This window comes from Microbacterium sp. dk485, from assembly GCF_004570445.1.
GTDB lineage: Bacteria > Actinomycetota > Actinomycetes > Actinomycetales > Microbacteriaceae > Microbacterium > Microbacterium wangchenii.
In genome coordinates this window covers 664,216-721,886 of sequence record NZ_SPQW01000001.1, presented here as the reverse complement: position 1 = coordinate 721,886, position 57,671 = coordinate 664,216, and the positions used below count along the sequence as shown (strand labels likewise).

48 protein-coding genes (2 of these 48 only partly in view) are annotated in these 57,671 nt (G+C 70.2%); 32 read left to right on the top strand and 16 right to left on the bottom strand.

Going from position 1 to position 57,671, the window contains the following annotated elements; translation table 11 throughout:
* Positions 1 to 235 carry the 3' end of an SDR family NAD(P)-dependent oxidoreductase gene (locus E4V99_RS03320; RefSeq protein ID WP_187270423.1) on the top strand. The gene continues 533 nt to the left of window position 1, outside the view, so only the last 235 of its 768 coding nucleotides appear in the window; its start codon lies beyond the left edge, outside the window; it ends in the stop codon at positions 233 to 235.
* Between the two features lie 36 nt (positions 236 to 271).
* Here E4V99_RS03320 and E4V99_RS03315 read toward each other — a convergent pair whose 3' ends face one another.
* The gene (locus tag E4V99_RS03315; protein ID WP_135116422.1) at positions 272 to 2,104 is read right to left on the bottom strand and encodes a nuclear transport factor 2 family protein; all 1,833 of its coding nucleotides are present in this window, start codon (positions 2,102 to 2,104) and stop codon (positions 272 to 274) included.
* Between the two features lie 171 nt (positions 2,105 to 2,275).
* Between E4V99_RS03315 and E4V99_RS03310 the strand changes: the two genes are divergently transcribed.
* From E4V99_RS03310 to E4V99_RS03285, 6 genes are read left to right on the top strand one after another with little or no spacing between them, the layout of a single operon-like run.
* Positions 2,276 to 3,199: a DUF6282 family protein gene (locus tag E4V99_RS03310; RefSeq protein WP_209305579.1), complete on the top strand. Its 924-nt coding sequence runs from the start codon at positions 2,276 to 2,278 to the stop codon at positions 3,197 to 3,199.
* Positions 3,199 to 4,137 carry a 3-keto-5-aminohexanoate cleavage protein gene (locus E4V99_RS03305; RefSeq protein WP_135116421.1) on the top strand — a complete coding sequence of 313 codons (939 nt, stop codon included), beginning with the start codon at positions 3,199 to 3,201 and terminating at the stop codon, positions 4,135 to 4,137. Before E4V99_RS03310 ends, E4V99_RS03305 begins: the two co-directional genes overlap by 1 nt.
* Positions 4,134 to 5,048, top strand: coding sequence for a hypothetical protein (locus E4V99_RS03300; RefSeq protein ID WP_135116420.1), 915 nt, complete (start codon positions 4,134 to 4,136; stop codon positions 5,046 to 5,048). The genes E4V99_RS03305 and E4V99_RS03300 overlap by 4 nt, the downstream gene beginning before the upstream one ends.
* Positions 5,045 to 5,827, top strand: coding sequence for an aldolase/citrate lyase family protein (locus E4V99_RS03295; RefSeq protein WP_209305578.1), 783 nt, complete (start codon positions 5,045 to 5,047; stop codon positions 5,825 to 5,827). The genes E4V99_RS03300 and E4V99_RS03295 overlap by 4 nt, the downstream gene beginning before the upstream one ends.
* 20 nt (positions 5,828 to 5,847) lie before the next feature.
* Positions 5,848 to 7,074 (top strand): iron-containing alcohol dehydrogenase, encoded by a 1,227-nt coding sequence (locus tag E4V99_RS03290; RefSeq protein WP_167758059.1) that lies wholly within the window; start codon positions 5,848 to 5,850, stop codon positions 7,072 to 7,074.
* On the top strand, positions 7,071 to 8,498 hold the full coding sequence (locus tag E4V99_RS03285) for an aldehyde dehydrogenase family protein (RefSeq protein WP_135116418.1): 1,428 nt from the start codon (positions 7,071 to 7,073) through the stop codon (positions 8,496 to 8,498). The genes E4V99_RS03290 and E4V99_RS03285 overlap by 4 nt, the downstream gene beginning before the upstream one ends.
* A 97-nt stretch (positions 8,499 to 8,595) precedes the next feature.
* On the opposite strand, the gene E4V99_RS03280 is transcribed toward E4V99_RS03285, so the two are convergent.
* The gene (locus E4V99_RS03280) at positions 8,596 to 9,534 is read right to left on the bottom strand and encodes an ABC transporter substrate-binding protein (protein WP_135116417.1); all 939 of its coding nucleotides are present in this window, start codon (positions 9,532 to 9,534) and stop codon (positions 8,596 to 8,598) included.
* 210 nt (positions 9,535 to 9,744) lie between these two features.
* On the bottom strand, positions 9,745 to 10,809 hold the full coding sequence (locus E4V99_RS03275) for a PAS domain-containing sensor histidine kinase (protein ID WP_135116416.1): 1,065 nt from the start codon (positions 10,807 to 10,809) through the stop codon (positions 9,745 to 9,747).
* Between the two features lie 298 nt (positions 10,810 to 11,107).
* Between E4V99_RS03275 and rplM the strand changes: the two genes are divergently transcribed.
* The 8 genes from rplM (at position 11,108) to E4V99_RS03235 (ending at position 20,641) form a co-directional block, all read left to right on the top strand.
* On the top strand, positions 11,108 to 11,554 hold the full coding sequence (gene rplM / locus E4V99_RS03270; protein ID WP_135116415.1) for a 50S ribosomal protein L13: 447 nt from the start codon (positions 11,108 to 11,110) through the stop codon (positions 11,552 to 11,554).
* 20 nt (positions 11,555 to 11,574) lie between these two features.
* Entirely contained in the window at positions 11,575 to 12,039 is a 465-nt protein-coding gene (gene rpsI, locus E4V99_RS03265) for a 30S ribosomal protein S9 (protein WP_135063485.1), read from the top strand.
* 14 nt (positions 12,040 to 12,053) lie between these two features.
* Positions 12,054 to 13,412 (top strand): phosphoglucosamine mutase, encoded by a 1,359-nt coding sequence (gene glmM, locus E4V99_RS03260; protein WP_135116414.1) that lies wholly within the window; start codon positions 12,054 to 12,056, stop codon positions 13,410 to 13,412.
* Positions 13,413 to 13,659: 247 nt separating this feature from the next.
* On the top strand, positions 13,660 to 15,138 hold the full coding sequence (locus E4V99_RS03255) for an aldehyde dehydrogenase family protein (RefSeq protein ID WP_135116413.1): 1,479 nt from the start codon (positions 13,660 to 13,662) through the stop codon (positions 15,136 to 15,138).
* Between the two features lie 218 nt (positions 15,139 to 15,356).
* Entirely contained in the window at positions 15,357 to 17,003 is a 1,647-nt protein-coding gene (locus E4V99_RS03250) for an amidohydrolase (RefSeq protein WP_135116412.1), read from the top strand.
* Positions 17,004 to 17,049: 46 nt separating this feature from the next.
* Entirely contained in the window at positions 17,050 to 18,054 is a 1,005-nt protein-coding gene (locus E4V99_RS03245) for a sugar ABC transporter substrate-binding protein (protein ID WP_135116411.1), read from the top strand.
* Between the two features lie 56 nt (positions 18,055 to 18,110).
* Complete coding sequence (locus E4V99_RS03240) at positions 18,111 to 19,643, top strand: sugar ABC transporter ATP-binding protein (protein ID WP_135116410.1); 1,533 nt, start codon at positions 18,111 to 18,113, stop codon at positions 19,641 to 19,643.
* On the top strand, positions 19,640 to 20,641 hold the full coding sequence (locus tag E4V99_RS03235) for an ABC transporter permease (RefSeq protein ID WP_135116409.1): 1,002 nt from the start codon (positions 19,640 to 19,642) through the stop codon (positions 20,639 to 20,641). The genes E4V99_RS03240 and E4V99_RS03235 overlap by 4 nt, the downstream gene beginning before the upstream one ends.
* 24 nt (positions 20,642 to 20,665) lie before the next feature.
* Here the strand turns inward: E4V99_RS03235 and E4V99_RS03230 are convergent, their stop codons facing one another.
* The 3 genes from E4V99_RS03230 to E4V99_RS03220 all read right to left on the bottom strand — a co-directional run bounded on the left by E4V99_RS03230 (position 20,666) and on the right by E4V99_RS03220 (position 24,077).
* The gene (locus E4V99_RS03230) at positions 20,666 to 21,616 is read right to left on the bottom strand and encodes a helix-turn-helix domain-containing protein (protein WP_135116408.1); all 951 of its coding nucleotides are present in this window, start codon (positions 21,614 to 21,616) and stop codon (positions 20,666 to 20,668) included.
* Between the two features lie 119 nt (positions 21,617 to 21,735).
* The gene (locus E4V99_RS03225; protein WP_135116407.1) at positions 21,736 to 23,037 is read right to left on the bottom strand and encodes an aspartate aminotransferase family protein; all 1,302 of its coding nucleotides are present in this window, start codon (positions 23,035 to 23,037) and stop codon (positions 21,736 to 21,738) included.
* Positions 23,034 to 24,077, bottom strand: coding sequence for a phosphotransferase (locus tag E4V99_RS03220; protein WP_167758058.1), 1,044 nt, complete (start codon positions 24,075 to 24,077; stop codon positions 23,034 to 23,036). Before E4V99_RS03220 ends, E4V99_RS03225 begins: the two co-directional genes overlap by 4 nt.
* Positions 24,078 to 24,153: 76 nt before the next feature.
* Here E4V99_RS03220 and E4V99_RS03215 point away from each other — a divergent pair, with 76 nt between their 5' ends.
* The 5 genes from E4V99_RS03215 to E4V99_RS03195 all read left to right on the top strand — a co-directional run bounded on the left by E4V99_RS03215 (position 24,154) and on the right by E4V99_RS03195 (position 29,827).
* Positions 24,154 to 24,759 carry a TetR/AcrR family transcriptional regulator gene (locus E4V99_RS03215; protein ID WP_167758057.1) on the top strand — a complete coding sequence of 202 codons (606 nt, stop codon included), beginning with the start codon at positions 24,154 to 24,156 and terminating at the stop codon, positions 24,757 to 24,759.
* Positions 24,756 to 25,556 (top strand): SDR family oxidoreductase, encoded by an 801-nt coding sequence (locus tag E4V99_RS03210; protein WP_135116404.1) that lies wholly within the window; start codon positions 24,756 to 24,758, stop codon positions 25,554 to 25,556. Before E4V99_RS03215 ends, E4V99_RS03210 begins: the two co-directional genes overlap by 4 nt.
* Positions 25,557 to 25,664: 108 nt before the next feature.
* The gene (locus E4V99_RS03205; protein ID WP_135116403.1) at positions 25,665 to 27,143 is read left to right on the top strand and encodes an APC family permease; all 1,479 of its coding nucleotides are present in this window, start codon (positions 25,665 to 25,667) and stop codon (positions 27,141 to 27,143) included.
* A gap of 112 nt (positions 27,144 to 27,255) precedes the next feature.
* Positions 27,256 to 29,298: a primary-amine oxidase gene (locus tag E4V99_RS03200; protein ID WP_135116402.1), complete on the top strand. Its 2,043-nt coding sequence runs from the start codon at positions 27,256 to 27,258 to the stop codon at positions 29,296 to 29,298.
* A 271-nt stretch (positions 29,299 to 29,569) separates the two neighbouring features.
* The gene (locus E4V99_RS03195) at positions 29,570 to 29,827 is read left to right on the top strand and encodes a hypothetical protein (protein WP_135116401.1); all 258 of its coding nucleotides are present in this window, start codon (positions 29,570 to 29,572) and stop codon (positions 29,825 to 29,827) included.
* 6 nt (positions 29,828 to 29,833) lie between these two features.
* Here E4V99_RS03195 and E4V99_RS03190 read toward each other — a convergent pair whose 3' ends face one another.
* From E4V99_RS03190 to E4V99_RS03175, 4 genes are all read right to left on the bottom strand, one after another.
* Positions 29,834 to 30,466, bottom strand: coding sequence for a TetR family transcriptional regulator (locus E4V99_RS03190; protein ID WP_135116400.1), 633 nt, complete (start codon positions 30,464 to 30,466; stop codon positions 29,834 to 29,836).
* A gap of 55 nt (positions 30,467 to 30,521) precedes the next feature.
* The gene (locus E4V99_RS03185) at positions 30,522 to 31,379 is read right to left on the bottom strand and encodes a hypothetical protein (protein WP_245233106.1); all 858 of its coding nucleotides are present in this window, start codon (positions 31,377 to 31,379) and stop codon (positions 30,522 to 30,524) included.
* On the bottom strand, positions 31,363 to 33,969 hold the full coding sequence (locus E4V99_RS03180; protein WP_135116399.1) for a DUF4062 domain-containing protein: 2,607 nt from the start codon (positions 33,967 to 33,969) through the stop codon (positions 31,363 to 31,365). Before E4V99_RS03180 ends, E4V99_RS03185 begins: the two co-directional genes overlap by 17 nt.
* Before the next feature lie 88 nt (positions 33,970 to 34,057).
* Complete coding sequence (locus E4V99_RS03175; protein WP_135116398.1) at positions 34,058 to 34,987, bottom strand: Ppx/GppA family phosphatase; 930 nt, start codon at positions 34,985 to 34,987, stop codon at positions 34,058 to 34,060.
* Between the two features lie 102 nt (positions 34,988 to 35,089).
* Here E4V99_RS03175 and coaA point away from each other — a divergent pair, with 102 nt between their 5' ends.
* Positions 35,090 to 36,034, top strand: a complete 945-nt coding sequence (coaA, locus tag E4V99_RS03170) for a type I pantothenate kinase (protein WP_135116397.1) — start codon at positions 35,090 to 35,092, stop codon at positions 36,032 to 36,034.
* A 15-nt stretch (positions 36,035 to 36,049) separates the two neighbouring features.
* On the opposite strand, the gene E4V99_RS03165 is transcribed toward coaA, so the two are convergent.
* Together E4V99_RS03165 and E4V99_RS03160 are read right to left on the bottom strand one after the other, a co-directional pair.
* Positions 36,050 to 36,364 carry a hypothetical protein gene (locus E4V99_RS03165; protein WP_135116396.1) on the bottom strand — a complete coding sequence of 105 codons (315 nt, stop codon included), beginning with the start codon at positions 36,362 to 36,364 and terminating at the stop codon, positions 36,050 to 36,052.
* An 82-nt stretch (positions 36,365 to 36,446) separates the two neighbouring features.
* On the bottom strand, positions 36,447 to 37,052 hold the full coding sequence (locus E4V99_RS03160; protein ID WP_135116395.1) for an acyltransferase: 606 nt from the start codon (positions 37,050 to 37,052) through the stop codon (positions 36,447 to 36,449).
* Between the two features lie 362 nt (positions 37,053 to 37,414).
* Between E4V99_RS03160 and E4V99_RS03155 the strand changes: the two genes are divergently transcribed.
* The 11 genes from E4V99_RS03155 to E4V99_RS03105 are packed head-to-tail and all read left to right on the top strand — an operon-like array spanning position 37,415 to position 53,830.
* Complete coding sequence (locus tag E4V99_RS03155; protein ID WP_209305577.1) at positions 37,415 to 42,793, top strand: DUF4082 domain-containing protein; 5,379 nt, start codon at positions 37,415 to 37,417, stop codon at positions 42,791 to 42,793.
* 45 nt (positions 42,794 to 42,838) lie between these two features.
* Positions 42,839 to 43,888: a Gfo/Idh/MocA family oxidoreductase gene (locus tag E4V99_RS03150; protein ID WP_135116393.1), complete on the top strand. Its 1,050-nt coding sequence runs from the start codon at positions 42,839 to 42,841 to the stop codon at positions 43,886 to 43,888.
* Positions 43,889 to 43,915: 27 nt separating this feature from the next.
* On the top strand, positions 43,916 to 44,911 hold the full coding sequence (locus tag E4V99_RS03145) for an NAD-dependent epimerase/dehydratase family protein (RefSeq protein WP_135116392.1): 996 nt from the start codon (positions 43,916 to 43,918) through the stop codon (positions 44,909 to 44,911).
* On the top strand, positions 44,908 to 46,056 hold the full coding sequence (locus tag E4V99_RS03140) for a DegT/DnrJ/EryC1/StrS family aminotransferase (RefSeq protein WP_135116391.1): 1,149 nt from the start codon (positions 44,908 to 44,910) through the stop codon (positions 46,054 to 46,056). Before E4V99_RS03145 ends, E4V99_RS03140 begins: the two co-directional genes overlap by 4 nt.
* Positions 46,053 to 46,688, top strand: a complete 636-nt coding sequence (locus tag E4V99_RS03135; RefSeq protein WP_348630728.1) for an acetyltransferase — start codon at positions 46,053 to 46,055, stop codon at positions 46,686 to 46,688. The genes E4V99_RS03140 and E4V99_RS03135 overlap by 4 nt, the downstream gene beginning before the upstream one ends.
* The gene (locus E4V99_RS03130; protein WP_135116390.1) at positions 46,685 to 47,815 is read left to right on the top strand and encodes a DegT/DnrJ/EryC1/StrS family aminotransferase; all 1,131 of its coding nucleotides are present in this window, start codon (positions 46,685 to 46,687) and stop codon (positions 47,813 to 47,815) included. Before E4V99_RS03135 ends, E4V99_RS03130 begins: the two co-directional genes overlap by 4 nt.
* Entirely contained in the window at positions 47,770 to 48,810 is a 1,041-nt protein-coding gene (locus E4V99_RS03125; RefSeq protein WP_135116389.1) for a glycosyltransferase, read from the top strand. The genes E4V99_RS03130 and E4V99_RS03125 overlap by 46 nt, the downstream gene beginning before the upstream one ends.
* Position 48,811: 1 nt before the next feature.
* Entirely contained in the window at positions 48,812 to 50,341 is a 1,530-nt protein-coding gene (locus E4V99_RS03120; RefSeq protein WP_135116388.1) for an oligosaccharide flippase family protein, read from the top strand.
* Positions 50,338 to 51,735 carry a glycosyltransferase gene (locus E4V99_RS03115; protein ID WP_135116387.1) on the top strand — a complete coding sequence of 466 codons (1,398 nt, stop codon included), beginning with the start codon at positions 50,338 to 50,340 and terminating at the stop codon, positions 51,733 to 51,735. The genes E4V99_RS03120 and E4V99_RS03115 overlap by 4 nt, the downstream gene beginning before the upstream one ends.
* Positions 51,729 to 52,937 (top strand): glycosyltransferase family 1 protein, encoded by a 1,209-nt coding sequence (locus tag E4V99_RS03110; RefSeq protein WP_135116386.1) that lies wholly within the window; start codon positions 51,729 to 51,731, stop codon positions 52,935 to 52,937. Before E4V99_RS03115 ends, E4V99_RS03110 begins: the two co-directional genes overlap by 7 nt.
* On the top strand, positions 52,934 to 53,830 hold the full coding sequence (locus E4V99_RS03105; RefSeq protein ID WP_135116385.1) for a DUF6492 family protein: 897 nt from the start codon (positions 52,934 to 52,936) through the stop codon (positions 53,828 to 53,830). The genes E4V99_RS03110 and E4V99_RS03105 overlap by 4 nt, the downstream gene beginning before the upstream one ends.
* A 12-nt stretch (positions 53,831 to 53,842) precedes the next feature.
* On the opposite strand, the gene E4V99_RS03100 is transcribed toward E4V99_RS03105, so the two are convergent.
* The 4 genes in view from E4V99_RS03100 to E4V99_RS03085 are tightly spaced (at most 37 nt apart) and all read right to left on the bottom strand, a layout consistent with a single transcriptional unit that may run on beyond the window.
* Positions 53,843 to 54,619, bottom strand: a complete 777-nt coding sequence (locus tag E4V99_RS03100) for a chain-length determining protein (protein ID WP_135116384.1) — start codon at positions 54,617 to 54,619, stop codon at positions 53,843 to 53,845.
* A 3-nt stretch (positions 54,620 to 54,622) separates the two neighbouring features.
* Positions 54,623 to 56,035: an O-antigen ligase family protein gene (locus E4V99_RS03095; RefSeq protein WP_135116383.1), complete on the bottom strand. Its 1,413-nt coding sequence runs from the start codon at positions 56,033 to 56,035 to the stop codon at positions 54,623 to 54,625.
* A gap of 37 nt (positions 56,036 to 56,072) precedes the next feature.
* Entirely contained in the window at positions 56,073 to 57,317 is a 1,245-nt protein-coding gene (gene epsE / locus E4V99_RS03090) for an exopolysaccharide biosynthesis GT4 family glycosyltransferase EpsE (RefSeq protein ID WP_135116382.1), read from the bottom strand.
* On the bottom strand, positions 57,314 to 57,671 hold the final stretch of the coding sequence (locus E4V99_RS03085; protein ID WP_135116381.1) for a DUF4082 domain-containing protein. The gene runs 2,153 nt beyond the window's last position; the window shows 358 of its 2,511 coding nt (coding positions 2,154-2,511); its start codon lies beyond the right edge, outside the window; it ends in the stop codon at positions 57,314 to 57,316. Before E4V99_RS03085 ends, epsE begins: the two co-directional genes overlap by 4 nt.

Genomic DNA, 57,671 nt, shown 5'->3' with positions numbered 1-57,671 from the left:
CGGCCCCGCCGGCATCCGCGTCAACTCGGTCGCCCCGGGGCCCACCGCGACGCCGATGCTCGCAGCGACGCGCGTCGCGATCCCCGGGGGCGTGGAGGCGCGGGTGGCGGCGACCCCGCTGCGGAAGATGGCGTCGACCGACGATGTCGCCGAGACCGCCGCATGGCTGATGAGTGACCGGGCCGCTCACATCAGCGGCGTGCAGCTGAGGGTGGACGGCGGCTACGCCGCCTGACGATCAGAGCCCCATGGCGTCCCCGTATGCCCGCCATCAGGGCGTCGGGGCGAACCTGCCATCCGACCAGGAGAAGAGAAGAGCAGGCGGTCTCCCCGTCACCGGATTCTCGTAGTGGAACCCCAGGGGGCGGATCTCGGGGAACGGTGCGAAGGCCTGACCGCGCAGCGGTGCATCGGGTGCGGGTTCGAAGGCGGCGATCTGTTCTTCCGTCGGAGCGAAGAGCCGGGACTGTTCGGGGGCGACCCCGGCCCAGCCGCGTGCCCAGTCGGCCACGGCGATGTACTCGAGGTCCATCCCGTGGATGCGCCAGATCCCATCCTCCAGAACGGCCTGCTCTTCGTAGACCCCGAGCACCGTGCTCGCGTCGCGATCCCAGCCGGCATTCACCTGGAGCATCTTCAGCCGGATCTGCGCGCGCATCCCGTCCGGCGAGACGCTGACGTAGGGCTGAGTCTTCTGATGGATGGGCAGGAAGCGGGGGTTTCGATGCCGTCGTCCGTATCGCGCGACCATCGACTCGCGAATGCGCTCACGCCCGATGAAGGTGCCGATGTACGACAGCTCCTTCCATCCCTCGGCGGCGAACAGATCCGCCGCTTCGTCCCAGTGCGCTTCATCGAGGAAGTATCCGTACGCGCAGGCCAGGTTCTCGGCGGCGTCCACGGCACGCTCCACCGCCATCTGACGGCGCACTTCGGCGGGGGCCACGCCCGCGGCCTCCAGGGGGGCGACCGCAGCGTGCAGAACCGGATGCGCGAACGTCACCGCCGGCGCTGTGCCGTGCGGGTAGGCGGTCGTGGGCCCCTCATCGGGGAGATTCATCCAGCCATGCGCGTGATCGGCGAGCAGGCGCGTGCGGAACACCATGCTGCGGATCCGCCAACGGCCATCCGCCTCGTAGAACTCCCCGTCGCACACGCTGACGCTCCAGCGCGCGAACTCGCCGTGCCTCGCCGATAGCTGCAGCTCCATCGCGCGAACTCGCGCGCCGGCACCATCCGGTGTCACCGTCACGACGGGCATGAGCTCGAGGTGGTCGTGGAGTTCGCCGTGCTGCAGCCCTGCAGGCGAACAGCCCTCAAGCCCCCGCCGGATCTCCGCCGCCCCACTCCATCGCTGCTGGTCCCGCTCAAGCGTGCCGTCCTCGGAGAACAGATCCACGATGTCGTCCCAGAGCTTGCGGTCGGCATAGTGTCCGTATGCCGAGAGCAGGTTGCGCACAGCGGTTTCCGCACGCAGTGCGCGGACCCGAGCCGCGGTCTCGGTCGGCTCGGGAGCCTGCCCGGCGCCGGCGGCGTTCCCCTTACGGATGATGGTGCCCGCCTCATCAGGGGTGAAGTGGAAGGGGACGAGGGGGACCGCCTCGTTCACGCTGTGCCAGCCTTCGCGGTGCTCCCCGGCGAACTGCGGGTGGTGATGGATCTGACGGATCTTCCACACGCCGTCCTCACGGACGTACTCGTTCTCCTGGATGCCCCCCGACCAGGTCGCGTGGACACCCTGGCGCCCGATCAGGGCGAGCTCGTGCCAACGGCCTCGAGCCGTACGCCCATCGGCGGCGACCGTCACCACAGGTGACATCAAGAGCCGTACGTTCAGTCGGTCCGGACGGGGTTCGGGAGCACCCTGCCCCATCGCCGACACCAGCAGCAGGCGGATGGCCTCGCGTCCGTCCGCCCGCTCGTCCCCGAGGATCAGGCGCCCGTTCGTGGAGAAGAGGTCTGCCATGGCGGAGAAATCGGCGGCGTCGGCGTAGTGGCCCCACGTGTGCTGGAGGCGCTTCACCGCCCGCACGGCCTCGAGCAGGCCCAGGTCGCTCGCCAAAGCGCTGCCCTGGCGCACCCCAAACTTGTCATCGCTGATCATTGTGACCTCTCACTCAACAGCACTTCTGGTGCGCACTGCGCAATGAGGTGAGCATATTGCGAACGGTGGTTCGAGAACCTTGACGAGAGAATGTGCGATCAATGCTGGACAACATCGGCCTGCTTTCATAATGTGATCTGTGATCCCAGTATACGAACGAAGGATGGCGCTGTGCCTGTGACGACCGAACCTGCCCCCGAAATCTCACCTGCGTTGCTGAAAGTTCTGGACGGCACAGTCGATCTGCACTGCCACTCCGGCCCCAGCCCGTTCCCCCGTCGGCTCGACCATGTCGACGCCTCATACGACGGCGCGCGCATCGGGATGCGGGCCATCCTGGTCAAGTCGCATCACCACAACACCGTCATGGACCTCCTGGCGATGAGCAAGCTCCTCAGCGACGCTCCGACGCCGATGTACGGGGGTGTCGCACTGAACACGGAGGTTGGAGGCGTGAATCCCTCCGCGGTCGCCCTTGCGATCGCGATGGGCGGCCGCTGCGTGTGGGGGCCGACCGTCTCGGCGGCCCAGCACATCGCCGCGCACAGCCACGACGACGGATTCCCGACCGTGGGCGCGAACCTTTATGAGCAGCCGGAGAACCCGATCGGTGAGGACGGTGACATCACCGCAGCAGGCGATGCAGTCACCAAGCTTGTCGCGGAGGCCGACATCCTGCTGACCGGCGGACATCTCGACGGCGAGTCGATGGGCGCCTTCATGGAGAACGCGCACCGCAACGGCGTGAAGCGACTGCTCCTGCACCACCCGGACTTCATCGTGAACACCCCGGAGCACGAGATCGAGCGGATGCTGTCGTTCGGCGCCTTCGTCGAGCACGAACTGGCGATGTACCACCCGGACGTCCCTGCGCCGCGGTGGCCGATCCAGCGGCTCGTGGACTGGATCGAGAAGATCGGGCCGGAGCGCACGGTGATCGACTCGGACCTGGGGCAGAAGGGCAACCCGCTTCCGGTCGACGGCTATGTGTACGTCGTGCAGCAGCTGCTGGACCACGGCATCAAGGAAAGCGCCATCCGCCAGATGATCTGCGTCAACACGGCATACCTCCTAGGGCTCGAGGACTCCCACTGATGCAGCTTGTGGACAGGGTTGTCATCACGACAGCCGTGACCGGCTCGGTCAACGTCCCGTCCCAGAGCGACGCACTCCCTGCGACGCCGGAACAGATCGTGCAGGCGGCGGTGGAGTCGGTCGCCGCAGGATCGGCGATCATCCACCTGCACGCGCGGCACCCCGACGGCCGACCTGCATGGGAGCCAGAGGTCTTCGAGCAGATCGTGCCGGCCGTCATGGACGCGACCGACGCGATCATCAACATCACCACGGGTGGTTCCTCGCAGATGACGATGGACGAGCGCCTCGCAGGGGCGCTGCGCTTCCGACCCGAACTGGCCAGCATGAACATGGGTTCGATGAACTTCGTGTACTCGGGGATCGCCGACCGGGTGAGCCACTGGAAGCACGACTGGGAGAGGCCCTACGTGCTCGGCACGTACTCGCACCCCTTCATCAATACGTTCGACAGGATCGAGCACACGTTGGTCACGCTCGGCGAGATGGGCACGCGCTTCGAGTACGAGTGCTACGACATCGGACACCTCTACACGCTTGCGTACTTCGTCGACAAAGGACTGGTCAAGCCGCCGTTCCTGATCCAAGGGGTATTCGGCATCCTCGGCGGGATCGGCGCCGATCACGAGAACCTCGCCCACATGGTGCGAATCGCCGACAAGCTGTTCGGCACCGACTACCAGTTCTCGGCCTTCGCCGCCGGAAAAGACCAGATGACGTTCGCCACGCACAGCGCGTGGCTGGGCGGGCACGTGCGTGTCGGTCTCGAAGACAGTCTGTGGATCGGTAAGGGCCGTCTCGCAGACTCCAACGCACAGCAGGTGCGGAAGATCCGGGGCATCGTCGAAGACCTCGGCCGACAGATCGCCACGCCCGACGAAGCCCGGAGCATTCTCGGTCTGCGCGGCCGCGAACGAACAGGAGCCACCCAGCTATGACCACGTCCTACGCCGCCGACGACATCCGATCCACCCTCGCCTCCGTCGCCCCGGCCCGCACGGGGGATGCGTCCACGCCGATCAAGGCATCTCAGTGGATCGAGTTCCTGGGCGAGCCGCCCACCGAGACCACCCCCGGCGGCAGCAGAACGTGGCTCGCGCGCTCTGCCAACGCCGTCATCGGCTACACACAGGCCAAAGCGGGCGATGTGTTCGCCCGAACCGGTCAGCCGGATGAATACACCGTCCTCATGGTCGCCGGCAGCGCGCCGGTCACGGTGACCGCCGGAACCGCGACCGCGCACGTCGACGAGGAGGCCCTCGTGGTCGTGCCCCCCGGCGACAGCACGGTGCGCGTCGAGGAGGACGGACTTCTGATCCGGTTGTTCTCCGTCGTGGCGGAGGACCTGCGTGAGGGCGCCCTGAATGCCGAGGCGTACGCGCAGCCGGACCAGCGGGCTGCTCCCCTCGATCCCTGGCCGGACCCGGTGGGCGGGTTCCGCCTCCGGGTATATCCGCTCGCGGCGACTCCGATCGCCGAGGGTCGGTTCGGCCGCATCTTCCGCACCACGAACCTCATGGTGAACTTCCTCGCCGAGGAGCCGGCGCCCCGCGACGAGAAGAAGCTCTCGCCGCATCACCACGACGACTTCGAGCAGATTTCGCTGGCGATCGAGGGCCGCTTCGTGCACCACATCCGTTACCCGTGGGGCCCCGATTCGACCGCGTGGCGTGAGGACGAGCACCGGGAGATCGCGACGCCGTCGATCTGCATCATCCCGCCGCCGACCATCCACACCACGCAGGGCGTCGGCCCGCACCAGCAGCTGATCGACATCTTCTCGCCGCCACGCGTGGATTTCTCCGCCTCCGGCTGGGTGCTCAACGCCGACGACTACCCGGCGCCGTGACCCCCGCGCGCAGTCCGTTCCGCGCCGCGCTGGCCGGCGGGGACCGCCCCGTCCTGGGCACCTGGGTCAAGATCGCCGCGATGGAGAGCATGGAGCTCATCGCGCTGGCGGGCTTCGATTTCGCGGTGATCGACCTCGAGCACTCCACCATCGATCTGCAGACCGCCTACGGACTCATCGGGATCGCCCGCGCCTCCGGCGTCTCGGCCATCGTCCGCGTGCCGGCTATCGCCGGCGGGACCATCGGTCGACTGCTGGACGCGGGCGCCGACGGGATCATGGTGCCGCACGTCGATGACGCCGAGCAGGCCCGGCGGGCCGCAGCGGCCGTTCGGTTCCCCCCGCGCGGTGAGCGCGGTGTCGGTGCAACCGGCCGCGCCGGAGAATGGGGCGCGCTGCCGCGCTCCGAGTATCTGCGCTTCGGGCAGGAGGAAGTCGTGCTCATCGCCCAGGTCGAGAGCGCCACATCCGTTGCGAATGCAGCCGAGATCGCGGCGGTGGACGGAGTGGACGCGCTGCTGGTCGGCGCAGCCGACCTCGCCCAGAGCGAAGGTGCGGGCGAGTCCGATCCTGGGCTCCTCGCCCTCATCGCGCAGACCGTCGCGACGGCACGCGAGGCGGGTATCCCCATCGGCAACGCCGGCGGGGCAGACATCGCCGCGGTCCGGCGCGCCGTCGACGCGGGCTTCAGTTTCACGATCATGAGCAATGACGCGAGTCTGCTCGGCGGCGCCGCGAGGACCGCCGTCGCGGCAGGCAGGACGGTGAGGCTGCGATGACACAGGACGGTGCGTCAGGGATGACACAGGACACTCTGCGGGGCGTCTTGCGTCTGCCCGCCCAGATCCAGGTCGGGTTCGGGGTCCGCGCCCAGATCCCGCGGCTGCTGGCAGCCCATGCCGACCACGTGCTCGTGATCGCCGACCCATTCCTGGTCGGCACACCGGTCTTCACCCAGATGTGCGAGGCGGTGCGCGCTGCCGGCGTGGAGCTCCACGTGCACAGCGAAGTGGCCCCCGAGCTGCCGGTGGAATCGTTGACGGCTATCGCCGAGGTGGCGGCACGTCGGGGCGTGGGGGCGATCCTGGCGGTCGGCGGCGGCAGCGCCCTCGATGCCGCCAAACTCGTCGCGGTATTACTGACCCATGGTGGACCGCTTTCCCGGTATTACGGCGAGAACCTCGTCCCCGGACCGGTCCTGCCGATCATCGCGGTTCCCACCACTGCCGGCACGGGCAGCGAAGTGACGCCCGTCGCGGTCGTATCGGACCCGGAGCGCGGACTCAAGATCGGCGTGTCCAGTCCTCACCTCGTGCCGGTCGCGGCGATCGTGGACCCGGAGCTCGCGCTCGGGGCACCCGCCTCGGTCACGGCGTTCGCCGGCATCGATGCGCTCGTGCACGCGGTGGAGTCCTACACCGCGGGTCAGCTGCCCCGCGACCCGGACGAAGAGGGCGAACTCCCGGTGTTCACCGGGCGGAACGTGCTCACCGAAGCGCTCAGCCTGGAAGCCTCCGGGCGGATCCGCCGCTGGCTGCCCGTCGCCGTCAGCACGCCGGGTCATCGGCGGGCCAGAGCGGAGATGGCGGTCGCGTCCCTGCAAGCGGGGATCGCGTTCGGGCCCACGGGCACTCACCTCTCCCACGCCCTGCAGTACCCGCTCGGGGCGCTGACCAAGACCCCACACGGATTGGGCACCGGCCTTCTGCTGCCGTACGTCCTCGACGTGCTTCGCGAGGACGTGGCCACCGCCGCGCGCATCGAGACGCTCGGCGCTGCGATGGGCGTCACGGGGGGTGCGGCGGGGGTGGTCCGGTCGCTCGCCGCACTGAACGCCGAGATCGGGGTGCCCGGGACTCTGGCCGACATCGGGATCAGCGAATCGCAGCTCCCGACCATCGCCGAACTCGCCCTGGACTCCGTCCGGCTGATCAGCATCTGTCCGATACCCGTCGATCACGCACTCCTCGTGCGGATCCTCCGCTCCGCACATGCGGGGCGACTCACCGAAAGCGCACTCCGATGACTCTGCTCACCGATCTGTTCATCGACGGCGAGTGGCGTCCCGGCAGCGATGGCGAGCGATTCGATGTCGTCGACCCATCCGATCTGTCCGTCATCGCGCAGTTCGCGATCGCCACGGCGGCCGACTGCGATGACGCCGTCGACGCCGCATCAGCGGCCCAAGCGGGGTGGGCGGCTACTGCGCCTCGCGAACGTGGAGAACTGCTGCGATCCGTATTCGAGATCCTCCGCCGCGAGCAGGAGCAGTTCACCGAGATCATCGTGCGAGAGAACGGAAAGTCCTGGCCGGACGCCGTCGGCGAGGCGGCGTATGCGACGGAGTTCTTCCGCTGGTTCTCCGAAGAAGCGGTGCGCGTGACCGGTGACTACCGTTTGTCTCCGGGTGGAGACAAACGGATCGTGGTCGACCACCGGCCGATCGGGGTCTCGCTGCTGATCACCCCATGGAACTTCCCCGCGGCCATGGCGACCCGCAAGCTCGCCCCGGCGTTGGCGGCGGGCTGCGCGACGATCCTCAAGCCCGCCAGGGAGACGCCGCTCACCGCGGCGTACGTCGTCGACGTGCTGCGGCGCGCGGGAGCTCCGGCCGGCGTGGTGAACCTCGTGACACCGGTGCCCACGGGACCGCTCGTGGCGCGGATGCTGGCTCGCCCCGAAGTGCGGAAGCTGTCGTTCACCGGGTCGACGGAAGTCGGCCGTGAACTCTTGCACGCCTGTGCGGACACGGTGGTGAGCGCCTCCATGGAGCTGGGCGGCAACGCACCGCTGATCGTCCTGCCTGACGCGAACGTCGCCCATGCGGTGGAAGGCGCGTTGCAGGCGAAGATGCGCAACGGCGGATCGGCGTGTACTGCCGCCAACCGGTTCTACGTGCACACCTCCGTGCACGACGAGTTCGTGGCCGCGATGGATGCCGCCCTCGGCGAGGTGCGGATGGGGCCGGGCGCGAACCGGGAGAACACGCTCGGAGCGCAGGTGTCCCTGCGTGAGCGCGACAAGATCGCTGCGCTGGTGGCCACCGCGGTGGATGAGGGTGCGACGGTGGTGCGCGGGGACGACCCGACCACCCATGGGGCCTTCTATCCGGCCACCCTGCTCACGGGCGTCCGCCACGGCGGGACCATCAACGACACGGAGATCTTCGGCCCGGTCACCGCCGTCGTGCGCTTCGACGATGTCGATGAGGCCGTCCGGATGGCCAACGACACGATCTTCGGCTTGATGGCATATGTGTTCGGACCTGAATCCGACGCGATCGCGGTCGCAGCCCGTCTGGAAGCCGGCATGGTGGCGGTCAATCGCGGTGTGGTCAGCGACCCCTCGGCTCCGTTCGGGGGTGTGAAGCAGAGCGGCCTGGGTCGGGAGGGCGGCTTCGAGGGAATCCGGGAGTTCCTCGAGACGCAGTACATCGCCCTCACGGCCTGATACCGGGCCCACCGGGCCTCCGATAAGACAGTTTGCTGAACCGTTCGCACACGGTTCAGCAACTGTCGTGGGAACCGGCCCTACGCGCGGTCGCGCGTCACGACCGAGTCTGGAGCGCCTCCGGGAGGACAGAGTGGTCGATCAGCTTCGCCAACTCCTCGCGGGTGCGCGGCGCCCGATCGAGCTCCTTTGCCACCCACACATCCTCGCGCTCCAGGACATCAAGCATGTCGGGGACGATCTGGACAGGGAATTCCAACTCCGGCCAGCTCTCTTCGATCTCGTGGAGGGAGAATCCGGAGACGTCGGAGAGGTGATCCCAGTACCGCGTCGGCTCCTCCTTCAGCGCCTCGGTCGCTTCGGCGACAGAGCGCACGTACGCGAGGATCGCGCGGCGCTTCTCGGGGTCGGCGAGGTCTTGCGCCCTCGCATGGAGGTTGAACACCTCGCGATAGAGGTCTCGATCCTGGAAGACGATCGCATCATCGCCCAGCCGTTCGAGAGCGTTCACCGACTCCGGCTCCCAGATGGAGATCGCGTCGACTTCCCCCCGGGCGAGGTAGCCCGACATCTGCGCCATCCCGCTCTGGCCGTCCTTCTCCTGCGCGAGACCGATGATCTCCACATCGGCCTCGGTGAGCCCGACGGTTCCCAGCATCGCCACAAGGAAGTAGTTCGCCGAGGTCTTACGAGGCAGCATGATCTTCTTGCCCTGGAGATCCGCGAGGGTTCGGATGCCCGCCGATTTCCGCCCCACCAGCCGGAAGAAACCCTCAGTGACCGTCATGACGATCCGAAGGTCGGGGTTGGTGATGGACTCACGCAGCAGCTGCGTCTCCGCGTTCGTCGCAAGATCGGCTTCCCCCGAGGTGATCTTGGTGATGCCGCCTTCGCCGACGGTGAGGGGCTGAGGGTAGAAGTCGCGGGCTGCCACCAGCACGGGTGCCAGCTCGATCCAGTAGCTTCCGGAGACGGTGATCGGCGCCAGCGGCTCATGTGCCGAGACGGCGTCCTCGCGGAGAATTCGGTCCAGCATCTTCTTGCAACCACCCCGTTGTCTTGGATACCGACAGCTGTTCTGCGAGATACGTCGGCGTGCGCTATGCGAACACGGGATTCATTATATGGGACCGAGGTGGCCATGACCAGGGTGAGTTCGGCCGCTCCATACGTGACTCACGAAATCGGCATTCGGGACTCACCTGGGTGGTGGGTGGGTGCGCGTTCGTCTGAGCTGGCGCGCGGCTCAGGCGCGCAGGGGGAGGGTGAGGGTCACCGTCGTGCCCTCGCCGAGGGCGGAGGTCAGCTCGACCCCGCCGCCCAGGCGCTCGACGATCTCGCGGACGCTCGCCAGGCCCAGGCCCGATCCGCCGTCCTCGGCGTCGGCGAGGCGGCCCCGTTCGAAGGGCGAGAAGATCGTCGGCGCATCCTCCGGCGCGATCCCGCGGCCGGTGTCCGTCACGGCGACGACCGCCTCGCCGTCTTGCGCGGAGATCGTGATGCGGATGTCGTCGGAGCTGTACTTCGCCGCGTTGTCGATCACGTTCGCCACGGCTCGGCGCAGCATCGGCGCCTCCGTCAGAACGCGCAGCCGCCGGTCGCCGGCGATGCGGAGCCGCGAGAATTCGTCGTCCGAGAGCACGAGCGCCGCCGCCTCCCGCACCAGGGTGCCCAGCGCCACACTCTCGCGCTCGCCGGCGGGAGCGCCGGACACATGGCCGGTCAGCTCCGACATCATCGACACGAGGTGGTCGCTCACCGTCGAGATCCGCTCGATGAGCGCGTGATGCTCGGGCGCGGCCTCCTCCAGCAGATCGACGTACCCGCGCAGCGCCGTGATGGGGGAGAGGTAGTCGTGCGCGAAGGCGCGCAGGAAGGCCGCGCGCTCGTCCTCCGCGCGCTTCTCGGCGGTGAGGTCGCGCGTGAGCGTGACGTACCCGGTGAGGGTGGAGTCCTCTGCCCGCAGCGCCGTGATGACCACGCGCGCCCAGAACAGGGACCCGTCCGCCCGCACCCGCCACCCCGTGTCTTCGGCGGACCCCGTGCGCGCCGCGCGCTCCAGCAGCCGGGCGGGCACCTGCCGGTCGCGCTCCTGCGGTCGGTAGAACCGCTCGAAGGAGGATCCGATGATCTCCCGCGCGGTGTACCCCTTGATGCGCTCGGCGCCCGGATTCCACGAGCGCACCCGGCCCGCGGCATCCAGCCGGATGATCGCGATGGACGTTACCTGCGACGCCCAATCCGGGATGTGCGCCTCCGTGGGCGACGCAGCACGCGTCGCCCGGACGCGGTGGGTTACCGCTCTTCTCATCTCAGCCCCCAAAGATGAGCGACGAGCCGCTCGCTTCGGAGGTCGTCGCTGCGCCCACTGTAATCAGTTGTCCCCCGTTCGGGGGACACGATGACCGATTTTCGAAACCCCCGCAAGAGCGGATGCTGTTTGGCCGCAGCATCCGGATGCCGTAAGCTAACCCTTTGGTGCACGCCGTCTGCTGGCGTGCCACCGCGAACGTGAGCCCTCCACTGGTGTCTTCGCCGGCCCTCGGCCGGAAAAGCCCCCGGAGCGGGATTCACGAACACCTCCGTTCGAATCAGAAAGCAGCACTACTGTGACGCGCACTTATACCCCCAAAGCTGGCGACGCCCAGCGCGAGTGGCTCGTGATCGACGCGACCGACGTCGTCCTCGGTCGCCTCGCCTCGCACGCCGCCGTGCTCCTCCGCGGCAAGCACAAGCCGACCTTCGCCAACCACATGGACGCCGGCGACTTCGTCATCATCATCAACGCCGACAAGGTCGCGCTGACGGGCCAGAAGCTCCAGAAGAAGAAGGCCTACCGCCACTCGGGTTACCCGGGCGGCCTCAAGTCGGTGACCTACGAAGAACTGCTCGCGAAGAACCCCGAGCGCGCCGTGGAGAAGGCCGTTCGCGGCATGCTCCCGAAGAACAGCCTCGGTGCGCAGCAGCTCTCCAAGCTCAAGGTCTACCGCGGCGCAGAGCACCCTCACAGTGCTCAGCAGCCCAAGATGTACACCTTCGACCAGGTCGCCCAGTAAGCGCCGATTAAGGATCACTCGTGTCGAACATCGAGAACTACTCCACTGAGACGCCGGCCGACCAGACCGTCGCCGCCGTCGAGCGCCCCGTCCTCACCGTCCCCGGCGCAGCCGTGGGCCGCCGCAAGCAGGCCATCGCCCGCGTGCGCCTCGTTCCGGGCACCGGCGTCATCACCATCAACGGCCGCGAGTTCGAGGACTACTTCCCGAACAAGCTCCACCAGCAGCTGATCACCGACCCGTTCACGGTGCTCAACCTCACCGGCGCCTACGACGTCATCGCCCGCATCTCCGGCGGCGGCGACTCCGGCCAGGCCGGCGCCCTGCGCCTGGGCATCGCCCGCGCGCTGAACCAGATCGACGCCGAGAACAACCGCCCGGCACTGAAGAAGGCCGGCTTCCTCTCGCGTGACGCCCGCGTCATCGAGCGCAAGAAGGCCGGTCTCAAGAAGGCCCGCAAGGCGCCTCAGTACTCCAAGCGCTGAGTTCGGAAACCTCCATGCCGCTGTTCGGCACGGACGGGGTGAGGGGGCTGGCCAACGGCCCCCTCACCGCCGACCTCGCGCTGCACCTGGCCCAGGCGACCGCTGTCGTCCTGGGCCAGGGCCGTACCGCCGCCGCGCGCCGCGCCGCGGGCAAGCGGCCCACCGCCGTCGTTGCCCGTGACCCGCGCGTGTCGGGAGAGTTCCTCTCCGCCGCGGTCGCCGCCGGGCTCGCCTCATCCGGTGTCGACGTACTCGACGCCGGCGTGCTGCCCACCCCCGCCGCGGCGTTCCTCATCGGCGACATCGACGCCGACTTCGGCGTCATGGTCTCGGCCTCGCACAACCCCGCGCCCGACAACGGCATCAAGATCTTCGCCCGTGGCGGCGTCAAGCTCCCCGACGTGGTCGAGCAGCGCATCGAAGCCGCCCTCGACGGCGACATGCTCCAGCCCACGGGCGCCGGGGTCGGCCGCATCCGCCGGTTCGCCGACGCGGAAGACCGTTACGTCGTGCACCTGCTCGGCTCACTGCCGCACCGCCTGGACGGACTCCACGTCGTGCTCGACTGCGCCCACGGCGCCGCCGCCGGCGTCTCGCCCGAGACGTTCCGTGACGCGGGCGCCCGCGTCACCGTCATCGGCGCCGACCCGGACGGCCTCAACATCAACGATGGCGTCGGCTCGACGCATCTCGACCAGCTCGCGCGCAAGGTGCGCGAGATGGGCGCCGACGTCGGCATCGCCCACGACGGCGACGCCGACCGGTGCCTCGCCGTGGATGCGGAGGGCCGCATCGTCGACGGCGACCAGATCATGGCAATCCTCGCCGTGGCGATGAAAGACCGCGGGCGCCTCGTCGACGACACCCTCGTCGCGACGGTCATGAGCAATCTCGGGCTGCACCGCGCGATGCAGGACAACGGCATCCAGGTCGTCCAGACCGCCGTCGGCGACCGCTACGTGCTCGAGGCGATGAACAAGAACGGCTACTCCCTCGGTGGGGAGCAGTCGGGCCACGTCATCATGAGCGAGTTCGCCACCACCGGTGACGGGCTGCTCACGGGCCTGCACCTGGTCGCCGAGATGGCGCGTCAGGGCAAGTCGCTCGCCGAGCTCGCGTCGGTCATGACCGTGTTCCCGCAGGTGCTGCTGAACGTCCGCGACGTCGACCGCTCCCGCGTGGGGTCGGACGAGGTGCTGCAGGCGGAGGTCGAGGCCGTGCAGGCCGAACTCGGCGACACCGGACGCGTGCTGCTGCGCGCATCCGGCACAGAGGCCCTCGTGCGGGTGATGGTCGAGGCTGCCGATGCGGCATCCGCCCAGTCGTACGCCGACCGCATCGCCGCCGTCGTCCGCGAGCGCCTGGCCGCGTAGCCCGCGCCGCTGTCGCGCGGCCCTGCTGGTCCCGCGAAAGTGCATCGCCTCGGCGAATGTGCACCGAATCCGGTGCACTCTCGCCGAGGCGATGCACTCTCGGCGGATGCGGCGGGCCGAGCCGTTCACCCCCGGTCATTCATCGCGCACTGTTCGTCAAGTGGGCGGCTTCTCCCCGGCGGAGACTGGCAGGTATCGGCCGTGCGCTGAAGGCACCGCCTCGATCCACCCACCGAAGGAGACGAAGATGTCCGACCCCACTCCTGCCCTCGCCGACCCGGCCGTGAACGCGGACGCTTCGACCGGTGCCGCGTCGTCATCCGTCGAGACCGCACTCCTGGACCGCGTGCAGGCTCCCGAAGGCCAGGGTCGCGAGATCCAGGACGCCGCGACGCGCGAGGTCATCGGCCGCGCGCCGGTGCACTCGGTGGACGACCTGGACGCCGCCATCGCTCGCGCCAAGGCTGCCCAGCCGGCCTGGGAGGCGAAGGGGCATGACGAACGCAGCCGACTCCTGCTCGAGGCGGCGGACCGCGTCGACGCCGCGGCCGACGCGCTGGCCCGCATCCTCTCCCGCGAGCAGGGCAAGCCCCTGAACGGCCCCGGAGCACGCTTCGAGGTCGGAGCATGCTCCGCCTGGCTCCGGACGGCGGCCGGCACCCCGCTGGAGCCGCAGGTCGTCGTCGACGACGGCGAGGTGTACGCCGAGCTGGTCTACCGGGCGGCCGGGGTGGTGGGCGCGATCGGCCCGTGGAACTGGCCCATGATGATCGCGATCTGGCAGATCGCGCCGGCGCTCCGCATGGGCAACACGGTCGTGGTCAAGCCCAGCGAATACACGCCCCTGAGCGTGCTGTCGCTGCTCGCCGTGCTCAACGACGTGCTCGCCGAAGACGTCCTCGTCGGTATCTCCGGCGATCGGGAGGTCGGTGCGCGCCTGGCGTCGCATCCCGACATCGACAAGGTGATGTTCACCGGGTCGACGGCCACCGGGCGGAAGATCATCGAGAGTTCGGCCGGCAACCTGGCCCGCCTCACGCTGGAACTCGGCGGCAACGACGCCGGCATCGTGCTTCCCGACGCGGATCCGGAGGCGATCGCGGAGGGGCTCTTCTGGGGCGCGTTCATCAACACCGGCCAGACGTGCGCCGCGCTCAAGCGCCTGTACGTGCACGACTCCATCTATGACGACGTCGTGGCGGCGCTGGGCGCCTTGGCGGAGCAGGTGCCGATGGGGGTGGGACTGGACGAGGAGAACGTGCTCGGGCCCCTGCAGAACCGGCAGCAGTTCGACATCGTGTCGCGCCTGGTGGAAGACGCCAAGGCTCAGGGCGGCCGCGTCGTCGCCGGCGGCGAGCCCGCACCGGAGCTCGGCGAACTGTTCTACCGCACGACGATCGTCGCCGACGTCGCAGACGGCGTGGCGCTCGTCGACGAGGAGCAGTTCGGTCCCGCACTCCCGGTCATCCGCTACACCGACATCGAGGAGGCGATCGCCAGCGCGAACCGGCTCGACGTCGGCCTGGGGGCGTCGGTCTGGTCGAACGACCGCGACCGAGCGCGCGCTGTGGCTGCGCGCATCCAGGCGGGCACCGTGTGGATCAACTCGCACGGCGGAGTGCACCCGATGATTCCGTTCGGCGGGGTGAAGGGCTCGGGGTACGGCTTGGAGTTCGGCGTCGAAGGGCTCAAGGCCGTCGCGGTCCCGCAGGTGATCAACGGCTGACGAAGCCGATCCTCCGCGCTTCGAAGCCGCCGGCCCCTGGGGCCGGCGGCTTCTGCATTCTCCCGGTTTACCGGCGCGTGCAGCGGCCTTGACCGTCCGTGCACCGGCGGACGATGCCTGCGCCCGGCGTCAACCCGGCTGCGTCCGCGGTCAAGCGCGGCGCGTGCAGGGCACCAAGGATGTGACGTACCCCGAACCGCTGATCCGGAGGAGACCGAATGCGCACTCCCGACCTCGTCATCGTCAACGCCGTCGTGCACACCGTCGATCGAGAGAATCCGCGGGCGTCCGCGTTGGCCGTGTCCGACGGGCGCGTCGTCGCCCTCGGCGACGACGCGGAGATCCGTGCCCTGGCGGGAGCCGAGACGCAGGTGCGCGACCTCGGTGGCGCCCCGGTCATCCCCGGGCTGATCGATGTGCACAACCACCACCTCATGGCGGGCGAGGCCGACCTCTTCCAGCTCGGCTTCGCTCCCACCGCGGGCTTCGACGACGTCGTCGAAGCCGTGCGGGCGTACGCCGAGAACCTCGGGCCCGACGAGTGGGTGATCGGTGAAGCATTCGGCAGCCTTCTGCTCGACGACTTCTCCCGTATCGAGGCGCGTCGTCGTATGGATGAGGCGGCAGGCGGTCGTCCGGTCGTCCTCACCGACGACAGTCACCACAATCGCTTCGCCAACACCGCAGCGCTTCAGGCTGCCGGGATCGGCGACGACACTCCCGATCCCGATCAGGGCCGCATCGTCCGCGACCCGGAAACCGGAGAGCCGACCGGCCTGCTCATGGAATCGGCGACCATCCCCGTCATCGACGCCGTGGACCGGAGCCTGCAGCGCACCGCGGAGCGCTATCGTCGCGCCAGCGCACGCGCCATCGAGATCCTGCACTCCTACGGCATCACGGCGTTCCAGGATGCTGCAGCGACGGTCGAGATCATGGGCGCCCTGCGGGCGTTGGACGAAGACGGCGAGTTGCACGCCTGGGTGGTGTCGTCGCTGCTGTCCAGTGGATTCCTCTTCGCCAACACCCCCTTCGGAGACGAACTCGTCGCTCGGCGCGAGGAATTCCGCAGCGCCCATCACCGCCCGGACTTCGTCAAAGTCGCCCTGGACGGGGTCCCGCCGACCTACACCGGTGCATTCCTCACCCCGTACCTGCCTGACGAAGAGCACGGCCCGCACCACTGCGGCGTCACCACGATGCAGCCCGCCGAACTGGAGTCGTGGCTGCTGCGCACGGCAGCGCAGGGCCTCAGCGCCAAGATCCACTGCACCGGCGACGCCGCCGTGCGCGTCGCACTGGACGCGATTGCGAGCGTGCGCGCGGCCGGCCACACGGAAGTGAAGTACCAGATCGCACACGGCCAGTTCGTCCACCCCGACGACCGCGCCCGCTTCGTGACGTTGGACGTCTCGGCGGACATCTCGCCGTTCCTGTGGTTCCCCGGTGTCATCCCGGACGCGATCGCTCAGGTGCGTTCGGACGCCATGCACATGCATCCCAACCGCGAGCTCATCGACATGGGCGTCCTCGTGGCAGGCGGATCGGACTGGCCCGTCAGCGTCTCGCCCGACCCGTGGGAGGGGATTCAGGGGCTGGTCACCCGCGAAGACCCCCTCGGGCGCGCCCCCGGCGCCCTGTGGCCGGAGCAGGCGATCTCCCTCCTGGAGGCGCTCGAGGCCTTCTCGATCAACGCGGCGGTCGCCATGGGCGTCGACGACGTCACTGGATCGCTCACCGTCGGCAAGTCCGCTGATTTCGTGATCCTCAGTCAGGACCCGTTCGCCGTCCCGGCCGACCGGATCGTGGACACCCGCGCCGTGGAGACCTGGTTCGCGGGTCGCCGCGTGTATTCGCGCGGTTGACCGTTCCCGCATCCTCTCCCGCATCACCCACACCCGAAGGAGAACCATGAAACGCAGCATCCGCATCGCGTCGCTCGCCTCGGCAGCCGTCGCGAGCCTCATCCTCGCCGGCTGCAGCACGACCGCCGCCGACGACGCCGGGAGCGACGGGGGCGGCGAGGCCGCCGAGCGCGGCACCGTCGACAAGATCCTGTTCGACTACCCGTTCACGGCCCTGCCGGTCTACGGCGCGATCGTGAACATCGTCGAAGCCCGCGCGGCGGAGAAGGGCGTCGAGGTCGTCTTCACGAACGACGAGATGGACCTGCAGAAGCAGGTCAGCCAGCTCAACTCCTACCTTTCCAGCGACATCGACGCGGTGGTGTCGTTCCCGGTCGACCCGGCGAGCCTCGAGACGGTCGCGGAGCAATACCGTGACGCCGGCAAGTACTGGGTGACCTACGGCGGCGACATGACGAACCAGGACGCGACGCTGCAGTTCAGCTTCTACGACTCCGGCTACCAGCTCGGCGAGGACGCGGCGTCGTGGGCGCTGGAGAACGTCGGCCCCGATGCCAAGGTGATCGTCCTGTCGGAGACGGAGCGCCAGATCGGTCAGGAGCGCACTCAGGGGCTGCTCGACGCGATCAAGGAGACCGGTCCCGATCTGCAGATCGTCGCCGACCAGCAGGCGCTCACCCCGGACGATGGGTTGTCGGTCACGACGACGCTGCTCGCGCAGCATCCCGACGTCAACGTCGTCGTCGCCGCGGTCGGCGACGCGGCGCAGGGCGCCTACCAGGCGCTGGTCGCCTCCGGCCGTGCCGAGGACGACGAGCAGACCTACGTGGGCGGACTCGACCCCAACGTCTTCCTCCTGCAGAAGATGCAGGACGGCGGGTTCTTCCGCGCCGCTACCTACTTCTCGCTCGAGGACCTCGTCGCGCAGGTCATCGACATCCCGCTCGCCCTCGGCGAAGGGGAGGAGGACGCCAGCGTCGACCTGCCCGTCACGCTCGTGACGGCGGATGACCCCAGCCTCGCCGACTACATCGCGGAACTGGGCGGCTGACCGACCCGCCGGGGCGGGCGCGAGCCCGCCCCGGCTCCTTCACGAACGGAGCACACATGCCGGTAGCAGTACGTGGCCTGACCAAGCGATACGGCGCGACCCTCGCCCTCGATGACGTGACGCTGGAGATCCCCGACGGAGAGGTGCACGCGCTGCTGGGCCACAACGGCGCCGGGAAATCGACCCTCATCAAGTGCCTCGGTGGAGGCGCTCATCCCTCCGCCGGCGCCATCGAGATCGACGGCCGAGAATATTCCGGCCTGTCACCGCGGGAATCCATCGCCGCAGGGGTCGCCGTGATCTACCAGCATCTCAGCGTCCTGGAGAACCTGACCGTCGCCGAGAACCTCTTCATCGGGCAGGAGCGCACGCGGGGCGGATTCATCCGCCGGCGGGAGCAGCGGGCGCTGGCGCGCGAAGCGCTGGCCAACATCGGCGCACACGGGATCGACCCCGACATGAAAGTCGCCGCGCTCCCCATCGGTCAGCGACAGATGGTGGAGATCGCCAAGGTCCTCCAGCGTGACGCCCGCCTGCTCATCCTCGACGAACCCACTGCCGCGCTTTCCCGAGCTGAAGCCGCACGACTGGGCGAGCTGGTGCGCGAGCTCGCGAGTCGCGGGATCGCCATCCTGTACGTGACGCATCTCCTCGGTGAGGTTCTGGCGCTCGCCGACGCTGCCACGGTCATGCGCAACGGGCGCGCGGTCTGGTCGGCGCGGGGAGAGGAGATCACGCGGGCTTCGCTGGTCGGAGCCATCAGTGACGGGCACGGAGCCACGCATGACCGGCCCGTCCCGCCACGCCTGGGGGACGCGCCGGCACTTGCCGTCCGAGGGCTCACCGGCCCCGGTCTCGGACCCATCGACATCAGCGTCGCACCCGGCGAGATCGTCGCATGCTACGGACTGATCGGCTCCGGCCGCACGCGATTCTTCAACACCGTCTTCGGGCGGCTGCCCCGCACGAGCGGGACGGTCAGCGTGGACGGCGTTCCGCGCGACGCCACCTCTCCCGCGCGAGCACTCAAGGGCGGTATCGCGCTCGTGCCGGGGGATCGCGCACGCGAAGGACTGTTCGCCTCGCTGAGCGCCCTCGACAACACCGTCGTCAGCTCGATGAGCGCCCTCGCCCGGGGCGGCGTCCGCTCGCTAGCCGCCGAGCGCGGCGTGTTCGAGCGCGTCGCCTCCTGGCTCGCCTTGCGTCCGATGAGCTCGGATCTCGCGGCCGGCCGATTCAGCGGCGGGAACCAGCAGAAGATCCTGCTCGGCCGTTGGGTCAACGACGCAGCCCGCACCCGCGTGCTCCTGCTCGACGACCCCACCCAGGGCGTCGACGTGGGAGCCCGCAAAGATATCTACGACGCCGTCAAACGGCTCGCCGCCGAGCGCGGCGTCGGAGTGCTCGTGGCGACCAACGAGCCCGAGGAAGTGGTGGATCTTGCCCACCGGTGCCTCATCTTCGCCCGCGGAGCGGTCGTGCGGGAGATGTCGGTCGCACACGTCACGGCGGACGAAGTGCTCGCCGCCGTGCACGACACCGCTCCTGACACCCGCATCATCGATCTGCCCGAAGGACCCCGCCCATGAACCGCAATCGCCTGCTCACGCCCCTCGTCGAGGGCGTCGTGCGCACTCCGCTCCTGATCGTGCTGGTCCTCCTCGTCGTCGGGGTTCAGCTGGTCACCGACTCGTTCTTCGGATGGCAGAACATCCGCGGCATCCTGCAGGACAGCGCCGTCATCGCGATCGTCGCGATCCCCGTCGCGATGCTGCTCATCGCCGGCTACATCGACCTCTCGGTCGGCTCGAGCCTTGCGCTGGGCGGAGTGGTGGCGTCGCTGGTCATGGACAAGGCGGCCGGGCAACCCGCGGTGGCGGTTCTGCTGGCGATCCTGGCAGGGGCGGTGGTCGGGCTGTTCAACGCGTTCATCGTCACCGTGCTGGGGTTGAATTCGTTCATCACGACCCTCGGCACATTGACGGCGGTGCGAGGGGTCGCCCAGCTGATCAGTCCCACACCGCGCAACAACTTCGGAGACGATTTCGGTCTCCTCGGCGTCGGCACGGTGGCCGGGGTGCCGCTGTCGGTGTGGATCGCCGCTCTGCTGCTCGTGCTCGCCGGCATCTTCCTGACGTACACGCCCACGGGGCGGCACGTGTATGCCCTCGGTGTGAACCGGGAGGCGGCCTACCTCTCCGGCGTCCGAGTGCGGGCGCTTCCGTTCTGGTTGTTCATCCTCTCCGGCGCGATGGCCGGTTTCGCCGGCACCGTCGTCATCGCGCGTCTCAACAGTGCGCCGGCCGGCCAGCTCGGCGCCGGTTTCGAGCTGGTGGTCCTCACCGCGGTGCTTCTGGGAGGGGTGGCGCTCACCGGTGGGGAGGGCACGATCTTCGGAGTCATCGTCGGAGTGCTCTTCTACGGCGCCCTCAACAACTCGCTCGTCCTGCTGGGTGTGACGACGTTCTGGCAGGCCGTCGCCAGCGGCCTCGCGCTCGTGGCCGCGATCGGGTTGAGCGCACTCACGCACGTCCTGCGCATCCGGATGGCGTCGGCCAAAGCGCGTCGGCTCGCGAAAGCGGCGTGAGCCGGACGGCGGGCCGCGCGCCGGTCAGGCCCGCGTCGGCCGGACCGCGCTGGGCGGCACGCCGTAGTGCGCGCGGAAGGTGCGGCTGAAGTGCGCCGCATCCACGAAGCCGTTCTCCAGCGCGATCGCGGTCACCGACCGGTCGCCCGAGCGCGGGTCGATGAGCTGGTCGTAGCAGCGCTCGAGGCGACGGTTGCGGATGACGGTGGAGACGGTCGTGCCCTGGTCGTTGAAGATCGCGTGCAGGTGTCGTACGGAAACGAAGTGCGCCGATGCGATCATGGGCGGACTGAGTTCCGGCGAAGCGAGGTGCTCGTCGATGTACGCGAGGACGCGGCCCACCAGCGTTCCGTGCGGTGAGGCCGTCGTCTGGGCACCCAGCCCGTCTTCGATGAGCGCGGAGATCATGTCGATGGCCCCGCGGCACAGCCGCCGCGCGGGGTGCGCCTGCATGTCGCTGATCTGACTGGACAGCGACGCGACATAGGGGCGGACTATCGCCCCGACCGGGGAGTCGGCACCCAACTTCGTCGCCGTGAGCCGCGCGGTGAGGTCGGCGGGAAGGCCGAGGAGCTCCTTGGGGAACATGACCACGGAGATTCGCGTGTCGGCCGCGCACACCAGTGAGTAGGGGCGGTCGGTGTCGTAGAACGTCATGTCGCCCGAACTCAGCGCGGTCTCGCGGCCGCCCTGGACGATCAGGCCGGCGCCTCGTTCCACGAGGGTGAACTTGAAGTAGTGCTGAGGCGCCTCGCGGATGAGCGTCTCGGTGCGGTGTACGGAATGCGCATCGGCGGCGATGCCCAGCACGTGCACGTCACCGGCAGCACGGCCCCACAGTGCACCTTGGAAGGCGCCGGGGGAATGAGCCTGGATGTTGAGGGATACGACGGCCGTGCTGATCGCCGCGCGGAAGGCATCGAGGGGGAGCACACTGTCGTACGTGTCGGGCGCTTGAGCGTAGTGCGTGGGCATGGTCTCACTCCATCGTGAAACATGAATCGTATATGATTCGACTCACGGTATCACTGTTCTCGGGCGAGTGGTGGAATTCCATTCTCGTCAGGTCAGATTTCCCGCTGAGTGCGGTCGTGTTACAACGTCGCGTCGGCGTCCCGCACGCGGGCGATGGCGGATCCGATGGCGTCGATCAGGATCGGGACCTCCTCGTCTTGAATGGCCAGGGGCGGGCGGATCTTCAGCACGGATCCGGTGGGACCGATCCGGCTCAGGAGCACTCCCTCCTCCTTGACCGCCTCGACGATGCTGCGTGTGCGGGCGGCGTCGGGTCGCGTCTGCTCTGCGTCGGTGAAGACCGAGAAGCCGAAGAACAGCCCGTCGCCCTTGACCGGTCCCAACTCCGGGTAGCGCGAGGTGAGGGCCGACAGATCGGTGCGGATGCGCTCGCCCAGTCGCTGCGCCCGGGGGACCAGCTCCTCATCGTCGATGACGTGAAGGACCTTGAGGCCCACCGCGGAGGACACCGGATTGCCGGCGAACGTGTTGAAGTACTCGTTGCGCGAGCCGAACTCCTCCAGGAGGTCGGGCGTGGTCACCACAGCGGCGAGGGGGTGGCCGTTGCCGAGCGGCTTGCCCAGCGTGACGAGGTCCGGCGTGAGGGCGTAGCGCTGGTATCCCCAGAAGGTCCGGCCGGTGCGGCCCAGTCCCGCCTGCACCTCGTCGCCGATGACCAGGCCTCCCGCGTCCCGCACGCGCTCGGCGACCCCCTCGACGAATCCCTCCGGCACGCGCGGGAGCCCTTCGGTGGAGAAGATCGACTCCAGAATGACCGCCGCCACCCCGTGCCGCTCGCGTTGCAGTTCGGCGATCGCACGGTCGACCTGCTGCAGCGCCTCATCCCGGACCTGCACGGGATCAGCGCCGCGGTGGACCGCAGCGTCGAGGTCGGGGACGGCGAAGGCGCGCACGTTCGGCGCAAGGCCCTCGTGCGTGCGCAGGCCGGTCGTGGCGCCGGCCAGCAGCGAGGTGTTGCCGTGGTAGCTGTAGTCGGTCACGAGGATGCCGGATGCGGCGGTGTGCTGCATCGCGATCCGGAAGGCCAGCTCGTTGGCCTCGGAGCCGCTGTTGGTGAACAGCACGCGGTCGAGCCCCCGCTCGAACCGGCCGAGGAGCGCCTCGGCGTATTCGACGACGCGCTCGTTGAGATAGCGGGTGTGGATGTTCAAGGTGGCGGCCTGCCGGCACATCGCCTCGACGACGCGGGCATGCGCGTGGCCGACGTGGGGCACATTGTTGTAGGCGTCGAGGTACCGGCGGCCGCGGTCATCCGTGAGCCACACGCCGGAGCCGGAGACCAGGTGCACCGGCTCGTCGTAGAACAGCGGCGAGTGCCGGCCGATGGTGGCGAAGCGGCGGGCGAGAAGGTCGGTGCTCATCGGATCTCCTGGGCGGGGGAGCGGAGGTGGGACGGCCGCCACGGGGCGGGTGCGCCGGAAGTCAGCGTTTCGGCGATGTCGGCGACCCACGGGGCGACGACCTCGGAGATGAACTCGGACGCGGGATCGCCCGGTCGATCCGCCGCCCACCCGAGATACGTGAGGCCGCGGGCCAGCATGAGATCGTCCCACGCGCCGATTTCGGCGTCGGAGAGAGTGCGGTGGGCTTCGTATCCGCCGCGGACGGCGTCTTCGAACTCGGGGTAGCGCGGGTTGCGTGCGTGATGGAACACCGCCGTCACCAGGTCGAACACGTACCATCCGGTGCCGAAATCGTCGAAGTCGATGAGGACGAAGCCGTCCGTCGTCTCCAGGAGATTCTCCGGCGTCGCGTCGGCGTGGATGACGCCGAAGATGTCGCGACCGGTGCCGAGCGCGCGCAGCCGCCGGTGCACGTGGCCGACTCCGCGTTCCACCGCAGCCCGCTCGCCTGGCGTGAGGCTCGGGAGTGCGACGGGATCCCCCCACAGCGGACGGGGCCCGGCCAGTCCGTCCGCGTCCCAGGAGCCACGTCGGAATCCCTCCGGCTCGCCGATCCGCAGCGCCTCGGCGTGGACGCGGCCGAGGACCGCGCCGATCCCCGAGAAGGCGTGGGCGGGAGGGTCGTGCCGGCCGGACAGTGCCGCGTCGATGTCTCCGAAGGGACGCGCCCCCTGTACCCAGTGCTGCACCGACACGCTACGCACGTGGCCGTCGGCGGTCGCCGTGCTGAAGAGCGCACCCTCGGTCGTGCGGCGCACCGCGGGCACGGGGACCCCCGCCGAGGCGAGCGCGTCGAGGTAGCTCACTTCGGTGCGGATCTCCTCGTCGTCGCGGTACCCCGGCCGATGCAGTCGCACGGCGAAGACCGAGCCGGCGGACTCGGTCACCCGGAACACGTGGTTCTCGCGGTACTTCACGAAATCGACGGCGGATCGCGGGTCGAGCCCGAACAGAGGGAGGGCGGCCCGCACGAGCCGGTGGGCGACGTCGAGTTCCATGGGTCTCCTCTGGTGGGTGCGGCGCCACTCTGCCATACTCGGAGTTCAATATCCATACTGGAATTCTGGTTTTGACATGACGACACCTGCACGAGAGCGGCGCCGCGAACGCATGCGCGGCGACATCGTCGAGGCCACGCTCCGGCTCATCGAGGCGGAAGGCCTGGATGGGGTGTCCATCGAGCGCATCGCCGAGGAGGCGGAGGTCGCCCGCGCGACGATCTATGCGCACTTCCCCGAAGGCCGCGACGCGATGCTCCGCGCCGCGTATGACGCGGCGGGGGCGATGCTGGTGGCCGATGCCCGCGCCGGTGCCGCCTCGATTCCGTCGTGGGAGGACCGGATCGCCCACTATGCGCGGGCGATGATCGAGTTCTCCCGCTCGCCCACGCTCGGCCGCTTCTACAGCGTGACCGGACCCGCCCTCGTCGGATTCCGCGAGACCGGAGGTGCGGGCTCCCGCGGGTATCGCGAAGACATCCGGGGTGTGCTGTCGGCCGCCCAGGACGTGGGCGAACTGGCACCCGACGCCGATCCGGATGCGCTCGCCGTCCTCATCTCCTCGAGCCTGCGCGACGCCGGCATCGACGCCGCCCTCAATCCCGAATCGGCCGAGCGCTACGTCGACGCCGTCCGCCGCATTCTGCGTGGCCTTCGCACCGTCCCTGAGGAGAGCTCGTGAACGCATCGGAGACCCGCGTCGTGGCCATCACCGGCGGTGGGACCGGCATCGGGGCCGCTGCGGCGCGGCGCTTCGCGCAGGAGGGCTGGCACGTCGCCGTCATCGGCCGTCGTGCGCACCTGCTCCAGGAGGTCGCGGCCGCCACCGGCGCGATGCCCCTCGTCGCCGACGCCGCCGACCCAGCGGAAGCCGACCGCGCGGTCTCCGCGGTGGGAGACCGGTTCGGTGGGCTGGACGCGATCGTCGCGAACGCCGGCGGGCATGGGTTCGCCGGCCTCGCGGACACCACCGATGCGGACTGGGCCGCGAGCCTGCGGGGGAATCTCGATTCGGCGTTCGTGTTCGCCCGCGCGGCGCTGGGGCTCCTGCGCGCGGCGCGGGGAAGCATCGTCGTGGTCTCTTCGCTCGCCGGACTGGCGGCGGGGCCGAGCACCGTCGGCTACACCACGGCGAAGCACGCCCTGATCGGGCTCACGCGCTCGATCGCCCGCGACTACGGCGTGGACGGAGTGCGCGCCAACGCAATCTGCCCGGGATGGGTGCGCACGCCGATGGCCGATGCTGAAATGGACGAGTTCGCGGCCGCGGCGGGCCTGGGCGATCGGGAGAGCGCCTATCGCACCGTCACCGCGGACGTGCCCCTCGGTCGCCCGGCCGAGGCCGCGGAGATCGCGGAGGTCATCCACTTCCTCGCGTCCCCGGCGTCTTCGTACATCACCGGCGCCGTCCTGCCTGTCGACGGGGGCGCGACCAGTGTCGACCTGCCGACCACGGCGTTCGGGCGAGCAGGCATGTGAGCGGCACCCGCCCGACCATGCACTGACGGTCAAGGGGAGCGCACCGCGCGGCAATCCCCGCGGGCGGCGGCTGGCGAGAATCGGGTGCATCCGGCCAAGGAGGTCCGCATGTCCACACCCGAAAGCAGTCTCAAGCGCAATCAGCTCGGCGCGCCATCCATCGTCTTCCTCGTCCTCGCCGCCGTCGCCCCGCTCACCGTCGCGATCGTGGTTCTGCCGTTGGCGATGGCCTTCGGCAACGGCGGCGGCATCCCCGTCGCGGTCATCATCGTGGCTGCAGCCCTCCTGCTCTTCGCCGTGGGGTATGCCCAGATCACGAAAGACCTCGTGAGCGCCGGCGGGTTCTACGCCATCGCGGTCAAGGGGCTCGGTCGTCCGGCCGGACTGGCGACGGGCATCATCGCCACGCTCGGGTACAACTTCTTCGTCGCCGGGGCGCTGGGGACGATCGGCTTCTTCACCGGCATGGTCGTGATGCCGGCACTGTTCGGGATCGAGCTCAACTGGTTCCTCGTGGCCGTCGTGCTCTTCGTCATCGTCTTCCTGCTCGCACGGTCGGGCATCCAGGTGAGCGCCGCCGTCCTCGGTGTGGCGCTGGTGCTGGAGATCGTCATCCTTCTGGCCTTCGCCATCGCCGTGTTCGTCCAGGTGGGGTTCAGCATCGAAGCCTTCACGCTGGCCTTCAGCCCGGAGATCCTCGTGGGAGGTTCGATCTGGATCGGTCTGCTGATGGTGGCGACGGCGTTCATCGGCTTCGAGGCCACCGCCCTCTTCGGCGAGGAGGCCAAGGACCCGCGCCGCACCGTGCCGCGCGCGACATACGCCGCCATCGTCATCATCGGCGTCATGCACGCGGTGGTCGGGTGGGCGATCGTCAGCGCGCTCGGGGTCCGCGACGCCCAGGCGGTCGCGCTGGACAGCCTGGCCGCGGGTGACTTGACGCTCGTCCTCATCGACACCTACCTGGGTCCGATCGTGGGCGCGATCGCACTCGTCCTGCTCGTGGTGAGCCTCTTCGCCGCCCAGCTGGCGTTCCACAACTCCGCCGCCCGCTACCTCTTCGCGCTGGGGCGGGCCGGCGTCCTGCCGCGCTGGCTGGCCCACACCAACCGCAACGGGGCACCCCAGCGGGCGCTTCTGGTCAATCTCATCTTCGCCATCCTCGTCGCCGCCGTGTTCGCGGTCTTCGTGGAGACGGATCCGGAGGGCAATCCGCTCCCGCCCGTACTCACGCTCGTACCGGTGGGGCTCGGGTTCGGGACGCTCGCCGTCATGATCGTGCAGGCCATCGCCGCCCTCTCGATCGTGGTGTACTTCCGTCGGCGGAGAGACCCGCGATGGTGGTCGACGTTCATCGCTCCCGGCCTGGGATTCGTCGCGCTGCTGGTCTTCAGCGTCATGGCGATCGCCAACTTCACCCTCGTCGCGGGATCCGAGGCGATCTACGTGCAGCTGCTGCCGTGGCTCCTGGTGGTGGCCGTCGTCGGCGGCGTGGCCTATGCGGCCTACCTGAAGGCGAGGCGACCCGAGGTGTACGCCGGCTTGAACGAGGATCTCGAGCGGTTCGACGAACTCGTCGTGGCGTGAGGCCGGAAGTGTTACTTGTGCGAAACGCGGGCGACATCAATAATGAGCAGACGCTCAATAAAGATGTTGAGAGAGCGACCGAAGGCGGTCCGACGATCCGAGGAGCACACTCATGACCATCGCCGAAGAGCAGGGCGTCAGGGCAGGACAGGCCGCGAGCAGGCACCCGCTCGCCCCACTCGAGGCCTCCGAGATCGCCGACCTGCGCGACCTGCTCTCCCGGGAGGGCCTGGTCACCGAGAGCACGAGGTTCTCGTACGTCGCCGTCCGCGAACCCGACAAGCGGGACGTGCTGCAGTGGCGACCGGGCGTCTCCCTTCCTCGCGAGGTCGCCGTCCTGCTCACCGACCTGGCCGCGGGAACGGTGACCGACCTGGTCGTCGACCTCACGGCTCGGCGAATCGCCTCCCGGCGTGCCGTCGACACCGCGACCGAGGGTTTCGGGCCGGTCTTCGACGAGGATTTCGAGGCCGTCGACCGCATCGTCAAGTCGGATGAGGCGTATGTCGCGGCGCTCGCCAGACGCGGCGTGACCGATCTCGACAAGGTCATCGTCGTGGCGCTGTCGGCCGGGGTCTTCGGGTACGAGGACGAGGTCGGCGTGCGCATGATCCGCGTGCTGGCCTTCCTCCGCACTCACCCGACCGATTCGTACTGGGCGCATCCCATCGGCGGCCTGGTCGCGCACGTTGATCTGCAGTCCGAACGGGTCGTGCGGCTGGTCGAGACCGAGCTCGCCTTCGTGCCGGAGACATCCGGCGACTACCTCGACCCTGAGGTGCGCGGCCCCGAACGCACGACGCTCAAGCCCATCTCCATCTCCCAGCCGGAGGGCGTCAGCTTCACGCTCGAGGGCGGAGTGCTCAGCTGGGAGAACTGGTCGGTCCGCCTCGGATTCAACGGTCGCGAGGGGCTCACACTCCACCAGCTGGCGTTCCGCGACGGCGGCGTGGACCGTCCGATCCTCTACCGCGGATCGGTGTCGGAGATGGTCGTCAACTACGGCGACACGTCGCCGACGAACGCGTGGCAGAACTACTACGACGTGTCGGAGTACCAGTTCGGCCGGCTCGCGAACTCCTTGGAGCTCGGATGCGATTGCGTCGGCGACATCACCTATGTCGACGCGGTCGTGGCCGACGACCTGGGGCGGGCGCAGACGATCCGCAACGCCATCTGCATCCACGAGGAGGACTACGGGATCCTCTGGAAGCACAACGACGCCATCAACGGCACGAGCGAGACCCGGCGCCAGAGAAGGCTCGTGATCTCGTTCTTCGTCACGGTCGGGAACTACGACTACGGCTTCTACTGGTACCTGTACCTCGACGGGAAGATCGAGCTGGAGGCGAAGGCGACGGGGATCGTCTTCACGAACGCGCACCCCGGAGGGGACTACCCGTACGCCACCGAGGTGGCGCCGGGTCTGGGCGCGCCGGTGCACCAGCACCTCTTCTCGGCACGCCTGGATCTGACCGTGGACGGCGTCGCGAACGCGGTCGAGGAGGTCGACGTGACCCGCGTCTCGAAGTCGGCCGAGAACCCGTGGGGCAACGCCTTCGCGCGCACCCATACGCGTCTTGCCACCGAGTCCGAGGGGATCCGCGATGCGGACAACCGGGTCGACCGGGTCTGGCGCATCCTCAGTACCGACAAGACGAACCACCTGGGCCGGCCGACGTCGTACATCCTCTTTCCCGAGGGCAAGCCCACGCTGCTCGCCGACGACGACGCGTACATCCGTCCGCGCGCGGAATTCGCCACTCACCACCTGTGGGTGACCCGGTACGACCGCGACGAGATGTGGGCCGCAGGGCGGACCACGAACCAGAATCCCGGCGGATCGGGGCTCCCGGCGTACGTTCGAGCCAACAGGTCGATCGACGGCGAGGACGTCGTCGTGTGGCATACGTTCGGCCTGACCCATTTCCCGCGCACCGAGGACTGGCCCGTCATGCCCGTCGACTACGCCGGCTTCACTCTCGCGCCGCACGGGTTCTTCGACCGCAACCCCACGATCGACGTGCCCGACCAGTCCGGTGGAGACCACTGCTCGGCTTCCGGCGCCGGGGGTGCGGCCGATCATGGGCTGGCCAACGCCGCGCCCGACCACGACGCGCATGGCGCGCATGATCATCACCACCACGGGCACTGACCGGACGGTTCCCCAGGAACGGACGGTCTCGTGCTGACCGTCGCCGTGGCGGTGTCCGGCGCCGTCGCGGCGACGGGATGCTGTCTGGCCGGCTCCCGCTGGCGCGCGCGTGCGCTCGCAGCGGTCATGGCCGCCGCGTGTGTTCCGATCCTCACAGACACCGTGCGGATGGCGGCGGCCCTCGTCGTGCTCCTGCTCGTGCTGCTGCTCAGCGTCGGTCTGCGGCGGCGGAGCACGCATGAGCGGGCTCTGGACATGCACCGGGCTATCGGTGGCGCTCTCATGGCCGGCATGCTCTTCGCGGGCGGGCGGGCACGGCGCCGGCGACTCGATGGCGGCCGTGCACGACCACGGGCTCGGTCTTCCGCCGCATGGGGTGTTCGGGACTGCCGCGGCGGTCTACGTCGTCTGGACGGTCGTCGCTCTGGCCCGACGAAGACATCGTCCCGCCGGTGCCGCCGCCCGCATCGAGTTCACCGCGATGGCAGTCATGTTCGCGCTGGCCGTGCTCGCGATGGGTCTCGGCTGAGTCGCGTCACTCCAAGGGCCGGGCGAAGCGTGCGCGCTCGCGACCCTGCGGCGTCATCCACGGCTCGAGGAGCGTCTGCACCGTGCGCCACTGCGCCCGCGCCTCCGCCAACGGCGCATGCAGCACGAACGTCACCTGCTGCCCGAGGGCGACCACCAGGAGGGCATCCGCGAGGGCGGCCGTCGGGGTATCCGGATGGAGCTCTCCGTCGCCGACGGCCTGATCGAGGTGCGTGCGGTACTCCTCCTGCCAGAGTCGCTCGGCGAATGCCTCGCGCACGGTGTGGTGGCGTTGCGCGGTGACCCGTCCCCAGAAGTTGACCACGACGAGGGCCTCGTCCTGGGTCGTCTTCTCGAGCGGATGGATCTGCTCCAGCATCCGCGTCAGAGCGACGAGGCCCGTCGTCTCACCGACGTGCTGCTGGATGCGGGCGGTCGTGCGCTCGACGACCAGCGCGAACGCCTGGGCGATGACCTCGTCGAAGTTGGCGAAGTAGTGCCACAGGCCCCCGGTCGCCATCCCCAGCTCCTGGGCGAGGCGTCGCGTGGTGGCGGCCTCCATGCCCTCACGCGCGACCAGCGCCAGATAGCTATGGACGATCTCGCGTCTGCGAGCGTCACGGTCGATGATCTTGGGCACGGATCGATTCTGTCCTACCGCGCCGCCCGTACCCGCGGCGGGCGGATGCGCCGGGTCAGGGGCGGGGGCGACGGGTCCGGCGCTCGCACCACGCGGTGAAGGCGCCGTAGGAGAGGACGGCGCCGGCCACGAGCGCGACGAAGACCGCGGTCATCGGGCGCTCCCACCGCAGGTCGGCGGAGCGGACGAGCAGCGACAGGCAGATCGCGGCCAGGCTCAGCAGCTGCGCCTGGAACAGGATGCGGAAGGCGCTCCAGCGCCGGTCCCACAGCAGCGCGACGTTGACCACGCCGGTGAGGCTCAGCACCGCGCCGGTCACGCGCCCGGTCAGCGGCGTCAGCTCCCACGCCCAGAAGGATGCCGCGAACCCGGGAGCGACGAAGACGACGGCGCCGAAGACGAACGCCGCCGCCCCGATGGCCGCGAGGCCGAGTGCGGCGGACCGCGGGATCTCCACGTCACCGGGGTCGGGATCGCGTCGCGCGTGCCGGCGCTGGATCACCGCGAGGATCACGACGGCGAACGGCGTGGTGGCGTAGAGGATCGTCCACACGGCGAAGGACAGGTTGGGGGAGAACCGGTCCAGGTGCAGGAGCGTGGCTGCCAGGAGCGCACCGGCGAATACTGCGACGGCGGGGAATCCGTGCTGCACGCGATGCCACCGGCGTTCGACGGCGACGCGCACGAAGAACCAGATCCCACCCACGTAGGCCGAGGCCAGGAGATAGGCCGACAGTGGCGGATCGATCGCCCACGCGAACAGTTCGCCCGTGCGGTCGGGGAAGACGTAGAGCAGGAACGCGGCGACTACGAGGAACGGCAGGATCACCACCGCGATCCCGCGCGTCGCCCGCAGCACGACGTCGTCGCGCGTGGATGCGCGATGGTCGGCGGTGTCAGCGGGTGACGGCATCCAGAACCTCCCGCGGAGACAGAGTGCCGCCGCGCGCGACGGCGGCATCGAGGATGGGACCGGCACCGTCGTCGGCGAGGTTCTCGAAAGCGGGGGCGTACAGGTCGAGCTGGCCGGAGTCGGTGGTGCCCATCCGCCGCCGTGCGGCGGCCGCGGCGCCCAGCATGAGACCGGCGTCTTCGGCCCTGCCCTGCACCGCGGCGACCGCGGCGCGGCCCTCCAGGCCGTACGCGATGCCCTCGTCGTGACCGAGCGCGAGCGAGGCGTTCAGGCTCTGGGCGAAGTCGGCCTCCGCGCCGCCGACGTCGCCCAGCGCCAGGCGCGCCCACCCGCGGTGGTGTTGTGCGATGACGATGCCCAGGCGCTCGCTGTTGGCCGAGGCCAGCGCGAGACTGCGCTCGAACCGGCCGAGGGCAGTCGTGGTGTTCCCCAGCAGCAGGTCGAGGCGGCCCATCGGGACGAGCGCCATGGCCTCGCCCCATCCATCCCCGGCGGCGGCGAATCCGTCGATCGCACGCGTGAGCACCTCCTGCGCACCGGCGACGTCGGGTCCTTCCGCTCGTGACAGCAGCGCCAGCCCGAGCGACACGCGGGTCAGGGACGCACCGCGGCTATCGCCGGCCTCGTCGAACAGATCGGCGGCGCGCGTGAGACCGGGGCTCACGTCGACGTCGGGATGCTGCCAGAAGGTGATCGCGTGCGCGTAGTAGTTCGCGACCGCCGCCGTCCAGGGGCTGAGGGCCACGCCCTCCGCCTCGGCCCGTCTCAGCACCTCCGCCATGCGCGCCTGCTGGGCGCCCAGCATCCCGCCCAGCCAGCCGTAGAGGTACAGCGCCCACGCCATCCGGGCCGCCTCGTCGAAGCGCGACGCGTCGATGAGGGCGCGCAGCACCGCCGACAGGTTCTCCGTCTCGGCGTCCAGCCGCAGCAGCCACGCGAGCTGGGTGGAGCCGGTCATATCGCGCGAGGCGGTCTCCGCCAGCGACGCGTAGTGCTCGATCCAGCGCTCCCGCGCGGTGTCGGGGGCACCCATCTCGCTCGCGTACGCGCGAACGAGGGTCAGCATCGCGAAGACGCGCACGCCTCGTCGGTCCTGCTGCTGCAGGAGACTCGCGTCCACGAGCGCGTCCAGTGCGGGCTCGGCATCCAGGCCAGGGAGGCACTCGAGCACCGACTCCGCCGCCGCCCGCGTGAAGGGCCCCGCGAACACCGCGAGCGCGGCGAGGGCGGCCTGCGCGTCGTCGTCGAGCAGGCGCACGCTCCACTGGATGGTGCTGCGGATGGTGCGCTGGCGTGCGGGCAGATCGCGGGCGCCGTCCACCAGCAGCGACAGGGCCGAGCCGAGGCGCTCCAGGATCTCCTGCGGCGTGTGCGACCGCATCCGCGCCGCGGCCAGTTCGATGGCCAGCGGCAGTCCGTCCAGCGCGCGGCAGATCGCGGCGATGGTCGGCGCGTCGGTCTCGGTGAGGCGGAACCCGGGCAGCACCGCGGATGCCCGCTCGACGAACAGCGCGACGGAGGCGTTGGTCTCGATCGCGGCGAGGTCGTCGCGTTCGCCGGGGGCGCGCAGGGGTGCGAGGGCGTAGACCCGCTCGGCGCGCAGGCGCAGCGGCGAGCGGCTGGTCACCAGCATCGTGAGCCGGGGGAGGGCCGTGAGCAGCCGGACGAGGGCGTCGGCGGCATCCAGGACGTGCTCCATGTTGTCGAGCACGAGGGTGTAGTCGCGTCCGTCCAGCGCCGCGATCAGCGCCGTCTCCAGCGGCCGGTCGCCGCCGTCGCGCACACCCACCGCCCGCGCGATGGCGGGAAGGACGTCGTCGGGCGAGCCCACCGACTCCAGCAGCGCGAAGGCCACTTCGCCCCCGTCCGCGGCGATGGCCGAGGCCACCTCGATCGCCAGGCGCGACTTGCCGATGCCGCCGGGACCCACGAGCGTCACGACGCGGGCGGCGGGGGAGCGCAGCATCCGCAGGATCTCATCACGATCGTGGGCACGGCCGATGATCGCGTTGAAGCTGCTGGGGATACCGGTACCCGGGGCGGCCGACGGCGGGGGCGGCGGGGGGACGACCGATGCCCTGGCGGCGGCGTCGAAACGGTCGGCGAGCAGGGTCGACAGGTCGTTGGTGACCAGCTCCCGCAGTTCCGCCGGATCGCGGAAGGACTTGTACGACACGCGATCGTCGTCGCGGATGCGGGCCAGCAGCGCCGAGAGACGCTCCTCGCGCTGCGGGGCCGGCGCTTTGATGTAGATGAGCGAGGGCATCTCGCCCGACAGCCGGTACTCGTCCTCGAGGCCGGAGATCTCCTCGCCGGGGCCGATCCAGCCGTAGCTCTGCCAGTAGATGCCGAGGAAGATGTCGCTCTGCTCGAGGTAGGACCGGTACAGCGACCGCGGCGGGTGCGGCCGGGCGCCGAGCTCGAACATGACGGGGGCCAGGCGCAGCCGCTCCACGGCTTCGCGCACGGCGGCTCGTTCGGGCTGGAGCTCTCCGAGGGTCGAGCTGACGAAGACGCGGAGTCGCTGGTCGGGTGTCCTGATCGGATCGGGCGCCATGAGGGCCAACTTCCGGGCTCGGGTGTTCGCCATTCCAGCGTAGCGCGGGGTGCGGGGGAGCGGACAGGCGGTCAGCGCCGGAGCAGCCGGGCGCCGAGACCGAAGTCATGCAGCCGAGCGGTCACATCGCGAGGGACTCGATGTAGCGCAGCAGCACGCCCTCGCGAAGCGCCCACGGCGAGACCTCGAGCTCCTCGACGCCCATCGCCTTCATCGCCTGGTGGAGCACGACGGCGGCCGCGACGATCTGGGTCGCCCGGTCGGCGGTGATGCCGGGGAGTTCCTGGCGCGCCTCGGCCGGGATGCGGGCCAGCCGCGGGATCCACGCCTTCAGTTCGCGGCGGGGGAGCACCATCCGCTCGATACCCGACCAGCCCGGCACCGGGTACCCGGCCAGCGTCGCAAGCGAGCGGATCGCCTTGGATGACCCCACGACGTGATCGGGGCGCGGGAGGGTTCTGAAGCGCTCGGCGACCGGGGCGAGGACGGACGCGGCGTGCCGGCGCAGCGCCTCGAGCTGGAAGTCGTTCGGAGGATCGTCGGGGAGGAACTCCCACGTCATCCGCCCCGCGCCCAGCGCCACCGAGTCGGCCATGTCGGGGAGCTCGTCAGCGCCGCCGGCGAGCTCGAGCGATCCGCCGCCGACGTCGAACAGCAGGATCTGCCCCGCCGACCAGCCGAACCACCGCCGTACCGCGAGGAACGTGAAGCGCGCCTCGGTGTCGCCGCCGAGCACCTGCAGGGGCTGGCCGAGGGCCTCCTCGATGCGGGCGATGACGGCCGGGCCGTTCGTCGCCTCCCGCACGGCCGAGGTCGCCGTGGCGAGCAGCTCGTCGACCCCCTCGGCCGCGGCCTTCGCGCGGGCCTGGGTCACGGCATCCACCAGCGCCGCGATGCCGGCGGCATCGATGGCGCCGTCGGGGCCGAGGTGGCGCATGAGGCGCAGTACCGTGCGGTGACTCGTCGTCGCCGTCGGGCGGCCGCCGGGGCGGGCGTTGGCGACGAGGAGATGGATGGTGTTCGAACCGATGTCGAGGACCCCGAGGCGCACGGGTCGAGCGTAGCGGTCGCGGCGCTTCGTCGAGCTCCGCCCGCTCAACGACCGGGAAGGCGCCAGGCCCGGGCGCTGAGCGCGCGGGGGTAGCATGGGCGCGTGCCCGCCGAGACCGCCGCGCCGTCGCTGAGCCCGTACCGCGAGATCGACCGAACCGACTGGGCGCGATTGGCGGCGGGGATGCCGCAGCCGCTCACCGAGACCGAAGTCGTACAGCTGCGGGGCCTGGGCGACCGACTCGATCTGCGCGAGGTGCGCGAGGTGTACCTCCCGCTCAGTCGCCTTCTCAGCCTGTACGCCAACGCGACGAAGCGGCTCGGCGCCGACACCAGCGCCTTCCTCGGCGAGGCCGACGTGACGACCCCGTTCGTCATCGGGGTGGCCGGGTCGGTCGCGGTCGGGAAGTCGACCATCGCGCGGCTGCTGCGCGAGCTCATGAGCCGCTGGGCCGATACCCCGCGCGTGGAACTCGTCACCACCGACGGGTTCCTCTACCCCAACGCCGAGCTCGAGCGGCGGGGGCTGATGGACCGCAAGGGCTTCCCGGAGTCGTACGACCGGCGCGCGCTGATCGACTTCCTGCACGAGGTCAAGAGCGGTGCCGCCGAGGCCCGCGCGCCGTTCTACTCGCACATGCGGTATGACATCATGCCCGACGCGCACGTCACCGTCCGCCGGCCCGATGTCGTCATCGTCGAGGGCCTCAACGTGCTGCAGCCCCCGCCCGCGCCCAACGACGTGGCCGTCAGCGACCTCTTCGACTTCTCCATCTACGTCGACGCCGACGCCGCCCATGTCGAGCAGTGGTACGTCGAGCGCTTCCTCGCCCTGCGCAAGGGGGCCTTCAGCAACCCGAACTCGTACTTCCGCGTCTTCGCCGACATCAGCGACGACGAGGCCGTCGAGCGCGCCCTCGGCTACTGGCGTGACATCAACCTGCCGAACCTGCTCGAGAACGTACTGCCCACGCGGCATCGCGCCACACTCGTGCTGCAGAAGGCCTCCGACCACACCGTCGAGCGAGTCTCGCTCCGCAAGCTCTAGACCGACGCCCGCAGCTCAGCGGCGGCGCTTGCCGTGGACGGCTGGCACCGAGGCGAAGTACTGCGCGACGACGAACGCCATCCCCAGCGCGCCGAGGCCGAACGCCACGCGCGCGGACGTCGCGGTGGTGCGCCGACGCAGGAGCCCCGCCCCGGCGAGGTTCATCGCCGCCCACACGACGTTCGCGGCGGGGGAGGACAGGCCTCGACCGGGCGGATCGGCGAACGGCGTCGGGAACGGCTGACCCCGCAGGGCGCTCACCGCGTGCGGGACCGCGTTGACGGTGAGCGCGCCGGCAGCGACCTGGCGCAGGAATCGGGCGACGGACATCCGGACCTCCTCGTGTCGAGTGCCTCAGCGTATTCGCGCCCGGCTGCCCGTCGACGGGGGTTGCGTCGTCGCCCGGCGGAGGTCAGGACAGCGGATGCAGCGTGCCGGCGGACTCGCGGTAGCGCTCGCCGGTGGCCGGGCACACCCAGTCGTCGCCCTCCTGCGCGAGCGGCCGGCCGGCCCTGCCCACCCACCCGATGCGACGCGCGGGCACGCCCACCACGAGCGCGAAATCGGGCACGTCCTTCGTCACGACCGCGCCGGCGGCCACGAGCGCCCACGCCCCCACGCGCACCGGCGCGATGCACACCGCACGGGCGCCGATCGAGGCGCCCTCGCCGATCTCGACGCCGACCGCATCCCAGTCATCCGCCGACTTCAGCTGCCCCTCGGGAGTGATCGCCCGCGGATACTCGTCGTTGGTGAGCACGGCGGCTGGGCCGATGAACACCCCGCGCGCGAGGCGGGCCGGCTCGTACACGAGGGCGTAGTTCTGCAGCTTGCTGCCCTCGCCGATCTCGACGCCGGGGCCGACGTAGGCACCGCGGCCGACGATGCAGTCCGCTCCGAGCACGGCGCCCTCGCGCACCTGGGCGAGGTGCCACACCTTGGTGCGCTCGCCGACCTGCGCACCCTCGGAGACGTCGGCGGTGGCGGCGATGAACGGCTGATCGGTGTGCGAAACCATGGGCACTCCTCTGCGCGGGGGCGGGATCCGTGAAATTGCTCGTGCACGGCTCGTTCTAAACGCTATACTCGCCGCGGGGATACAGACGACTCTGCACCGGTCACGGAGCGAGCGTCGCCTGTCATGGATATCCGTCTTCGGGCGGACTGGGGTCCGCCGGGGGGCGGAAAGCCCGCAGCGCTTGGGAGTGCAGCGGGTGGTCTGGGGAAAAATTGGGGTACTCGACGCTCGTCGTCGATCGGGAACGGTCGACTCGTGCACGCATCATCGCGCTCGCTGTGCTGGGCGCTCTCGTCACGTCGCTCGTCGTCGCGCCTGCTCCGCCGGCGCGCGCCACGGCACCGAGCCCCTGCGGTCATGGGGTGAATCCGATCGAGTGCGAGAACCGCGAACCCGGCACCGATCCCGACGTGTGGGACATCGATGGTGCCGGCGACCCCAGCATCCAGGGCTTCGCGACCGACATCAGCGTCAACGCAGGTGATCGCGTCGACTTCAAGATCGACACGGATGCCGCGGACTACGACATCGACATCTACCGCACCGGCTGGTATCAGGGCCTGGGCGCGCGTCTGATCGACAGCGTGGAGCCGTCGGCGCCCCTGCCGCAGGTACAGGACGAGTGCCTCTCCGACCTCGCCACCGAGCTGTACGACTGCGGCACGTGGGACGTGTCGGCCTCCTGGGACGTGCCCGAGCACGCCGTCTCGGGCGTCTACCTCGCGCGGCTCGAGCGCACCGACACCGGCGGCGCCAGCCACATCATCTTCATCGTCCGCCGCGACGGCAACACCTCCGACGTGCTCTTCCAGACCTCCGACCCGACGTGGCACGCGTACAACACCTACGGCGGGTCGGACTTCTACCAGGGCGCGGCCAACGGCCGGGCCTACAAGATCAGCTACAACCGTCCGTTCGCCACCCGAGGCGGGATCGAGAAGCGAGACTTCTACTTCAGCTCCGAGTACGCCACGGTGCGGTTCCTCGAGCGCAACGGCTACGACATGAGCTATATCGCCGGCATGGACACCGACCGCCGCGGAGCAGAGCTGCTCAACCACAAGGTGTTCCTCTCCGTCGGGCACGACGAGTACTGGTCGGGTGCGCAGCGGGCCAACATCGAGGCCGCCCGCGACGCCGGCGTGAACCTGCAGTTCCTCGCGGGCAACGAAGGGTACTGGCGCACGCGGTACGAGCCCTCGACCGTCGGCGAGCAGGGCGACCGCCGCACGCTGGTGTCGTACAAGGAGACGTGGGGCGACCGCGATCACCTTGGCGGCGGGAAGATCGATCCGAGCCCCGAGTGGACGGGTACGTGGCGCGACCCGCGGTTCGCTGCGGCGGAGAACGGCGGCGCGTCGCCGGAGAATGCGCTCATCGGCACCATGTACATGGTCAACCACGACGATCTGGCGCTGACGGTCGCCGGCGAGCAGGGCGGCTTCCGCCTGTGGCGGTACACCGGACTGGACGACCTCGATGAGGACGAGACCGCGCCGCTCGCCCCGCACACCGTGGGGTACGAGTCGAACGAGGACATCGACAACGGCCACCGTCCGCCCGGGCTCATCCGCCTGTCCACCACGATCGGTCCGACGCCGCAATACCTCACCGACTACGGCAACACCCTGGTGGAGGGCACCACCCGCCACCACGTGACGCTGTACAGGGCCGCCAGCGGCGCGCTCGTCTTCTCGGCCGCGACCGTCCAGTGGGGATGGGGGCTCGACGATGGACACGACGGCAACGGGGCTCCTCCCGATCGTCGGATGCAGCAGGCGCAGGTGAACCTCCTCGCCGACATGGGCGCCCAGCCGGGGTCGCTGCAGCATGGGCTCGCCGCCGCGGCGCCCAGCCATGACACCATCGCGCCCGAGACGGTCATCACCAGCCCGCAGGAGGGGGAGACGGTCGCGCACGGAGCGACCGTCCTGGTCACGGGCACGGCCTCGGACGGGGGCGGCCGGGTGGCCGGAGTCGAAGTATCCACGGACGGCGGAATATCCTGGCATCCCGCGGAGGGGACCGAGGAGTGGTCGTACGAGTACGTCCAGCAGGGCGCCGCGAGCGCGACGATCCTTGCGCGGGCGATCGACGACAGCGCCAATTTCGCCACCGTCGGGGTGCAGCGCACCGTCGCCGTGACGGGGCCGTACACCGTCTTCGGCGACGAGGTCCCACTCAACACCTCGGCTGCGGACGACCGCCCGGTCGAACTGGGACTGCGTTTCACTCCCGAGGTGGACGGTTTCGTCAGCGGCGTGCGCTTCTTCAAGGGAGAGCGCAACACCGGCACGCAGGTCGGCTCCCTGTGGGACGACGCCGGCCGCCGGCTCGACCAGGTCGTCTTCCCGGGCGGGACGGGGGAGGGATGGCAGGGCGCCCGCTTCGCCTCCGCTGTCCCCGTGACGGCAGGCCGCACCTACACCGTCTCCTACACCGCGCCGGCAGGCGGCTACGCGATGGACGCGCGCTACTGGCCCTACCGGTCCGCCGCCTCCAGCCCGCTCTCCGTCGCATCGGCGGTGGGCGCGGGCGCCGCAGGCGTGTTCGGGGCGCCCGGGGAGTTCCCGGCATCCAGCTTCGGAGAATCGAACTACTTCGTCGACGTGGTATTCGAGTTCACCGACACCTCGCCGCTGCGTGTGCTGGCGTCCACTCCGGCGACCGGGACGTCGAGCATCGCGCTGGATGCGGCCGTCACCGCGACGCTGTCGCGCGCCATCGATCCGGGCGCCGTCGGTCTCCACGTCGCCGGCGCGGGCGGCGAGGTGGTTGCGGGCGATCTGTCCTTCGACGCGCCCTCGCGCACCGTGCGCTTCATCCCGCACGCTCCGCTCGCGGCGAGCACCACGTATACGGTCACCGTCACCGTGGGCGGCGACGCGATCCAGGTCGGTGAGGAGGATGCTTGGAGCTTCACCACGCGCGCGCCCGACCGCGCCGAAGGCGACTGCCCGTGCAGTCTGTTCAACGAAAGCCGGTCGCCGTCGATCGCGTCCGTTGACGATGCCGGACCGGTCACGCTGGGCGTGACCTTCACCCCTTCGTCCGACGGCGTTATCACGGCGCTGCGCTTCTTCAAGGGCCCGGGCAACGCGGGAGAACACACGGGGACCCTGTGGGACAGCGACCGCGAAGCCATGGCGCACGTCGAGTTCGCGAACGAGACCGCCGGGGGATGGCAGACCGCGGAGTTCGACGCCCCCGTCGAGGTCGAGGGAGGGCGCACGTACGTCGCCTCCTACCTCGCGCCACGGGGCGGTTACTCCGCGACACCCGGTGTGTTCACCACCGCCTACGAGCGAGGTCCGCTGAGCGTGGGGGCCGGAGGTGCGGTCTTCACTTACCACGGCGCGTATCCGGCCGAGGGATCAGCGACCGACTACGGCGTCGATGTCGTGTTCGAGCCGGACGCCCCGCCTCCCTTGATCGTCGCGCGCACCCCCGAGGCGGGTGCTGTTGCCGCGGCATCGGCCACGGTGTCCGCGACGTTCGACCGAGCCATCGAGCCCGAGTTCGCCGGGGTGGTCACAGGCGACGGAGCAGCCGTCGCGGGAAACTGGACGATCTCGCCCGACGGGCGGACGATCACCTTCCAGCCGGACACGAGACTGCCCGAGGGCGCGCACGTCGTGGTCTCCCTCACCGGCGTGCGCTCGACGGACGGCGCTGCTGCCGACGATCAGACGTGGTCCTTCACGGTCGGGGCGGCGGCGGCTTCTCTCACGCTGCTCGGGACGAGCACGCCGCAGTCGATCACTCCGGCTGGCTCTCCCGCAGTGGAACTCGGTATGGCGTTCACGTCGTCGGCAGCCGGCACCGTGACGGCGCTGCGGTTCTACAAGGTCGCCGGCGACACCGGGGTGCACACGGGATCCCTATGGGGGCCGGACGGTCAGCGGCTCGCCCACGTCGAGTTCACGGCCGAGAGTCCGTCTGGATGGCAACGCGCCGAGCTCACGACACCCGTAGCTCTGCTCCCCGGCGTGACCTACACCGTTTCCTACCACTCCAGCCACGGCGCCTACGGCTTCACGCATGAAGGACTCGGGACCCCGCTGTCCAGCGGATCGCTTACGACGGTGACCGGCGACAACGGGCGCTTCCGCTACGGCCCGGGCGGTCTCGTGCCCGGCGACAGCTGGCGCGCGAGCAACTACTTCGCCGACATCGAGTTCCGGCCGGCGGCTCCCGCGGGTCCCGCTGTCACGGCACGCACCCCGGTGGGCCAGGACGTCGCGCCCGATGCCGTCATCTCCGCGACGTTCGGCGGCACGCCGTCTTCGCCTGCGATCGAGGTGAGCGCGGGCGGAGCGCCCGTCGCCGGCACCTCCGAATACGCCGCGGCGACGCGCACCGTGACGTTCGCCCCCGCCGCGGGGCTGGCTGCCGGCACGGTGCATACCGTGACGGTGCGGAACGGTGGCGCCGTCGTGGATCAGTGGATCTTCACCACTGCTCCGTCCGAGGACGCGGGGATGACCGTGACGGTCTTCGGCGACCGCGCGCCCGCGATCGCCGCCACGTCCGACACGGACGCCGTCGAGGTCGGCACCGCGTTCACGGTGGACCGCCCCGGGCAGGTGACGGCCCTGCGCTTCTACAAGGGCCCCGGCAACACCGGGACGCACGTCGGGTCGCTGTGGAATTCGCAGGGCGACCGGCTGATTACGGCCACGTTCGCGAACGAGACCGCCTCCGGATGGCAGCGCGTGCACCTGCCCGCTCCCGTGACGGTGCAGCCCGGCGAGACGTACGTCGTGTCGTACTTCGCGCCGCAGGGCCGGTACTCGCGCGAGGACGACTACTTCACCTCGGCACGATCGGACGGGCCCCTCACTGCGCCTGCGGGGCACAACGGACGCTTCCTTTACGCAGCAGCCGGCGGATATCCCACCGGCTCGTGGCGGTCGTCGGCGTACTTCGTCGACGCGGAGGTGGTCTTCGCGGACGCCCCGGCGCCGGATCCGTCGGGACCCGTCACGGTGCAGGACGTCCAGCCCGCCGAGCAGGAGCGGGATGTGGCGCCGACGACGACGGTGTCGGCGGCGCTGCAACCCGCCCCCGCGGCGGCCGAGCTCGCGCTGCGCGGGCCCGGCGACTCGCCGGTGGCCGGCGAGAGCGCGTACGACGCCGCGACCGGAGCGCTGGTCTTCACTCCCGCCGAGCCGCTGGAGTGGTCGCGCTCGTACACAGCGACGGTGACGGCCCCGGGGCGCGCCGTCGACGGGGGAACCTGGAGCTTCACGACCGTGCGGGAGCCGGGAGAGGTGCAGGTGCACTCCCTCCTGGGCCAGGCCACCCCGCAGCACCCGTGGTGGGATGACACGAACGAGGCGCAGGTCGCGACGCGCTTCCTCGTGGCGGCGCCGGGAGAGGTGACCGGTGTGCGCTTCTACAAGGGCGCCGCCAACACCGGTGTGCACACCGGTTACCTATGGGATCCGGCAGGCAACCGCATCGCTGAGGTGGCGTTCGCCGACGAGACGGCGGAGGGATGGCAGACCGCCTTGTTCGCCTCTCCCGTCCCGCTGGAGGCCGGAGTCGAGTATCGCGTCGGGCTGCACAGCACCACCGGACGCTATGCCATCGACTTCGACGGGTTCGGGGCGCAGACCACGACCGGACCCTTCACCGTCCCGGCCAACGGCAGCGCCTTCACCTACGGGCGGTCGTATCCGGTGCAACTCTCCACCCACAACTACTGGGTGGACGTCCTGTTCGAAAGCAGCGGCTGAACGACGGCCGCACGCTGGGGAACGCAACTGGGGATTGGGGAATCCGTGAACGACAGACTGAACATCGCCGTCGTCGGCGCTGGATATTGGGGACCGAACCTGGCCCGCAATTTCCGCAACAACCCGGCGTGGAATCTGGCCGCGATCTGCGACCTCGATCTCGCCCGTGCTCGAGGCGTCGCCGAGTCGGTGGGAGGTGCACCGGTGACCGGCGACCTCGGCGATGTGCTGCGGGATCCGCTCATCGACGCCGTCGCGATCGCCACGCCCGCCCGCACGCACCATCCGATCGTGATGGCGGCGTTGAATGCGGGCAAGCACGTCATCGTGGAGAAGCCGCTGGCCGACAGTCACGAGTCGGGCACGCAGATGGTCCGCCGGGCGGCGGAGCAGGGCCTCGTGCTCATGGCCGATCACACGTACTGCTACACGCCGGCCGTGCTGAAGATCCGCGAACTCATCGCCGAGGGGTTCCTCGGCGACATCCTCTTCGTCGACAGCGTGCGCATCAACCTGGGCCTCATCCAGCCCGACGTCGACGTGTTCTGGGACCTCGCACCGCACGACCTCGCGATCATGGACTTCGTCCTGCCCGGTGGGCTCGACGTCACGAGCGTCTCGGCCCATGGCGCCGACCCGCTGCGCACCGGCAAGTCGTGCATCGGGTACCTCGCCATGCCTCTGGCCGGCGGCGCGGTCGCGCACGTGCACGTCAACTGGCTCAGCCCGACCAAGATCCGCCAGATGGTCATCGGCGGCACCAAGCGCACGCTCGTGTGGGACGACCTCAACCCGCAGCAGCGGGTGAGCGTGTACGACCGCGGCGTCGACATCGCCGAGGTGTCCAAGAGCACGACCGCCGACGCGCGCGCGGCCAACATCTCCTACCGCCTCGGCGACACGTGGGCTCCGGCGCTGCCGGAGGGTGAGGCGCTCGCGAACGTGGCGACGGAGTTCGCCGCCGCGATCCGCGACGGCCGCCCCGCCCGTACGAGCGGTGAAGCAGGACTCCGGGTGCTCTCGGTGCTGGAGGCGGCCACCGGCAGTCTCGTCGGCGCCGGTGCACCGCAACTCATGGGCGCCGCCGCGCTCTGAAGACCGAACGACACTAAGGGGAATCTCGTGACGAAGCTCGTAGGGGCCGATGTACTGGTCACAGGCGGTGCAGGAACCATCGGGTCGACGCTCGTCGACCAGTTGCTGGAAGCCGGCGCCGGCCGCATCCAGGTGCTGGACAATCTCGTCCGGGGCCGGCGGGCGAATCTGGACGACGCTCTCGCTTCCGGCCGCGTCGAGCTCGTGGACGGCGACATCCGCGATGGAGGACTGGTCGATGACCTCGTCGCGGGCAAGGATGTGGTCTTCCACCAGGCCGCCATCCGCATCACGCAGTGCGCCGAAGAACCGCGCCTGGCCCTCGAGGTGCTCGTCGACGGCACGTTCAACGTCGTCGAGGCAGCGGCACGCCACCGCGTCGGCAAGCTGATCGCCGCGTCCAGCGCTTCTGTGTACGGGATGGCGGAGGAATTCCCCACCGGCGAACGGCATCACCACCACAACAACGACACCCTCTACGGGGCGGCGAAGTCGTTCAACGAAGGGCTGGTGCGCAGCTTCCGCGCGATGCAGGGGCTGGACTACGTGCTGCTGCGCTACTTCAACGTGTACGGGCCCCGCATGGACGTCCACGGCCTCTACACCGAGGTGCTGGTCCGGTGGATGGAGCGCATCGCCGACGGCCGCCCCCCGCTCATCTTCGGCGACGGGCAGCAGACGATGGACTTCGTGTGCGTGCCCGACATCGCCCGCGCCAACATCCTCGCCGCCGAGAGCGATGTCGTCGAAGGGGTGTACAACATCGCCAGCGGCACCGAGACGAGCCTGCTGGGCCTGGCCGAGGCCCTGCTGCGGGCGATGGACTCCGATCTCCCGGTCGAACACGGCCCCGACCGCGCCGTCAACGGCGTCGTCCGCCGCCTCGCCGACACGGAGGCGGCCCGGCGCGACCTCGGGTTCACCTCGGAGATCGGCCTCGAAGAAGGCCTGCGGATGCTCGTGGAGTGGTGGCGTCCGCTCCGCCAGGAGATCGCGCTGGGCCGGACGGCGGTGGCGGTATGAGCACCGTTCAGGAGTCGCGCATTCACGTCATGACGCCGTGGCTCGGCGCCGACGAGGTCGCCGCGGTCACCGCGGTCATCGAGTCCGGGTGGGTCGCCCAGGGTCCCAAGGTCGCCGAGTTCGAACGCGCCTTCGCGCGCGCGATGCACACGCGCGAGGCCGTGGCGGTGTCCAACTGCACCACGGCGCTGCACCTCGCGCTCATCGTGGCCGGTGTGGGCAGCGGCGATGACGTCGTGGTGCCCTCCTTCTCCTTCATCGCCACCGCGAACGCGCCGACCTACGTCGGTGCGCGGCCGGTGTTCGCCGACGTCGACGCGCTCACCGGCAACGTGACGGCCGAGACGGTCGAGGCCGCGCTGACGCCCGCCACCCGAGCGGTGATCATCGTCGACCAGGGCGGTGTGCCGGTCGACCTCGACGCCGTGCGCGCCGTGTGCGACCCGCGCGGCATCGTCGTGATCGAGGATGCCGCGTGCGGTGCCGGGTCGACCTACAAGGGCCGGCCAGTGGGCGCCGGCGCGGAGCTGACGGCCTGGTCGTTCCACCCGCGCAAGATCCTCACCACCGGCGAAGGCGGCATGCTCACCACGAACCACTCCGGGTGGGCCGCGCGGGCGCGCACGCTCCGCGAGCATGCGATGAGCGTCTCGGCCGCAGAGCGCCACTCCAGCCTCGTGTCGCCTCCGGAGGAGTACGCCGAGATCGGCTTCAACTTCCGGATGACGGACCTGCAGGCCGCCGTCGGCATCGTTCAGCTGTCCAAGCTGCCCGAGGTGGTGGGCCGACGGCGGGTGAACGCCGCCCGCTATCGACAGGAGATCGCCGGCATTCGAGGCCTGCGTCTGGTGGATGACCCGGCCTGGGGGACGAGTAACTTCCAGTCGCTGTGGGTCGAGGTGGGGGAGGACTATCCGCTCGACCGGGAGCAGCTGCTCCTCGCGCTGGCCGAGGCCGGCATCTCGGCACGCCGCGGCATCATGGCCGCGCATCGGCACGCCCCCTACCGCGACGCCGGAACGGATGCGACGCTGCCGGTCACGGCCCGGCTCACCGACCGCACCCTGATCCTGCCGCTGTTCCACACGATGACGACCGCCGAGCAGGACCGTGTGATCGCGGTGCTGCGCGAGCCGACGGGATGAGAGCCGTGTCCGAGGGGCTGCTCCTGGTGGGGGCGAGCGGTCTGGCGCGCGAAGTGCTCGCCGCCGGCATCACGGGCGTGGTCGGCCTGCTCGACGACGACGTGCGGCTGCACGGCGAGGAGATCGGCGGAGTGCCCGTCCTCGGACCGGTCGGCGACGCGGCCACCCGCACGGAGCAGCTGCTGGTCTGCATCGGGCCGAGTGAAGCCCGGCGCGAGGTCGTCCGCCGGCTCGCCCGCCTCGGCGTGCCCGACGACCGTTACGCGAGGTTCGTGGCGCGGTCGGCACGCATCGGCACCACGAGCGAGGTGGGCGCCGGGAGCATCCTCCTGGATGCGGTCGTGGTCACCGCCGATGCCGTGCTCGGGCAGCACGTGGTGGTGATGCCGCACGGCACGATCGCGCACGACGCCGTCGTGGCGGACTATGCCACGTTGGCCTCGGGAGTCTCGCTCGCCGGGGGCGTCCGCGTGGGGGAAGCCGCGTACCTCGGCATGAACTGCGCGGTGCGGCAGAGGCTGTCGATCGGCGCCGCCGCGACGGTGGGGATGTCGGCGGCCGTCGTCGGCGACGTCCCCGACGGTGAGACCTGGGCCGGCGTGCCGGCCCGACGACTGGGGGAGAAGAAATGACCGAGAACGTGCCGTTCCTGGACCTGTCCGCGCAGCAGGCGGAGATCATCGACGAAGTGCTGCCGAAGTGGCGCGAGCAGTTCCGCTCGGCCGCCTTCGTCGGCGGGCCCGAAGTCCAGGCGTTCGAGACCGAGTACGCCGCGTACCTCGGCGTCGAACACGTGATCGGCGTCTCCAACGGCACCGATGCGCTCGAGCTGGCCTATCGTGCCGCCGGTGTCGGACCGGGGGACGAGGTCATCATGCCGGCCAACACGTTCATCGCGACCGCGGAGGCGGCCTCCCGCATCGGCGCCGTGCCGGTGTTCGTCGACGTCGAGGACGAGTACCTGCTCCTCGATCCGGATGCCGTCGAGGCTGCCGTGACCGAACGCACGCGCGCCATCGTGCCGGTGCACCTGTTCGGGCAGACCGCGCCGATCGAGGCGCTCGCTCCTCTCGCACTGCGCCACGGCGTCCCCCTCATCGAGGACGCGGCCCAGTCGCAGGGTGCGTCCTCGCCGGCGGGCCGGGCGGGGTCGCTCGGCCGCATCGCGGCGACGAGCTTCTACCCCGGCAAGAACCTCGGGGCCGCCGGCGACGGCGGTGCCGTCATGACCGACGACGCCGAGCTGGCCGGGATCGTCCGGGAGATGTCGGCGCACGGCAGCGCCGTGAAGTACGTGCACCATCGCATCGGATTCAACGCGCGACTGGATGCGGTGCAAGCCACCGTGCTGCGCGCGAAACTCCGCCACCTGGATGCGTGGAACTCCGCACGTCAGGAGGCCGCCGCGTGGTACGGGCAGATCCTGAGCGGGATCGACGGCGTGCGCCTCCCCGCCGTGCGCCCGGGCAACTCCGACGTGTGGCACCTCTACGTCATCCGGGTGCAGGAACGGGACCGGGTGCTCGCCGAACTCACCGCCGCCGGCATCGGAGCCGGGATCCACTACCCGACCCCCGTGCACCTCACCGACGCGTATGCGCACCTCGGGTACCGGCGCGGACAGTTCCCCGTCGCCGAGGCGGCGGCAGACCGCATCCTCTCCCTGCCGATGTTCCCGCACCTGCTCGAGGAGCAGCAGGAGCGGGTGGCGGCATGCCTGGCCCGCTCGATGCGCTCCGCGCTGGAGCCGGTGGGATGAGGATGCCCGCCGCCACACCGACACGCCCGGGGCCGCGATGGTCCGCCCGGGGGCCGGTCATCCTGCCCGGTCGGCCCCGCCGGAGCGCGGGCGCGACGGTGGTCATCCCGTGCTATCGGTACGGTCACTACCTCCGCGCGGCGGTTCACTCCGCTCTTGCCCAGCGTCATGTCGACATGCGGGTCATCATCGTCGACGACGCCTCCCCGGACGATTCGCTCGCGGTCGCGCGCGACATCGCAGCCGCGGACAGCCGCGTGAGCGTCATCCCGCATGAAACGAACCAAGGACACATCCGCACCTACAACGACGGCCTCGAGGCCGTGGACACGGAGTTCGTCGCCCTCGTCTCGGCAGATGATCTCGTCGCCCCTGGCGCGTTCGACCGGGCTGTCGCACTTCTGCAATCCCGACCGGATGTGTCGCTCGCCTACGGCAAGCTGGTGCGGTTCTCCGACGAGCCCCTGCCGCCCGCGCGGCGGGTCGGGGGGTGGCGCATCCACTCGGGACGTGCGTGGGCGCTCCGTATCGCGCAGACCGGGTGGAACCCCATCATCTCGCCCGAGGCGATTCTGCGCACGGATGTCCTGCGCGCGATCGGCCCGTACAACCCGCGGCTCCCGCACGCCGCCGACCTGGAGTACTGGATCCGTGCGGCGGCGCACGGTCGCATCGCGCAGCTGCGCGGCATCCCGCAGGCCTACTACCGCGTGCACGGTGCGAACATGCATCTGACCGCCTTCCCCCTGCGGATGGACGACCTGCGCCAGAAGCACGCGGCGTTCGCGGCACTACGGCATCTGGAGGGGGGCGACGACATCCTCATCACCGGACTGCGGACGCTCGCCGCGGAAGCTCTGGCGGCCGCGCGCGAGGCCGCGGATGCGGCGTCGGACACGGCGATCGACTTTGCCCGCTTCGCCGAGGAGATCTCGCCAGACGAGGTGCAGCGCCGGGCGGCCGGCGCGATGATCGCACAGCGCGGAGGGCGCTGACGTGTCCGTCGTGCCGAAGGAGGACCACACCGCCCGCCGCGCGAAGGCGGGGGTCGCCTGGATCGCGGCGCAGACATGGGTGGCCAAGGCCGGCGGCTTCCTGACGCTGATCGTCCTCGCACGGCTGCTCACGCCGTCCGACTTCGGGTTCGTCGCGATCGCCATGACGATCCTTCCCCTCGTCTACCTCATCGCCGACCTCGGATTCGGCACGTACCTCATGCAGCTCGGCGAGTTGGACGAGACGACGGCGAGCACCGCGTTCTGGTACTCCGCCGCGTCTGGGACGGTGCTGGCTGCAGCGCTCGCCGCGACCGCGCCGCTGCTGGAGATCCTCTTCGGCGCGCCGGGCGTGGCGGTCGTGATCCTGGGGGTGACGCCCGCCATCCTCCTGGTGGCCTTGTCGGCCGTACCTGTGGCGGTGCTCCGCCGCGGCCTGCGGTTCCGCGCACTCGCCGTGCAGTCCGTGGTGGCGGCTCTCCTCGCGCAAGCGGTCGCGATCGCGCTCGCGCTCGCGGGAGCGGGTGTGTGGGCACTCATCTGCCAGACGTACGTCGCGCAGGCCGTCATCCTCGTCGCGGCGTGGATCTCGTCCCGGTGGCGGCCGCGCTGGGCGTTCCGATGGCGTACGTTGAGCGCGATGGTCCGGTTCGGCACGAAGGTCGTCGCGGTCAACGTCGTGTCGTCGGCGCGTCTGTGGGCGGAGAGCGCCGTCATCGCGAACGTGCTCGGCGCCGCCGCGCTGGGCCGCCTGAGCATCGCCCAGCGTCTGGTACAGACGATGCAGGAGGTGGCGACGTCGGCCATCGCCCCGATCTCCACCGTCGTGTTCGCGCAGGTGCGGGACGACCCCGAACGCCTACGCCGAGGCTATGCGCGCGCGCTGGGCCTCGCTTACGTCGTGATCACGCCCGCTCTGACGGCTCTCGCCGTGCTCTCGCCGTTGCTCGTGCCGTTGCTGTTCGGGGCGCAGTGGCAGGAGAGCGCGCGCGCTGCGCAAGCGCTGGCCATCGCGGCGATCTTCACCCTCGGCGCCGTGCTCGACCACGGGCTCTTCTACGGGCTCGGGCGGCCGGGCAGGTGGCTGGTGTACGCCGCCGTCGTCGACGCTCTGACCGTCGCCGCCACGATCGTCGCGGTGTCGTCCGGGATCGTGGCAGTCGCGATCGGTTTCGCGATCGTCGCCGCCGCCGCGACGATCGCGCGATGGCTGCTCGTCGCGCGCGCGATCGGCGCGTCGCCGTGGACAGTCGCGCGGCCCCTGGCAGGCGCGGTCGTGATGGCCGCCGGATCGGGCGCCGCCGGGTGGCTCGTCCTCGTCCTCCTGTCCGGCCTTCCTGCCCTGGTCTCCGTGGCCGCCGGCGGCGCCGCCATTGCGCTCGTGCACGTGCTGCTGGCGCGCATCATCGCACCCGCGGCGTTCGCCGAGGTCTTCCTGCTGCTGCGCCGGCGTGCGACTGCCCGATTCCCGCGCGGCGGATCCGCCGCTCACGCCCCGGACCGCTCTGTCGAAGAGGGAGCATCACCATGACCAGATATCCCGGGGCCGCGGGCCTGGCGCTCCGCCGCGCGGCAGCCGCCCTGCCCGCGCCGGTGCGGGCCGCGCTCGGCCGGTGGCGCGGGGCGCCGCGTGCCGACGCAGGTGTCGTCGACGGCTGGGACGCGCCCCTCCTCGGCGCCGCGGCCGAAGCGTTGACGCTCCCCGCGCCGCTTCCCGCGGGTGACGCGCCGAGCGAGGTGGAACGCGCGCACGTCGTCCGCCCGCTGCGGTGCCTCCTCGTCAGTGACACGCTGGACGCCAGCGGCGTGGAGGAGTTCGTGGCCTTCCTGGCGCGCGGTCTCCGGGCCGCGGGGTGGACCGTGGCGATCCTCGTCCTGGCCGACGGCGTCGGACGCCTGGGCCGCGACCTCCAGGCTGAGGGCGTCGAGGTGCGCGCACTGGGTGCGGAGGAGGGATCGCGCTGGATGACGTCGTGGGCGCCCGACGTGCTCGACTCGCACTCCGACGCCATCTGGCCGCTCGCCGCCGCCGCCCAGCGCGGCATCCCGTCCGTCCTCACCCTCCACGGCGTGCACAACGTCATGGGCCGCTCCGCCCGCGAGGTCGCGGCGCATCGGGCGTCCGCGCACACCGTCGTCGCGGTGAGCGAACTCGTCCGCGATCAGTACCGCGCCGCCGACCTCTCCTTCCCCGCCGAGCGCGTCGTCGCCATCGGCAACTCCGTCGATCCTGCACGCGTGCCCCGCTATCACCGGGCGGATGTGCGGGCAGCCCTGGGCCTGAGCGACGAGTTCCTCTTCCTTTCCCTCGCGCGCCACGGCGTGCAGAAGAACGCCTACGGCCTCGTCGCGGCCTTCGCCGAGGTCGCGCGCGCCGCGCCGAAGGCGCACCTGCTCATCGCCGGCCGGGTGGACGATCCGGCGTACGCCGCGCAGGTCGTGGCACTCCGCGACCGCGCGGGACTCCGGGGGCGCGTCCACCTGCGCGGCCACCTGGACGGCGCACCGGCTCTCCTGTGGGCCGCAGATGCGTTCGTCCTCGACTCGTTCTTCGAAGGGTGGTCGCTCGCGTCGCTCGAGGCGATCGGCACGGGGCTGCCGTGCATCCTCGCCGATGTGGGCGGCGCGCGTGAGCAGCTCGCGGGCGGCCCATCGCGGGGGATCCTCGTCCCCGCGCCTATCCCTCCGGACCTGCTCAGCTGGGAACGGATCTCCCGCGCCCGGTTCCTTCCGCAGGACAACCGGCAGGAGCTCGTGCAGGCCCTACGCGACGTCGCGGCCGGTAACGTCGGCTTCGCTCCGCGGGAGATCGTCGCGGACGACGCCGTGCGCCGATTCAGTGCCGACGCGTGTCTGGGCGAGCACGCGAAGGTCCTCTCGGCCGCCGCAGCGGCGCGCACCGTGCGCGAGGGGGACCGGTGGTGACGGGCCGCGTCGGCGCGCTGTGGCGACGGGTGCGGCGGAAGTCGCCGCGCCAGCTGGCGCAGAGAGTCGTGTCGCGCCTCGCGGACGCCGTCGACCTCGCGGAGCGGGACTTCCCCCTGCACGAGGCGGACATCTTCGACTCCACCCGTGCGGGTCATCTGGCCCGTGCCGCGAGGTCGGCGCCCACCCGCATCGCGTGGATCGTGGTGCCGCCGGGGATCGGGTCGGGCGGGCATACGACGCTGTTCCGCCTCATCCGGCATGCCGCGCGCGCCGGCATCTCCAACACGCTGTTCTTCTATGATCGTCACAACGGCGACTTCCAGGTGAACGTGGAGCGGCTGCGGCGGGGCTGGCCGGACCTCGACTGCGACGTGCAGCCACTTCCGGATCGGCTCGACGGTTTCGACGCGTACGTCGCATCGGCGTGGCCGACCGTGCATGCGCTCGCGACCCGCACGGAGCACACGGCCGCGCGCCGGGTGTACTTCATCCAAGACTACGAGCCGTACTTCTCGCCGCGCGGCACTCTGTCGACGCTCGCAGAGGACACCTATCGCTTCGGCTTCGACAACATCGCGCTCGGCCCAATGGTCGTCCGCACACTGGAACGCGAGCTGGGCGTGGCGTCGCATGTCGTGCCGTTCGGGCAGGACGCCCTCGCCTACGCGCACCGCGACGACGGCTCCCCGCGGGCGGGGGTCGCCTTCTTCGCCAAGACGAACAACGAACGGCGCGGATACCGACTCGCACTGCTCGCCCTGCGCGAGTTCCAGCGCCGTCGCCCGGATGTCCCCGTGCACGTGTACGGCGACACCGTGCGCGAGACGGGCCTGCGCGTCGTCAACCACGGCTACCTCACTCCGGGTGAGCTCGACGCGCTGTACAACGCCGTCGTGTGCGGCCTCGTGCTGTCGTTCACGAACATCTCCCTCATCCCCGCCGAGCTAGCCGCGGCGGGCGCCGTACCCGTGATGAACGAGGACGCCGCCGCACGGCTCGTGTTCGACAACCCCGCGGCGCAGTGGGCCGCCCCCACACCGACGGCCATCGCAGACGTGCTCGAGCGAATCGTCGGGGCGTCCGCCGCCGAGCAGCAGGCGCGCGCCCGTGCCGTCGCGGCCTGGCGCGGCCCTTCGTGGGAGGAGACCGCGGAGGCGTTCCTCGCTCATCTCGGCGTCCCCGCGGAGTCGCAGCGATGAGCGTCCAGGCCGCGGCGCCGCGCCGCATGGAGATCATCACGCCCAGCTACGCGCCGGATCGCGAGCTGTGCGGGGACCTCGTGCGCAGCGTCCGCCGTTTCGCTCCCATCGGAACGCGGCACACCGTGGTCGTCCCGCCGAGCGATCTCACCCTGTTCCGGCCGCTCGAGGCGGAGGGCGCGACGGTGATCGCGACGCGCGACATCATGCCGCGCGGCTTCGTGCGCCTGCCCCGCATGAACATGTGGCTGAGCGTCCGGGCGCCGTGGCCGCCGGTGCGCGGATGGATCGCGCAGCAGATCGTGAAGCTCCAGGCCGTGGCAGCGAGCACCGCCGACGCCGTCCTCGTCGTGGATTCGGACGTCGAGTTCGTGCGCCCGTTCGCGCTCTCGGACTTCCTCGTGGACGGACGCGTCCCGCTGTACCGCCTCGACGGCGCCGTGACGGACCACCTCCCACGGCACCTGCTGTGGGACCGCGCGGCCCGCGAGCTCCTGGGGCTCGCGCCGGACGCCGCGCAGCCCCGGCCCGACTACATCTGCTGGCCGTGCGTGTGGGACCCGGCGGTCGTGCGTGCCGCCCTCGCACGCGTCCAGCGGGTCGCCGGCACGGCGTGGCCGGTCGCGGTGGGGCGCCGGCTGCACTTCTCCGAGATGGTCCTCTACGGCGTGTTCGCCGAGTACGGGCGGGGTCCGGTCGAGCCGCTTCCGGTTACAGCAGACATGCACTGCCCGAGCTTCTCGGACGAGCGCGCCCTCGATCGGGTCGCGCTGGACCGTTTCCTCGCCGACGTGTCGGACGACGACGTCGCCGTCATGATCTCGGCGAAGTCCGGCACCGACCTCGCGGTACGGCGCGAAGCGATCCGCCGGGTCGCCTCGGCCGCACCGTGAGACCGTGCCGCATCACCTCTGGCGCGCTTCTCCGTGCACGATCACGGTCGCGTCGAGCGGCGTGTAACGGAGGTGCCGGACGCGCCGTCCGGCGGTGATTCCAGCCGGGTCGTCGGCCGGCTCCGCGCTTTTCCGGGCATCGCGGATCCGGCGCTGCGCGCGCACGTTGTCCACCCAGGTCCCTAGGGAGATGGCGCCGAAGACGAGGATCAGGCCGCCGATGCCGACGACGACGACCGTACGCAGGCGGCTCGATAGCTGCTCGGTGGGCGTACTGGGTGCGGAGACGGTGAGCGCCGTGAAGAGGTAGCGCTCGTCTGCACCATTGACGGTCTGCACCTCACGGAGATACGACTGCAGGAGCGAGCCGAGCTCGCCGACCGCCTGCAGCGACTGTTGCGGGGTCTCCCCGGCTGCCGAGATGGACACGACCAGCCCGCCACCGAAGGCGCCCGCGTCCACCGTGTAGTCGGTACTAAGACCGAGGGTCTCCAGACGGTCCGCCGTCTCCTGCGAACTCAGTCGCGTGATCACGACGTTCGCGACGAGGTTCGGGTCCGACGAACGCAGGTACGGGTTGTCGGAGTTGAGCTCGAGCAGAGACGGGTCGGCATCGATCTCCTTCTCCGTCGGCACCTGCGGATTAGCCAGCGCGAAGGATTGCGATGCGTCGTATGACCTCGGTCCCTCCGCGTACACGAAGATCGCCGCCCCCAGCGCGATGAGGAGCGCCGGCAAGGCGAACCACTTCTGCCGCCACACGGTGCGAAGTACTGCAACAGGATCCATGTCTCATGCCCCCAAGTTGTGAGACCTGAACGGTGCCGACCGGCCGAGGAACCCCGGCTCGGCCTGCACCATTCGCCAGACCCCGCCCGCCAAGCCGACGAGCAGGGGATACAGCAGAGCGAATACGGGAAAAGAAAGCGAATCGAAGGTGACCGAGCACACGGCCGCGACGGCGAGCCCCCCGGCCAGCGCGCCAGCGAGCGATCGCAGGGCCGGCGCACGGGCCGCGCGCGCCGCGAGCGTGGTCGTGACGGTCGGCAGCCAGAGGTAGACGACGAGGAAGGCGAGGCCCACGAGCCCGAGGCTGACGGCGGCGTTCAGGTACTGGTTGTCGAGGATCTGCAGCGCGTTCTCGGCCCGGTAGTTACCAGGGCCGAGGCCGAACCACGGGTGCTCGTCGACCATCCGGACAACCCGCGGGAAGTTGTTCGTGCGCGTCGCGATCGAGGGATCGGAGTTGTCCGCGGTCAGAGCGCCCAGGATCGTGCTGAGGAACCCGGGAACGGCCAAGAAGAGGAACGCGATCACGACGGGGACGGTCATGAGGACCACGCGCCGGGCGGCGCGCGGCATGAACGGCACGGACACGCCGATCGCGACGACGGCGGCGAGCGTGCCCGAGCGCGACACGGTGGAAGCGATACCGAAGACCAGGAGAGCTGTCTGCAGCCAGTGGAACCAGCGTCGTCCCCGCGGATCATGCAGGGCGCGCCAGATCGACAGTGGCAGAAGCATCGCGCTGACCACGGCGAACTCGATGGAGTGGAAGGTGCTGCCTGCCACGCGCACAAGATTGCCGCGCTGCTGGAACGGGGTGTCGCCGCCGTTGTAGGTGAAGCCGGCCATCGCCGTCTGCACCCACTCCATCGGGTTGATCTGCAAGGTGAACTGGACGAGGCCTACGAGACAGGAGAAGAAGGCCCCGGCAAGGATCCAGCGGGTCAGCTGAAGGACGTCCGCCATCGTGCGCACGGTCTCGCCGGCGGCGAGGATGAGTCCGAGGGAGGCGGCGACGAGGATCATCCATCGGTCGGCGGCCGCGAGTGCCGTCGAATCCGTGCGCCCGATCCAGCCCCCGTGGAGGGCCGCATAGGATCCGGCCACTGCGAGGAAGAACATGACGCCGGCCGCGCGGCCCGGGAAGCGAAGCGGAACCGGCCGGTGCAGGTTCCACACCCACGAGGCGATCCAGAAGGCCAGCAGCAGGCAGGCGAGGATCATCGGCACCGTCCCGGCCGCGCCGATGACGTCGATGACCATGCTCGAAGGGAAGAAGAAGATTGAAAAGGCCGCGACGCACAGCAGGAGCGGCACGTCGCCGGGCACGCCTGCCATCGGGCTGTAGGTGAAGCGCGAACCCGCGCGCCGCGCCCTCGTCCGCAGGTGGCCGCCGTGCCCCTCGTACGTCGTCGTCATCGTCGCTGCCCCCCGGCCGGTCTCCGTCTCGCCCCGCTCACGTCCCCACGACCCTCCGTCGTGCCCCGTGCAGCTCGGCGACGGCGTCCGCCAGCACGCGCGCGCTCGCCTCGCTCGTGAAACGGGCGCGCACGTGGGCGCGCGCTCGCTCGCCCACGGCGCGCGCCTCCTCGGGCGCCATGAGCAGGCGGCGCACCGCGTCGGCGATCGCGCGGGGTTCGGCGGGGTCTACGAGAAGCCCGGTGCCGGGGGCGACGAGCTCCCGCACGCCGCCCCCATCGCCGACGACGACGGGCACGGCCGCCCCCATCGCTTCCATGATCGCGACCCCCAGCGGCTCGCCGCGGCTCGCCAGGGCGAACACGTGCGCCTCCTCGAGCGACGCGCGCACGACGTCCTCGCCTACTGCGCCGAGCAGGCGCACGTGGGCGCGCATCCCGAGCTCATCGATGAGGCCCTCCAGGCGGGCGCGGTAGCCGTCCCCGCCCTGCTCGTCCTCGCCGGCGATCGCGAGACGCACCGGCACACCAGCGTCGACGAGGACGCTGACGGCGCGGATGAGCGTATCGTGCCCCTTCGCCGGATTCAACCGCCCGCAGCTGAACAGCAGGGCTGGGCCCTCACCGGTCCAGGGTTCGTAGGGGCGGGATCGCTCGGTGTCGGCGAGGCGGATCCCCATGGGCGCGAGGCGCACGCGCTCGACGAGATCCTCGCCCAGCGCGGCGGCCAGTTCCACCCGCAGCCGCTCCGTGATGACGAGGCCGAACGCAGCGTGGCGCCACTTGTCGGCTTGTCCCGGTCCGTAGTCGGCGAGCGGACCGTGCAGCGTGACGCTGTAGGTGATGTCGCCCAGCGCGGCGGCGACCATGGCGACACGTGCCGAGTTGGCGCTCGAGTGCACATGGACGTGGCGCCATCCGCGCGCCCGGGCGCGCGCGGCCAGCACGGCGGCGGCGAGGAGGACGACGCCGCGCTCGCGCACGCCGCCGCCGGCGCGGCGCAGCGCGGCCGGCAGACGTCCTGCGCCGACGGCGCGCGCGAGGACCCCGGCCGCGCGGCCGGCGTCGGCGGCGGAGGGTCGTGACAGGTAGCTCGTGCGCGCTGTCGCGGCATCCCGCCACGGGTGGCCGGCGCCGGAGGTGGGCGGAGACGTCGAGAGGAGGTCTACGTCCACCCCGGCCGCGTCGAGCGCTTCGAGTTCGCGCCAGAAGAACGTGTGCGTCTGTCCGGGGAACTCCGGCACGAGGTAGGCGAGCGTCGGGGTCGCAGCGGGCGGCGTCATCCGATCTCCACCCGATAGATGTGCACCGTGTTCTCGGCCGCGAACCCATCGGAGAAGACGCCGTCGGTGGCCGTGAGCGTCCGGTCCTCTCCCACCACCTCGATCGGTCCGGTCAGGCCGCCTGGCAGCGTGAAGGTGCGCTCGCCTGTGCCGCCGTCGGTCATGGCCATGATGTACGCCGAGCCGTCGTGCGCTTTCAATGCGGTCTCCAGTCCTTCCCCGAAGGTCCAGCTGTAGCTGGGCGTGTTGATCACCGGTGCGAGGTCGGCCACTTGCTGGTTGACCGCTCCCACGCCCTCCTGCAGCTGCGCTCCGCAATCGATCAGGGAGTAATTGCCGCAGCCGTTGTTGTTG

Coding starts and splice junctions, on each gene's coding strand:
- E4V99_RS03160 (WP_135116395.1), bottom strand. CDS start 37,052: ATGGTTTCGCACACCGATCAGCCGTTCATCGCCGCCACCGCCGACGTC.
- glmM (WP_135116414.1), top strand. CDS start 12,054: ATGCCGCTGTTCGGCACGGACGGGGTGAGGGGGCTGGCCAACGGCCCC.
- E4V99_RS03305 (WP_135116421.1), top strand. CDS start 3,199: ATGCAGCTTGTGGACAGGGTTGTCATCACGACAGCCGTGACCGGCTCG.
- E4V99_RS03275 (WP_135116416.1), bottom strand. CDS start 10,809: ATGAGAAGAGCGGTAACCCACCGCGTCCGGGCGACGCGTGCTGCGTCG.
- E4V99_RS03285 (WP_135116418.1), top strand. CDS start 7,071: ATGACTCTGCTCACCGATCTGTTCATCGACGGCGAGTGGCGTCCCGGC.
- E4V99_RS03125 (WP_135116389.1), top strand. CDS start 47,770: ATGCCTGGCCCGCTCGATGCGCTCCGCGCTGGAGCCGGTGGGATGAGG.
- E4V99_RS03230 (WP_135116408.1), bottom strand. CDS start 21,616: ATGCCCACGCACTACGCTCAAGCGCCCGACACGTACGACAGTGTGCTC.
- E4V99_RS03205 (WP_135116403.1), top strand. CDS start 25,665: ATGTCCACACCCGAAAGCAGTCTCAAGCGCAATCAGCTCGGCGCGCCA.
- E4V99_RS03100 (WP_135116384.1), bottom strand. CDS start 54,619: ATGGATCCTGTTGCAGTACTTCGCACCGTGTGGCGGCAGAAGTGGTTC.
- E4V99_RS03115 (WP_135116387.1), top strand. CDS start 50,338: ATGACCAGATATCCCGGGGCCGCGGGCCTGGCGCTCCGCCGCGCGGCA.
- E4V99_RS03255 (WP_135116413.1), top strand. CDS start 13,660: ATGTCCGACCCCACTCCTGCCCTCGCCGACCCGGCCGTGAACGCGGAC.
- E4V99_RS03135 (WP_348630728.1), top strand. CDS start 46,053: ATGAGAGCCGTGTCCGAGGGGCTGCTCCTGGTGGGGGCGAGCGGTCTG.
- E4V99_RS03315 (WP_135116422.1), bottom strand. CDS start 2,104: ATGATCAGCGATGACAAGTTTGGGGTGCGCCAGGGCAGCGCTTTGGCG.
- E4V99_RS03185 (WP_245233106.1), bottom strand. CDS start 31,379: ATGCCGTCACCCGCTGACACCGCCGACCATCGCGCATCCACGCGCGAC.
- E4V99_RS03250 (WP_135116412.1), top strand. CDS start 15,357: ATGCGCACTCCCGACCTCGTCATCGTCAACGCCGTCGTGCACACCGTC.
- E4V99_RS03235 (WP_135116409.1), top strand. CDS start 19,640: ATGAACCGCAATCGCCTGCTCACGCCCCTCGTCGAGGGCGTCGTGCGC.
- E4V99_RS03290 (WP_167758059.1), top strand. CDS start 5,848: ATGACACAGGACACTCTGCGGGGCGTCTTGCGTCTGCCCGCCCAGATC.
- E4V99_RS03180 (WP_135116399.1), bottom strand. CDS start 33,969: ATGGCGAACACCCGAGCCCGGAAGTTGGCCCTCATGGCGCCCGATCCG.
- E4V99_RS03200 (WP_135116402.1), top strand. CDS start 27,256: ATGACCATCGCCGAAGAGCAGGGCGTCAGGGCAGGACAGGCCGCGAGC.
- E4V99_RS03140 (WP_135116391.1), top strand. CDS start 44,908: ATGAGCACCGTTCAGGAGTCGCGCATTCACGTCATGACGCCGTGGCTC.
- E4V99_RS03245 (WP_135116411.1), top strand. CDS start 17,050: ATGAAACGCAGCATCCGCATCGCGTCGCTCGCCTCGGCAGCCGTCGCG.
- E4V99_RS03225 (WP_135116407.1), bottom strand. CDS start 23,037: ATGAGCACCGACCTTCTCGCCCGCCGCTTCGCCACCATCGGCCGGCAC.
- E4V99_RS03280 (WP_135116417.1), bottom strand. CDS start 9,534: ATGCTGGACCGAATTCTCCGCGAGGACGCCGTCTCGGCACATGAGCCG.
- E4V99_RS03105 (WP_135116385.1), top strand. CDS start 52,934: ATGAGCGTCCAGGCCGCGGCGCCGCGCCGCATGGAGATCATCACGCCC.
- E4V99_RS03165 (WP_135116396.1), bottom strand. CDS start 36,364: ATGTCCGTCGCCCGATTCCTGCGCCAGGTCGCTGCCGGCGCGCTCACC.
- E4V99_RS03220 (WP_167758058.1), bottom strand. CDS start 24,077: ATGGAACTCGACGTCGCCCACCGGCTCGTGCGGGCCGCCCTCCCTCTG.
- E4V99_RS03095 (WP_135116383.1), bottom strand. CDS start 56,035: ATGACGACGACGTACGAGGGGCACGGCGGCCACCTGCGGACGAGGGCG.
- E4V99_RS03240 (WP_135116410.1), top strand. CDS start 18,111: ATGCCGGTAGCAGTACGTGGCCTGACCAAGCGATACGGCGCGACCCTC.
- epsE (WP_135116382.1), bottom strand. CDS start 57,317: ATGACGCCGCCCGCTGCGACCCCGACGCTCGCCTACCTCGTGCCGGAG.
- E4V99_RS03300 (WP_135116420.1), top strand. CDS start 4,134: ATGACCACGTCCTACGCCGCCGACGACATCCGATCCACCCTCGCCTCC.
- E4V99_RS03215 (WP_167758057.1), top strand. CDS start 24,154: ATGACGACACCTGCACGAGAGCGGCGCCGCGAACGCATGCGCGGCGAC.
- E4V99_RS03130 (WP_135116390.1), top strand. CDS start 46,685: ATGACCGAGAACGTGCCGTTCCTGGACCTGTCCGCGCAGCAGGCGGAG.